General features: G+C 71.6%; 51 protein-coding genes, 3 tRNA genes and 1 pseudogene (2 of these 55 running past the window's edge). 25 read left to right on the top strand and 30 right to left on the bottom strand.

The window, feature by feature from the left end:
* From ACFKCF_RS44910 to ACFKCF_RS44875, 8 genes are all read right to left on the bottom strand, one after another.
* A protein-coding gene (locus tag ACFKCF_RS44910; protein ID WP_394501497.1) for an ADP-ribosylglycohydrolase family protein crosses the window boundary here: on the bottom strand, positions 1-455 show its start. It extends 685 nt beyond the left edge of the window; the window shows 455 of its 1,140 coding nt (coding positions 1-455); it begins with the start codon at positions 453-455; its stop codon lies off the left edge, out of view.
* Positions 452-1,417 (bottom strand): ADP-ribosylglycohydrolase family protein, encoded by a 966-nt coding sequence (locus tag ACFKCF_RS44905; RefSeq protein ID WP_394501496.1) that lies wholly within the window; start codon positions 1,415-1,417, stop codon positions 452-454. Before ACFKCF_RS44905 ends, ACFKCF_RS44910 begins: the two co-directional genes overlap by 4 nt.
* 6 nt (positions 1,418-1,423) lie before the next feature.
* Positions 1,424-2,392, bottom strand: coding sequence for an ADP-ribosylglycohydrolase family protein (locus tag ACFKCF_RS44900; protein WP_394501495.1), 969 nt, complete (start codon positions 2,390-2,392; stop codon positions 1,424-1,426).
* The gene (locus ACFKCF_RS44895) at positions 2,389-3,696 is read right to left on the bottom strand and encodes an ABC transporter substrate-binding protein (RefSeq protein ID WP_394501494.1); all 1,308 of its coding nucleotides are present in this window, start codon (positions 3,694-3,696) and stop codon (positions 2,389-2,391) included. The genes ACFKCF_RS44900 and ACFKCF_RS44895 overlap by 4 nt, the downstream gene beginning before the upstream one ends.
* 9 nt (positions 3,697-3,705) lie before the next feature.
* The gene (locus ACFKCF_RS44890) at positions 3,706-4,524 is read right to left on the bottom strand and encodes a carbohydrate ABC transporter permease (protein WP_394501493.1); all 819 of its coding nucleotides are present in this window, start codon (positions 4,522-4,524) and stop codon (positions 3,706-3,708) included.
* The gene (locus ACFKCF_RS44885) at positions 4,524-5,441 is read right to left on the bottom strand and encodes a carbohydrate ABC transporter permease (protein WP_394501492.1); all 918 of its coding nucleotides are present in this window, start codon (positions 5,439-5,441) and stop codon (positions 4,524-4,526) included. The genes ACFKCF_RS44890 and ACFKCF_RS44885 overlap by 1 nt, the downstream gene beginning before the upstream one ends.
* Positions 5,438-6,568 (bottom strand): LacI family DNA-binding transcriptional regulator, encoded by a 1,131-nt coding sequence (locus tag ACFKCF_RS44880; protein ID WP_394501491.1) that lies wholly within the window; start codon positions 6,566-6,568, stop codon positions 5,438-5,440. The genes ACFKCF_RS44885 and ACFKCF_RS44880 overlap by 4 nt, the downstream gene beginning before the upstream one ends.
* 638 nt (positions 6,569-7,206) lie before the next feature.
* Positions 7,207-8,454: an MFS transporter gene (locus ACFKCF_RS44875; protein ID WP_394501490.1), complete on the bottom strand. Its 1,248-nt coding sequence runs from the start codon at positions 8,452-8,454 to the stop codon at positions 7,207-7,209.
* A 23-nt stretch (positions 8,455-8,477) separates the two neighbouring features.
* On the opposite strand from ACFKCF_RS44875, the gene ACFKCF_RS44870 reads away from it, so the two are divergent.
* The 3 genes from ACFKCF_RS44870 (at position 8,478) to mihF (ending at position 10,626) form a co-directional block, all read left to right on the top strand.
* The gene (locus ACFKCF_RS44870; RefSeq protein ID WP_394501489.1) at positions 8,478-9,695 is read left to right on the top strand and encodes an ROK family protein; all 1,218 of its coding nucleotides are present in this window, start codon (positions 8,478-8,480) and stop codon (positions 9,693-9,695) included.
* A gap of 118 nt (positions 9,696-9,813) precedes the next feature.
* Positions 9,814-10,218, top strand: coding sequence for a heme-binding protein (locus tag ACFKCF_RS44865; protein ID WP_394501488.1), 405 nt, complete (start codon positions 9,814-9,816; stop codon positions 10,216-10,218).
* A 102-nt stretch (positions 10,219-10,320) separates the two neighbouring features.
* Entirely contained in the window at positions 10,321-10,626 is a 306-nt protein-coding gene (gene mihF, locus ACFKCF_RS44860; RefSeq protein ID WP_043641121.1) for an integration host factor, actinobacterial type, read from the top strand.
* 79 nt (positions 10,627-10,705) lie between these two features.
* On the opposite strand, the gene ACFKCF_RS44855 is transcribed toward mihF, so the two are convergent.
* Positions 10,706-11,353, bottom strand: a complete 648-nt coding sequence (locus ACFKCF_RS44855; protein ID WP_355376767.1) for a response regulator transcription factor — start codon at positions 11,351-11,353, stop codon at positions 10,706-10,708.
* Entirely contained in the window at positions 11,344-12,579 is a 1,236-nt protein-coding gene (locus tag ACFKCF_RS44850; RefSeq protein WP_394501487.1) for a sensor histidine kinase, read from the bottom strand. The genes ACFKCF_RS44855 and ACFKCF_RS44850 overlap by 10 nt, the downstream gene beginning before the upstream one ends.
* 271 nt (positions 12,580-12,850) lie before the next feature.
* Here ACFKCF_RS44850 and ACFKCF_RS44845 point away from each other — a divergent pair, with 271 nt between their 5' ends.
* The 3 genes from ACFKCF_RS44845 to ACFKCF_RS44835 all read left to right on the top strand — a co-directional run bounded on the left by ACFKCF_RS44845 (position 12,851) and on the right by ACFKCF_RS44835 (position 17,368).
* The gene (locus tag ACFKCF_RS44845) at positions 12,851-14,125 is read left to right on the top strand and encodes an acyltransferase (protein WP_394501486.1); all 1,275 of its coding nucleotides are present in this window, start codon (positions 12,851-12,853) and stop codon (positions 14,123-14,125) included.
* 196 nt (positions 14,126-14,321) lie between these two features.
* Complete coding sequence (locus tag ACFKCF_RS44840) at positions 14,322-14,819, top strand: GNAT family N-acetyltransferase (protein ID WP_394501485.1); 498 nt, start codon at positions 14,322-14,324, stop codon at positions 14,817-14,819.
* A gap of 41 nt (positions 14,820-14,860) precedes the next feature.
* Positions 14,861-17,368: a DEAD/DEAH box helicase gene (locus tag ACFKCF_RS44835; protein ID WP_394501524.1), complete on the top strand. Its 2,508-nt coding sequence runs from the start codon at positions 14,861-14,863 to the stop codon at positions 17,366-17,368.
* Between the two features lie 171 nt (positions 17,369-17,539).
* On the opposite strand, the gene ACFKCF_RS44830 is transcribed toward ACFKCF_RS44835, so the two are convergent.
* Positions 17,540-18,103 carry a hypothetical protein gene (locus ACFKCF_RS44830; RefSeq protein WP_394501484.1) on the bottom strand — a complete coding sequence of 188 codons (564 nt, stop codon included), beginning with the start codon at positions 18,101-18,103 and terminating at the stop codon, positions 17,540-17,542.
* A gap of 8 nt (positions 18,104-18,111) precedes the next feature.
* Between ACFKCF_RS44830 and ACFKCF_RS44825 the strand changes: the two genes are divergently transcribed.
* Entirely contained in the window at positions 18,112-18,630 is a 519-nt protein-coding gene (locus ACFKCF_RS44825; protein WP_394501483.1) for a DUF2087 domain-containing protein, read from the top strand.
* On the opposite strand, the gene ACFKCF_RS44820 is transcribed toward ACFKCF_RS44825, so the two are convergent.
* Genes ACFKCF_RS44820 through ACFKCF_RS44790 form a run of 7 tightly spaced genes read right to left on the bottom strand, consistent with a single transcriptional unit; the run spans position 18,627 to position 28,099 of the window.
* Positions 18,627-20,234: a beta-N-acetylhexosaminidase gene (locus ACFKCF_RS44820; protein WP_394501523.1), complete on the bottom strand. Its 1,608-nt coding sequence runs from the start codon at positions 20,232-20,234 to the stop codon at positions 18,627-18,629. The two genes, ACFKCF_RS44825 and ACFKCF_RS44820, sit on opposite strands and share 4 nt — an antisense overlap.
* A gap of 5 nt (positions 20,235-20,239) precedes the next feature.
* Positions 20,240-22,180, bottom strand: a complete 1,941-nt coding sequence (locus ACFKCF_RS44815) for an NPCBM/NEW2 domain-containing protein (protein WP_394501482.1) — start codon at positions 22,178-22,180, stop codon at positions 20,240-20,242.
* Between the two features lie 10 nt (positions 22,181-22,190).
* The gene (locus tag ACFKCF_RS44810) at positions 22,191-23,735 is read right to left on the bottom strand and encodes an alkaline phosphatase D family protein (RefSeq protein WP_394501481.1); all 1,545 of its coding nucleotides are present in this window, start codon (positions 23,733-23,735) and stop codon (positions 22,191-22,193) included.
* A gap of 9 nt (positions 23,736-23,744) precedes the next feature.
* Entirely contained in the window at positions 23,745-25,043 is a 1,299-nt protein-coding gene (locus tag ACFKCF_RS44805; protein ID WP_394501480.1) for an ABC transporter substrate-binding protein, read from the bottom strand.
* A gap of 14 nt (positions 25,044-25,057) precedes the next feature.
* Positions 25,058-25,867: a carbohydrate ABC transporter permease gene (locus tag ACFKCF_RS44800; protein ID WP_394501479.1), complete on the bottom strand. Its 810-nt coding sequence runs from the start codon at positions 25,865-25,867 to the stop codon at positions 25,058-25,060.
* Positions 25,868-25,874: 7 nt separating this feature from the next.
* Positions 25,875-26,801, bottom strand: a complete 927-nt coding sequence (locus ACFKCF_RS44795) for a carbohydrate ABC transporter permease (RefSeq protein WP_394501478.1) — start codon at positions 26,799-26,801, stop codon at positions 25,875-25,877.
* Positions 26,798-28,099, bottom strand: coding sequence for a glycoside hydrolase family 36 protein (locus ACFKCF_RS44790; RefSeq protein WP_394501477.1), 1,302 nt, complete (start codon positions 28,097-28,099; stop codon positions 26,798-26,800). Before ACFKCF_RS44790 ends, ACFKCF_RS44795 begins: the two co-directional genes overlap by 4 nt.
* A 166-nt stretch (positions 28,100-28,265) precedes the next feature.
* Between ACFKCF_RS44790 and ACFKCF_RS44785 the strand changes: the two genes are divergently transcribed.
* Positions 28,266-29,420, top strand: coding sequence for an ROK family protein (locus tag ACFKCF_RS44785; protein WP_394501476.1), 1,155 nt, complete (start codon positions 28,266-28,268; stop codon positions 29,418-29,420).
* A gap of 6 nt (positions 29,421-29,426) precedes the next feature.
* Here ACFKCF_RS44785 and ACFKCF_RS44780 read toward each other — a convergent pair whose 3' ends face one another.
* On the bottom strand, positions 29,427-30,323 hold the full coding sequence (locus tag ACFKCF_RS44780) for a helix-turn-helix domain-containing protein (RefSeq protein ID WP_394501475.1): 897 nt from the start codon (positions 30,321-30,323) through the stop codon (positions 29,427-29,429).
* 35 nt (positions 30,324-30,358) lie between these two features.
* Here ACFKCF_RS44780 and ACFKCF_RS44775 point away from each other — a divergent pair, with 35 nt between their 5' ends.
* Positions 30,359-31,138 (top strand): phytanoyl-CoA dioxygenase family protein, encoded by a 780-nt coding sequence (locus tag ACFKCF_RS44775; protein WP_394501474.1) that lies wholly within the window; start codon positions 30,359-30,361, stop codon positions 31,136-31,138.
* A gap of 4 nt (positions 31,139-31,142) precedes the next feature.
* Here the strand turns inward: ACFKCF_RS44775 and dusB are convergent, their stop codons facing one another.
* Complete coding sequence (dusB, locus tag ACFKCF_RS44770) at positions 31,143-32,255, bottom strand: tRNA dihydrouridine synthase DusB (protein WP_394501473.1); 1,113 nt, start codon at positions 32,253-32,255, stop codon at positions 31,143-31,145.
* A 79-nt stretch (positions 32,256-32,334) separates the two neighbouring features.
* Here dusB and ACFKCF_RS44765 point away from each other — a divergent pair, with 79 nt between their 5' ends.
* The 5 genes and pseudogenes from ACFKCF_RS44765 to ACFKCF_RS44745 all read left to right on the top strand — a co-directional run.
* Positions 32,335-32,970, top strand: coding sequence for an ACT domain-containing protein (locus ACFKCF_RS44765; RefSeq protein WP_364842616.1), 636 nt, complete (start codon positions 32,335-32,337; stop codon positions 32,968-32,970).
* A gap of 65 nt (positions 32,971-33,035) precedes the next feature.
* Positions 33,036-33,107: transfer RNA gene (locus tag ACFKCF_RS44760), tRNA-Gly, on the top strand.
* A 15-nt stretch (positions 33,108-33,122) separates the two neighbouring features.
* Positions 33,123-33,193: transfer RNA gene (locus tag ACFKCF_RS44755), tRNA-Cys, on the top strand.
* 4 nt (positions 33,194-33,197) lie between these two features.
* Positions 33,198-33,272, top strand: a tRNA-Val gene (locus ACFKCF_RS44750).
* A 77-nt stretch (positions 33,273-33,349) separates the two neighbouring features.
* Positions 33,350-33,592 (top strand): annotated as a pseudogene (locus tag ACFKCF_RS44745) (VOC family protein); the annotation flags it as partial.
* Between the two features lie 105 nt (positions 33,593-33,697).
* Here ACFKCF_RS44745 and ACFKCF_RS44740 read toward each other — a convergent pair.
* On the bottom strand, positions 33,698-35,425 hold the full coding sequence (locus ACFKCF_RS44740) for an ABC-F family ATP-binding cassette domain-containing protein (protein ID WP_394501472.1): 1,728 nt from the start codon (positions 35,423-35,425) through the stop codon (positions 33,698-33,700).
* Positions 35,418-37,043 carry an ABC-F family ATP-binding cassette domain-containing protein gene (locus ACFKCF_RS44735; RefSeq protein WP_394501471.1) on the bottom strand — a complete coding sequence of 542 codons (1,626 nt, stop codon included), beginning with the start codon at positions 37,041-37,043 and terminating at the stop codon, positions 35,418-35,420. The genes ACFKCF_RS44740 and ACFKCF_RS44735 overlap by 8 nt, the downstream gene beginning before the upstream one ends.
* Before the next feature lie 512 nt (positions 37,044-37,555).
* On the opposite strand from ACFKCF_RS44735, the gene ACFKCF_RS44730 reads away from it, so the two are divergent.
* Entirely contained in the window at positions 37,556-38,572 is a 1,017-nt protein-coding gene (locus ACFKCF_RS44730) for a LacI family DNA-binding transcriptional regulator (RefSeq protein WP_394501470.1), read from the top strand.
* 176 nt (positions 38,573-38,748) lie between these two features.
* Here the strand turns inward: ACFKCF_RS44730 and ACFKCF_RS44725 are convergent, their stop codons facing one another.
* Complete coding sequence (locus tag ACFKCF_RS44725; protein WP_394501469.1) at positions 38,749-40,245, bottom strand: alpha-N-arabinofuranosidase; 1,497 nt, start codon at positions 40,243-40,245, stop codon at positions 38,749-38,751.
* Between the two features lie 208 nt (positions 40,246-40,453).
* On the opposite strand from ACFKCF_RS44725, the gene ACFKCF_RS44720 reads away from it, so the two are divergent.
* Genes ACFKCF_RS44720 through ACFKCF_RS44710 form a run of 3 tightly spaced genes read left to right on the top strand, consistent with a single transcriptional unit; the run spans position 40,454 to position 43,579 of the window.
* Positions 40,454-41,788, top strand: a complete 1,335-nt coding sequence (locus ACFKCF_RS44720) for an extracellular solute-binding protein (protein ID WP_394501468.1) — start codon at positions 40,454-40,456, stop codon at positions 41,786-41,788.
* Between the two features lie 40 nt (positions 41,789-41,828).
* Positions 41,829-42,749, top strand: coding sequence for a carbohydrate ABC transporter permease (locus tag ACFKCF_RS44715; protein WP_394501467.1), 921 nt, complete (start codon positions 41,829-41,831; stop codon positions 42,747-42,749).
* The gene (locus ACFKCF_RS44710) at positions 42,746-43,579 is read left to right on the top strand and encodes a carbohydrate ABC transporter permease (protein WP_350727033.1); all 834 of its coding nucleotides are present in this window, start codon (positions 42,746-42,748) and stop codon (positions 43,577-43,579) included. Before ACFKCF_RS44715 ends, ACFKCF_RS44710 begins: the two co-directional genes overlap by 4 nt.
* Here ACFKCF_RS44710 and ACFKCF_RS44705 read toward each other — a convergent pair.
* On the bottom strand, positions 43,573-44,727 hold the full coding sequence (locus tag ACFKCF_RS44705) for a hypothetical protein (RefSeq protein ID WP_394501466.1): 1,155 nt from the start codon (positions 44,725-44,727) through the stop codon (positions 43,573-43,575). The two genes, ACFKCF_RS44710 and ACFKCF_RS44705, sit on opposite strands and share 7 nt — an antisense overlap.
* 89 nt (positions 44,728-44,816) lie before the next feature.
* Here ACFKCF_RS44705 and ACFKCF_RS44700 point away from each other — a divergent pair, with 89 nt between their 5' ends.
* From ACFKCF_RS44700 to ACFKCF_RS44685, 4 genes are all read left to right on the top strand, one after another.
* Positions 44,817-45,662, top strand: a complete 846-nt coding sequence (locus ACFKCF_RS44700; RefSeq protein WP_394501465.1) for a sulfotransferase family protein — start codon at positions 44,817-44,819, stop codon at positions 45,660-45,662.
* Positions 45,659-46,849, top strand: a complete 1,191-nt coding sequence (locus tag ACFKCF_RS44695) for a glycosyltransferase family 4 protein (protein ID WP_394501464.1) — start codon at positions 45,659-45,661, stop codon at positions 46,847-46,849. The genes ACFKCF_RS44700 and ACFKCF_RS44695 overlap by 4 nt, the downstream gene beginning before the upstream one ends.
* A gap of 96 nt (positions 46,850-46,945) precedes the next feature.
* A complete protein-coding gene (locus ACFKCF_RS44690; RefSeq protein WP_394501463.1) occupies positions 46,946-47,827 on the top strand; it encodes a D-alanyl-D-alanine carboxypeptidase family protein in 882 nt (293 codons plus the stop codon).
* A 57-nt stretch (positions 47,828-47,884) separates the two neighbouring features.
* Positions 47,885-48,955, top strand: a complete 1,071-nt coding sequence (locus tag ACFKCF_RS44685; protein ID WP_394501462.1) for a WD40/YVTN/BNR-like repeat-containing protein — start codon at positions 47,885-47,887, stop codon at positions 48,953-48,955.
* Between the two features lie 195 nt (positions 48,956-49,150).
* On the opposite strand, the gene ACFKCF_RS44680 is transcribed toward ACFKCF_RS44685, so the two are convergent.
* Entirely contained in the window at positions 49,151-49,780 is a 630-nt protein-coding gene (locus ACFKCF_RS44680) for an alpha-ketoglutarate-dependent dioxygenase AlkB (protein WP_394501460.1), read from the bottom strand.
* Positions 49,781-49,961: 181 nt separating this feature from the next.
* Here ACFKCF_RS44680 and ACFKCF_RS44675 point away from each other — a divergent pair, with 181 nt between their 5' ends.
* A complete protein-coding gene (locus tag ACFKCF_RS44675; RefSeq protein ID WP_394501459.1) occupies positions 49,962-50,729 on the top strand; it encodes a VOC family protein in 768 nt (255 codons plus the stop codon).
* 88 nt (positions 50,730-50,817) lie between these two features.
* Positions 50,818-52,089: an MFS transporter gene (locus tag ACFKCF_RS44670; RefSeq protein WP_394501458.1), complete on the top strand. Its 1,272-nt coding sequence runs from the start codon at positions 50,818-50,820 to the stop codon at positions 52,087-52,089.
* A gap of 24 nt (positions 52,090-52,113) precedes the next feature.
* Here the strand turns inward: ACFKCF_RS44670 and ACFKCF_RS44665 are convergent, their stop codons facing one another.
* The 5 genes from ACFKCF_RS44665 to ACFKCF_RS44645 all read right to left on the bottom strand — a co-directional run bounded on the left by ACFKCF_RS44665 (position 52,114) and on the right by ACFKCF_RS44645 (position 55,838).
* Positions 52,114-52,659: a CGNR zinc finger domain-containing protein gene (locus ACFKCF_RS44665; protein WP_394501457.1), complete on the bottom strand. Its 546-nt coding sequence runs from the start codon at positions 52,657-52,659 to the stop codon at positions 52,114-52,116.
* A 65-nt stretch (positions 52,660-52,724) separates the two neighbouring features.
* On the bottom strand, positions 52,725-53,693 hold the full coding sequence (locus tag ACFKCF_RS44660; protein WP_394501455.1) for a hypothetical protein: 969 nt from the start codon (positions 53,691-53,693) through the stop codon (positions 52,725-52,727).
* Between the two features lie 5 nt (positions 53,694-53,698).
* Positions 53,699-54,700, bottom strand: coding sequence for a hypothetical protein (locus tag ACFKCF_RS44655; protein WP_394501454.1), 1,002 nt, complete (start codon positions 54,698-54,700; stop codon positions 53,699-53,701).
* Between the two features lie 78 nt (positions 54,701-54,778).
* Positions 54,779-55,153 (bottom strand): DUF2203 domain-containing protein, encoded by a 375-nt coding sequence (locus ACFKCF_RS44650; RefSeq protein WP_394501453.1) that lies wholly within the window; start codon positions 55,151-55,153, stop codon positions 54,779-54,781.
* A gap of 10 nt (positions 55,154-55,163) precedes the next feature.
* Positions 55,164-55,838, bottom strand: coding sequence for a GntR family transcriptional regulator (locus ACFKCF_RS44645; protein ID WP_394501452.1), 675 nt, complete (start codon positions 55,836-55,838; stop codon positions 55,164-55,166).
* Positions 55,839-55,931: 93 nt separating this feature from the next.
* Between ACFKCF_RS44645 and ACFKCF_RS44640 the strand changes: the two genes are divergently transcribed.
* On the top strand, positions 55,932-56,298 hold the start of the coding sequence (locus tag ACFKCF_RS44640; RefSeq protein WP_394501451.1) for an MFS transporter. The gene runs 962 nt beyond the window's last position; only the first 367 of its 1,329 coding nucleotides appear in the window; the start codon lies at positions 55,932-55,934; its stop codon lies beyond the right edge, outside the window.

Raw genomic sequence — 56,298 nt, 5'->3', positions numbered from 1 at the left:
CCGCAGTTGACGATGTTGCCGACGCCGGCCTCGCGCGGGTCCACGTGCCCGTAGTGGAGCCTGGCCACGATCCACTTCTCGGCCAGGAAGATCCGCTGCAGCGGCAGCGCCTCGGCCTCCAGCTCGGGGATCCAGCGCCGCTCGCCCATCAGCTCGGGCACCAGGTGCTCGGCCATCGAGTACGCGCTCAGGTGCCCGCCGGCCTTCTCGTACACGCGGATCAGGGCGTGCGTCATCAACGTGTCGTCGGTGATGTGGCCGTCGCCCTTGTGGTACGGGGCGATGGGGCGGGCGTTGCGCCAGTCCTCGTTGAACGGCGGCACGATGCCCTCGACGCGGCCCCCGTACCTCTCGACGATCTGCTCGGGGGTCCAGCCCTCGGTGGCGCCGCCCAGCGCGTCACCGACCGCCGCCCCCGCCACGCAGCCAGTGGCCCTGTCCTCAAGCGGCGTCATGCGATTCCCTCCGATAGTTCCATCAGATCCAGGCCCGCCAGATCAGGCAGGCAACAACCGGCCAGCGTGCGGGACGACGCGATCCACCCCTCCGGGATCGCCTCCAGCCCACGGCACGCCCCGGTCAGCGCCCCGGTCAGCGCGGGCGCCGAGTCGGCCAGCGCGGCCAGGCAGGCGGCCGCGGGCACGGCCCGCGCGAGCTCGCCGCCCGCGGACTCGGCCAGCGCCAGCGCCACCGGGACGGTCTGCGCGGCGCCGACGCCGTAGCTGTAGACGTGGTCGAGCAGCGCGGCGTCCAGCGCGGGCACGGCCGCGAACGGGTCGCCCGCCTTGCGCGTGACGGCCAGCGCCGCGCGGGCGTTGTGGCCGATGGCGGTGTCCTCGGGCAGCACGGCCAGCGCCGCCTCCACCGCCCCGGCCGCCGATCCCGACCGCACGGCCTCGGTCACGGCGGCGGCCATGGCCCGGGCGCCGAGTACGCCGTCGTAGGCGTTCGTCACCTGGGCGTCCTGCGTGGGGTCGCGCCCCAGGACCCCGAACGCCACGGCCCTGACGGCGGCGGCGTCGTCGAAATGGTGCGGGTTGTCGTGCCCGGACGCGGGCGGCTCGACGCCCTTGGCGAGGTTGTCGAGCGCGGTGGCCACCGAGATCCGCGCCCTGATGCCCTCCCGGGGCAGCTCCCTGAATGCCTCGGCCCTCGGGCGGTCGATCGTGAGCGCCGTCCAGGCGAGCCACTCGGCGTCGTCGGACGGTCCCACGGCCAGCGGGGCCGTGGGCTGGTTGAGCGCGAACGGGACCGGCAGCGTGGTGACCTCGTGCTCCTCCGCGAAGGCGTCCAGCTCTCTGTGCAGGCGTCTGCTCCAGGGGGCGTGCAGGGCCGCCCGGTGCCTGGCCGCCGGCCAACCGGCGGCGTCACCGACGGCGAGCCCGGCGAAGGCCCCTCTGATTCTGTCCCCCGACATCGTGATCTACAGTCCTCCCGCCAGTTCGTCGGCGACGTCCAGTACGTGTTTCCCGGCCACGACGGGCAGGCACTTGCCGGTCACGGGTCCAATCCTGGCCGCCCACCGCTCGGGCACGCCGCTCTCGCCGCGCATGGCTCCGGTGATAGCCCCGGCGATGGCGCCGATCGTGTCGGCGTCCCTGCCCAGGCTCACCCCGAACGTCACGGACGCCTCGACGTCGCCGTCTCCGGCCAGCACCGCCGCCAGCGCCAGCGCCACGGCCTCGGGGGCGACGTCGGTCCAGGGGTAATGCCTGATGACCACGGCCTCGTGCAGCGCCTCGACGAGCGCGACCTCGTCGGCCGGGCCCATAGTCGGGAGGAGCGCGCAGGCCCGTACGACGTTGCGGGCCGTCCACGAGTCGGCGGGGATCACCGACAGCGCCGCCCGTACGACGTCCTGGACCGGGGCCCCGCCCATCGCGGCGGCCACGGCCCCCGCGACCGCGCGGCCGCCCAGGATGCCCTCGCCGGATCCGCTGACCAGCCCGTCCTGCTCCACCAGCCGGGCCGCCTGCGCGGGATCGCCCGGGCAGAACACCCCGTACGGCGCCGCGCGCATCGCGAGCCCGTCCGACCAGCCGTGCGAGTGCACCAGACCCGTCAGCGGCGGCTCCAGCCCGCGGCGAAGCGCTTCGACGGTGCCGAGCTCGGAGAACCCGGCTCCGCGCATGGGCCCGTTGACCCGCGGGATGATCTCCCGCCGGTACGCCTGCGCCACGTCGGCGGAGGTCAGCGCGTGCCCGTGCCGCACCAGGAGCGAGGCGGCGAAGATGGCGTACTCCGTGTCGTCGGTCCCGCCGCCCTCGATCTCCGTGAGCCGGCCCCACCGCCGCCGGATCTCCGACGGCGGCAGGTTCTCGGCCGGGGCCCCGAGGGCGTCCCCGGCCGCGAGGCCGAGGAGACACCCACGGGCTTTATCCCGATAAGTCACCGCTGGTACCGCTCCAACACCTTGTTGCCGTCCTCGACCAGCTTCGAGGCCGCCTGGTCGATGGTGATCTTATTGGCGAAGTACTCCTGCAGCGTCGGCGTGGCCACCTTGGTCTTCCACTCGTCGAACCCGTTCACCTTGAGGAACGGGGCCACGACGAGGTTCTTGGCGGAGGCGGTGGCCACGTCCCAGCCGTTCTCCTTGGTGGTCATCGCCGGGTCGGCGGCGGCCGCCTGGGAGGTCGGCAGGAGCCAGTCACCCTTGGCGAGCTTGGCCTGGTTCGGGCCGTTCAGGAAGAAGGCGATGAACTTCATGGCCTCGTCCGGGTGCTTGCTGTCCTGCGCGATCGACAGCGTCTGCGAGACCGCGCCCTGCTGGGCGCTCGTACCCTTCGGCGCGGGGAGCGTGACCCACTCGAAGCCCTCCGGAGCCTGCTCGGCGACCTGCTGGCGCAGGTACACGCCGGCGGGCAGCAGCGCGAACTTGCCCTTGTAGAAGGCCGGCAGCGGGTCCGCGGTGCCCTGGCCGAGCGCGGCCGGGTCGGCGGACTTGTCCTTGTAGAGCTGGTCGTGGATGCGCTGGAGCACCTCGCGCTCCTCGGGCCCGACCTTGACCGTGGTCTTGCCGTCGGCCGTCTGGAAGAACGTGCCGCCGAAGTTGAGCGCCAGGTTGAGCGTCTTGTTGACCGGCGACTTCATCGGCCAGGCCACGCCGAAGTTGCCGTCCTTGGTCATCTTCTTCGCCGCGGCGGAGAACTCGTCCCACGTCCAGGGGTTGTCGGCCGTGGGGACGCGCACGCCGGAGGCGTCGAGCAGCTTCTTGTTGGCGATGATGACCTGCGACTCCTGCAGGAACGGCACGCCGTACACGCCCTGCTGGCCCTTGCCGTCGTCGAAGGTGACGGTGTCCCAGGCGGGCTGCGGGATGTCGCTCTTGAGCTCGGCGGGCAGCTTGTCCTTCAGGTCGAGCAGGTAGCCGTCGGAGGCGAACCCGGACAGCGCGGGCGAGTCGTTGTGGATGACGTCCGGCGCCGTGCCGCCGGCGAACTGGGTGACGAGCTGGTCGTTGACGTTGTCCCAGCTGCCCTGGACGTAGGTGACCTGGATGTTGGGGTTGGCCTTGTTCCACTCGTCCACGAGCTGCTTGTTCGCGGCGACGGATTCCTTCTGCCACGCCAGGCTGAGGAAATTGATCTTGACTGGCTCGTTGGGGGCGGACGACGACTGCGCGCCGCCGCCTCCCCCGCCGCACGCGGCGGCGAGCGTGAGGATCGCCGCAGCCGCCAGAGCGGACGTGATTCGCATGTGAGCCTCCTAGCCCTTCACGGCGCCGGCCATCAGGCCGGACTTCAGTCGCCGCTGAATGATTGCGAAGAAGATCAGGCTCGGGATCGTCGCCATGAGCGACGCCGCGGCCAGCGGGCCGAGCCTGGCCACCCCCTCAGGACCGGTGAACCGCACCAGAGTGAGCGGGAGCGTCATGACATCGGGGTTCTGCAGGACCACGAGCGCGAACATGAACTCGTTCCACGACGAGATGAACGAGAACAGCACCGTGGCCACCACGCCCGGCGCCAGCAGCGGCGCGACCACGCTCGCGATCGAGCGCAGCCGGGTCGCGCCGTCCACGGCCGCGGCTTCCTCCAGCTCACGCGGCACCGCGCGCACGTACCCCTGGAGCATCCACAGCGCGAACGGCAGCGTGAACGTCACGTGCACGACCACCAGGCCGAGCAGCGTGTTCACCAGGTCCAGATCGCGCAGGATCATGAAGAGCGGGATGATGATCAGGATGAACGGGAACACCTGGCTGACCAGCACCCACCCGATGGCGATCCGGTTGAGCAGGCTGCGGTAGCGCGCCATCGCGTAGGAGGCGGGCAGCGAGATCAGCACCGTGATCACGCTGCTGAACAGCGCCACGACCAGGCTGCGCAGCCCGGCGCCCACCAGGTCCTGCTCGCCGAACGCGTCGGCGAAGTTGGCCAGCGTCGGGTCGCGCGGGATCCACGTGGGGTCGGCCAGGGCCATCTCCCGCGGCGTCTTCAGCGCCGTCGACAGCAGCCAGACCAGCGGGAACGCCAGGAAGACGACGTAGGCGGCCAGCGCCACGTACTGCGAGAAGCGCCTCATCACTTGGCCTCCCTCATCTGGCGTCCCAGGTAGAGCGCGAGCACGGCCAGCACGACGATCGCCATCGCGAGGCCGAGCATCGAGGCGTAACCGGCCATCCGGTACCTGAACGCCTCCTCGTACGCGAACAGCATCGGCAGCCGCGTCTGCCCGCCCGGCCCGCCCTGCGTGAGCACGTAGACCAGGCCGAACTGGTTGATGTTCCACACGAAGTCGAGCGAGGTGATCGCCACGATCACCGGCCTGAGCTGCGGCAGCGTGATGTTCCAGAACCGCCGCCAGCGGGTGGCGCCGTCCACCTCGCCCGCCTCGTAGAGCTCCTTCGGGATGCCCTGCAGGCCCGCCAGCAGGACCACCGTGGTCTGCGGCATGCCGGTCCAGATGCCGACCACGATGATCGCCGGCAGCGCGAGCGAGAAGTCGGCCAGCCAGTTGATGTCCGTGCCCAGCAGGTCGTTCAGGATGCCGGCGTCGGGGTGGTAGACGAGTTTCCACATCAGGCCGATGACCACCGGCGGCATCGCCCACGGCACCACCGCCAGCACCCGGGCCACGCCCCGGAAGCGAAGGTTCTCGTTGAGCAGCAGCGCCAGGCCGAGCGCGGCCAGGAACTGCAGCACGGTCACGGAGACGCCCCAGATCGCGCCGATCTTGAACGACGACCAGAACTCGTCGTCGGTCAGCAGCCGGCCGAAGTTCTCCAGGCCGACGAAGCTCGTCTCGTGGTTGCGGGTGTTGCGGGCGTCGGTGAAGGCCAGGCCGATGCCGTACAGCAGCGGGCCCACGCTGAACAGCGCCACCGGCACCAGGGCGGGCAGCATGAGCAGCCACATCTCGCGCGTCTGGCGCGAGATCCGGCGGCGCTTGGTGCGCCGCGTCCCGCGCGGCGGCGCCGGTCTCGTCACGGTCGCCGTCACGCCTTCCCTCCTTCGTCCGTACGGTGGCCGTATCCGGCGTCCGTTCCGCCCAGCCCGCCCGGTCCGGCTTGTCCGCCCGGCCCGCTCGGTCCGCCCGGTTTGCCCAGCCCGCCCGGTCCGTCCGGCTCCCCGGCGGTGGAGGCACGGACCACGAGCTCGGGCGGCACGGTGACCAGCCTCGGCTCGCGATCGCCCCCCTGCAGCCGTTCGAGCAGCAGCTCGGCGGCGGCCTTGCCGCGCTCGGCCGAACCCAGCGAGACGCTGGTCAGCGACGGCCAGGAGGCGGCGGCCAGGTCGGTGTCGTCCATGCCGACCACCGCCACGTCCTCCGGCACCCGCCGCCCCGCCGCGCGCAGCACGTCGAGCGCGCCGAGCGCGATCAGGTCGTTCGCGCACATCAGCGCGTCCACGTCGGGAACCCTGGCCAGCAGTTCCGCCACCGCCCGGCCCCCTTCCGCGCGGTAGAAGTCGCCGATCTGCACGAGGTTCTCGTCGTAGGGCAGGCCGAGGTCCTGCAGCGCCTCCCGGTAGGCGGCCCCGCGCGCGGCGCCGGGGACGGTGTCCAGCGGGCCGTTGACCATGGCGATCCGGCGGCGGCCGAGCGCGTACAGGTGATCGATCGCCAGCCTGACGCCGGTGCGGGAGTCGGCCCGTACGTTGTCCACGCGCGTGCCCTCCGGCACCTGACCGATGATCACGACGGGGGTGCGGGCGGCGGCCAGCATCTGCAGGTGCGCCTCGGTGACCCGCAGCGGGCTCATGATCAGCCCGTCCACGTACCGCTCGCCCAGGCTGTGCAGCACGTCGATCTCGTCGGCCACGACGGCGTCGGTGGAGTGCAGCACGAGCCGGTAACCGGCGGCCTTCAGCACGGGCTGGATCTGGCGGAGCATGGCCAGGTAGGCGGGGTTGCCGACGTCGGCCATGGCGAAGGCGACCTGGTGGGTGCGGCGCGACTTGAGCGACCTGGCCACGGCGTTGCGCACGTAGCCGAGCTCGTCTGCGGCGGCCATCACCTTGCGCACGGTCTCTTGCCTGGTCGGCAGGCCGTTCAGCACCCGCGAGACGGAGGCGATCGAGACACCGGCACGCTCGGCGATCGTGTTGATCGTGGGTCCGTCGGCCAAGGCTGTCCTTCCATGTCCTGTAAACGTTTACGATCTAGGCGCTGTAAACGTTTACGGTGTGTGGGACATGAAATATGCGCGTAACTTGCAGGTCAAGTCACGATCACATAACACCAGCTCAGGGCGCTTTCCGCAATTTCCTCACACTCTCCCACGCCCACCCGCCACCCGCCACCGTCGCCCGCCACCCGTCGCCCGTCGCCCGTCGCCCGCCCACCGCCTACCCGCCAGCCCAGCCGCCGGCCACACCGCCACGACAATCACGCCCCACCACGGCCCCATGCCCGCCGTCACACGCCGGTTGAGCGCCGTGCGCATTGCGCCGAGCACCACCGCCCCACACCCCACCGACCCGGCGCCCAGCCAGCGGCGGCGCCGGCGGCGAGCGTGAACCGCCGTGAGGTGCCGCCTCCGCACCCGCCGCCTCCGCACCCGCCGTCCGAGCCCACCGCCATCCGAGCCCACCGCCGTCCGAGCCCGGTGCCTCCCGTCCGCCGCCGAGCCCCTTCGCAGACGCCGATCGCCGCCCCGCAGGCCGTCACCGTCCAGTCGCCGGCGACCACGTTCGTCGCGCGCCGCCCCGGTCACCCCGGGGCCCGCAGTCCGTGTGCGGAGGTCGGCGCGTTGGTGGGCAGGTGTCAGTCGTGGGCTGGGGTTGGGGTGGGTTCGGGGTGCTCTGTGGGGTTGGAGGTTGAGGTGGGGAGGTGGGTGAGGGTGCGGATGGCGGGGGTGCCGCTGAGGGCGACGACGGCGGCGAGGACCGCTGGGATGATCAAGGCGACCGGCAGGGACGAGGCCTCGGCCACGTAACCAAGGACGGCGGGTCCGAGGAGGAGGCCGCTGTAGCCGAAGGCGGTCACCATGGCGAGGGCGCGTCCGACGCGGCCCCCGGCGGCCCCGACCGCGCTGAACAGGACCGGGATCACCGTGGCCAGCCCGACGCCCGCCAGGGCCCAGCCCGTCCACGCGCAGACGACCTGGAGGGCGCCTCCCACCACGGGTGACGCCAGGACCAGGATGTAGCCGGCCGTGGCGAACAGGCCCGCGAGCTGGATGGTGCGCACGGAGCCGAGCCGGGCGCGGATGGGGTCGCCGAGCAGGCGGACGGTGGTCATGGCCACCGAGAAGATCGTGTACGCGAGCGGCGCCATGGCCGGATCCGTCTCCAGCACCCACCGTGCGTGCAGGGCGGCCCAGTCGATGGCGGCGCCCTCGCTCAGGTGCCCGGCGAAGGCGGCCAGGCCCAGCAGGGCGATCAGGCCCCAGCCCAGCGACGAGCCGGAGGAGGCGCCGGTCTCCGACGCGCCGGTGTGGGCGGGCGGATCGGGGAGCAGGAGGCGGGCCGCCGGCACGTACAGGAAGGGTACGACCAGCGCCGCCACGATGAGCAGCCACTGCGCGTCCACGCCGGCCTGCAGCGCGAGCGAGGTGAGCCCGCCGCCGGCCGCCCCGCCCAGGCTCCACGTGCCGTGGAAGGCCGAGATGATCGGGCGCCCGTAGCGGCGTTCGACCTCGACGGAGTGGGCGTTCATGGCGACCTCGGTCACCCCGAGCCCGATCCCGAACACCACCGCGAGCACCGCCAGCGCCCAGTACGAGGACGCGAGGGCGGGCCCGAGCAGGACCAGCCCCGAGAAGGGACCGGCGAACCAGCACACCCGGCGGCTGGACCACCTGTCCACCAGCGGCCCCGCCACCAGCATGGACACCAGCGCGCCACCCGAGATCAGCAACAGGACGCTGCCCAGCCTGGCGGGGCCGAGGCCGAGCCGGTCGTTCAGGGACGGGAGCCCGGCGGCCCACAGACCCATCACGAACCCGGCGAGGAAGAAGAATCCGAACACTCCGGCACGAGCGCGTCTGGCGTCAATGAGGATTTTGTTCACGGCTAGAGCATAAACTGTGGTGTGTGATCGGTGCTACGACGAGTGGCGAGCTTCGCGCGCACAACCGGGTCCGGCTGCTGCGCGCCGTACACGACTGCGGGGCCACCCGCACCAGGTCGCAGCTGACCCGCGACCTGCGCCTGGCGCGAGGTACGGCGTCGGTGCTGGTGGCCGGGCTCGCCGAGGACGAACTGCTGCACGAGGAACCCGCCCGGGAGCAGGCCCGGGGACGCCCGACGCAGGTGCCGGGACCGCATCCGCGCGGCCCGCTCGCGCTGGCCGTCGACGTACGGGAGGACGCCTGGGAGCTGGCGGCCTGCGAGCTCGGCGGCCGGACCGAGACGCTTGACCTGCGCCCGCACGACGGCACCCCCGAGGGCGTCCTGAGGCCCCTGGGCGAGGCCGTCGCCGCGCACCGGCGCCGCCTCGGGCACCGGGTGGTGGGCCTAGGGGTGGCCTTCGCGGGCCCGGTCCGGCACGGCGGCCTGGTGGACATCGCCCACCTGGGCTGGCGGTCGGTCGACGTCCCGCGCCTGCTCGGCCCGGACGTCCCGGCGCCCGTCGTGGGCAACGACACCGCGTTCGCGGCGCTGGCGGAGGCGCGAAGAGGGCGGCTGCGGGGCGTCCAGGTGGGCCTGCACCTGCACGTGGACTTCGACCTCGGCGGCGTGCTCGTCGTGGACGGCCGGCCGCTGGGCGGGGCGAGCGGCGCGGGGGCCGAGTTCGGTCACATGCCGCTGACCGGCGGCGACCGCCCCTGCCCGTGCGGCGCGATCGGCTGCTGGAGCATGGACGTCGGCGCGAACGCCCTGCTCCGCCACGTCGGCCTCGCCCACGGCGGCGGCAGGGGGCGCGCGCAGGCCGAGCGGGTGCTGGCCACCAGCGAGGAGGCGGTCGCGGCCAACGCCAGAGCGCTCGGACGCGGCATCGCGGCCCTCGTCAACGCCCACGACCCCGAGGTCGTGACCCTCTCGGGCCACGGCGTGGAGCTGCGCGAGCGCGCCGGGAAGGCGCTCCTCGCGGCCTGCGAGCCCGGCCTCATGGCCATCCGCCGCGAGCACCCGCCCAGGATCGAGGGCTCGGCGCTGGGCTGGCGCGGGGCGCTCGTGGGGGCGATGGAGTCGGTGTTCGACGCCTTCCTCACGCCGGAGTGTGTCGAAATGTGGCGGGAAAACCGGCCTGACCAGGGTCGCGACACGCCCGAGCGACAGAATGTGATGAATTCCACGCTGAAGGGGTGAAGCCCCTCGGGCCCGTTCCCCTTCCGAACCATGCCAGCGATCTTGCCGTGCCCGGCCAAGGGACTGTACGCATGGGAGGAAGACCCATCATGACCCGAGCGATCCGAGGGAAGCAGGCGTGAATCTCGAGCTCGCGCTCCGCATGACCGAGGCCGCCGTCAGGCGGGCGATCCGCGAAGGCGCGGTGATCTCCGTGGCGGTCGTCGACGAGGGCGGACATCTGGTGTCTTTCCAGCGTATGGAGGGTGCGGAGATCGCGGGACCGGGTCTCGCGCAGGGCAAGGCGTACACCTCGGTGGCCCTGAGCAGACCCACCGCGGAGCTGGCCGTGCGGACGGCTCCGGGCGGCGACCTGTACGGCCTGCCCAGGGATGATTACGTCTGCGTCGGAGGCGGCATCCCGCTCTGGGCGGACTACGGTGGGGGAGCACGCGTGATCGGCGGCATTGGCGTCAGCGGAGGCACGATCACGCAGGACGTGGTGTGCGCGGAAGCGGCCGCGGAGGTGTGGCGGACACGTTGAGCGGCGCTTTTCGCAACACGAACCGCTGGTATCCGCCATGATTAGCCACTGCACCACGGGTAACAGAATCCCGAACGTAAACTCCCCGAGGAGAGAACTGAGATGGCACTTCCCACTCTCACCCCCGAGCAGCGTCAGGCGGCTCTGGCCAAGGCCGCCGAGGCGCGTGCGGCCCGCACCGCCCTGCTGGCCAAGGTCAAGGCCGGCGAGCTGACCTTCGCCCAGCTGCTCGAGCGCGACGACGACATCGCGAAGAAGATCAAGGTGTCGCAGGCGCTCCGCGCCGTCAAGGGCGTCGGTCCGGCCAAGGCCACCGCGCTGATGGAGGAGGCGGGCGTCGACGAGAAGCGTCGCCTCGGCGGCCTGGGCGCCCAGCAGCGCAAGAAGCTGGTCGACGCGCTCGGCTAAATCCCCCGAGCGGCCAGGTCCGCGCGCGACGCCGCGCGGACCGGCCATCACCCCTCAACCAGCGGGCTCACCGGGCGGGTCAGGAACGCAGGTAGGTCAGGACGGCGAGCACCCGGCGATGCTGGTCGCTGTCCTCCGCGTAGAGGCCGAGCTTGTTGAAGATGCTCCTGATGTGCTTCTCCACGGCCCCGTCACTGATCACGAGCTGCCGCCCGATGGCCGGATTGGACTTCCCCTCGGCCATCAACCCGAGCACCTCGCGCTCCCGCGGCGTCAGCTGCGCCAGCGGATCGTCCTTACGTCTGCGCACCATCAACTGGGACACCACCTGCGGATCGAACACCGTCCCGCCCGCGGCCACCCGCCGCAGGCCTTCCAGGAACTCGTCCACGTCGACGACCCGGTCCTTGAGCAGGTAGCCCACCGCGCCCCTGGCGTCGGCGAGCAGGTCGTCGGCGTAGGAGACCTCGACGTACTGCGAGAGGATCAGCACGGGCGCCCCGGGCACCCTGCGCCGCGCCTCCACGGCCGCCCTGAGCCCTTCGTCGGTGAACGACGGCGGCATGCGCACGTCGACCACCGACACGTCCGGCTTGTGCTCGGCGATCGCCCGTACGAGGGCGTCGCCGTCACCGACGGTCGCGACCACCTCGCAGCCGAACTCCTCCAGCAACCTGACCAGGCCCTCCCTGATCAGAACCGCGTCATCGGCCACGACTACCCGCACGGCACCTCCGCCACGATCACTGTCGGCCCGCCGTCCGGCGACTGCACGCTCAGCTCCCCGTCGACGGCGCGGAGCCGGTCGGCCAGCCCGGCGAGACCGTGTCCCTTGGCGACGTGTGCGCCGCCGACCCCATCATCCCCGATCGTGAGCATGAGGACGTCGCCGATGCGGGTCAGCTGGATCGCGCAGCTGGTGGCGCGGCTGTGTTTGGCCACGTTGGTGAGGGTCTCGGCGCAGACGAAGTAGAGGGCGTTCTCCACCGCGGCCTGGTAGCGCTCGGCGGTCTGCACGTCGAGGTCGACCGGGACCGTGCAGCGTCCGGCCAGGGCGGCCAGAGCGGGCGCGAGGCCGCGGTCGGACAGGATGGGGGGCGCGATGCCGCGCGAGAGCGCGCGCAGCTCGTCGAGCGTCTCGCGGGTGGCGGAGATGGCCGACTTGATCGTGGCCTGCGCCGCTTCGGGGTCCTTGGCCAGCTGCCGCTGTGCCCTGGACAGCTCCATGGCCAGCGAGACCAGCCGCTGCTGCGGGCCGTCGTGGATGTCGCGCTCCAGCTTGCGCAGCGCGTTGGCCTCGGCGGAGACCGCGGCGGCGCGGCCCTGGGCCAGGTCGTCGATGCGTTCCTGCAGCTCGGCCACGCCGGTCAGCAGCGCCCGGCCGAGCCCGGCACGCAGCAGCGCGGAGCCGCGCACGGCGAACGGCATGATCAGCGTGAAGACCAGGCCGAGGGAGACGTAGAAGATCGAGTTGACGCCGTAGCCGTCGCCCAGGCCGAGCAGTTCGGGCAGCTCCATGTTGCCCGGGATCCGCGAAGTGACGATGCCGTAGAGCGGATAGGTCAGGCCCGCCAGCGGGAGCGCCCAGAACACCACGGTGAGCACGAACGACAGGATGGCGAACGGCAGGTTGATGATGCCGTGCAGCAGGTCGAGCCAGGACTGCCCGCTGGTCAGCGGGTTGACGATCCGGCGGAAGCGGCCCGCCCCGGGCGGCGCGGGCTTGTAGCGGGGCCGTACGGGCGGGCGGTCCAGCACGTCGGACAGCCAGCCGCGCTCGGCGTCGGCGAAGCCCCGGGCGGCCATCAGCGTGCCGGCCAGCAGCGGCACGCCCAGCCATACGATCGCCGTGCCCACGCCGGCCGCGAAGCCGGCAAGCATGATCACGAAGCCGATGACGGCCGTGGGGAAGCCGACGAGCGTGTAACGGGTGTCGAGAAGGACACGCCTCATCCGGGAGCGCATGTCCTTCACGGTAGGGCCTCGTGTCGCCCGGCACGAGCGGGTCTACGGGTGTCCGGGGGTAGGGCCAGCCCTACCCGGGAGGGTCACGTGATCTCGACCGCAAGACGGTGGAGAGCGGCAATGTGCGCGGACGCCCGCGACGGGAGCCTTGAGCCATCCGATTCGTGCCCGCTGGTCGCGCTCACACGGGGCTCCGCTGGTCACGCAAGCTACCGCTCTCCGCCCCAGGCTCGCCGCTCCGTCGAAATCGAGGCTCCCCATGACCGTCCTGCTGGACCGCCCCACCGCCACGCCGGCGGCGCCATCCCGCGCGACGGGTACCCGTACGGCGGTGCGGGACCCGTTCATCGACCTGCTGCGTGTCTTCGGCATGGCGCTCATCGTGTTCCAGCACTGGACGATCCCGGTGCTGACCTACGACGGCGGCCGGCTGACCACGGGGAACGCGCTGTCGACGCCCGGCGTGTGGGTGGTGACGTGGATCAGCCAGGTCATGCCGCTGGTGTTCTTCGCGGGCGGCGCGGCGAACGCGATCAGCTTCGCCCGGGTGGACAAGGGCGCGCAGCGGTGGCTGGCCGCCCGGCTGCGCCGGCTGGCCTGGCCGCTGCTGCCGCTGGCGGCGGTGTGGATCCCGCTCCCTCACGTGCTGCTCACGCTGGGGGTGCCGGAGCAGCCGCTGGAGACGGGCGCGCGGCTGACCGGCCAGCTCCTGTGGTTCCTGGCCGTGTACCTGATCGCCGTCACGGCCACCCCGTACGCGCTGCGCCTGCACGAGCGGTACGGCCTGCGCGTCCCCGCGGCGCTGGCGGCCGGGGCGGTGCTGACGGACGTGGTGCGCTTCTCGGCCGGCTTGGAGGCGCTGGGCTACCTGAACGTCGTGTTCGTCTGGCTGGCGGTGCACCAGCTCGGTTTCTTCTACGCCGAGGGCCGGCTGCGGCGGCCGTGGGCGCTGGCGATCGGCGGGTACGGGGTCGCGGCCCTGCTGGTGGCGTACGGCCCCTACCCGGGCAGCATGATCGGCCTGCCTGGCGCCGAGGTGTCGAACATGGCCCCGCCCACCCTCGCCATGCTGGCCGTCGGGATCGGCCAGATCGGCCTGGTCACCCTGCTGCGGCCGTGGCTGCTCCGGCTGCGCACCGGCCGCCTGCTGGCCTGGGCGAGCCCCAGGATCATGACCGTGTACCTCTGGCACATGCCGGCCCTGTTCGCGGTGACCGGCGTGGTGGTGGTCCTGCTGGGGATCGACACGCCACGGCCCGGCAGCGCGTTCTGGCTGGCCGGGTGGCCGATCTGGTTCGGGCTGCTGTGCCTGGTGATGTGGCCGCTGCTGAAGGGGTTCCACCGGTTCGAGACGCCGCCCGCACTGCCGTACGGGAAGGGTGGCCGGGGCGGCACGCTCGCCTCGGTCGTGCTGATCGGCGGCGGGGTGCTGACCCTGACGGTGGGCGGGTTCGCCCCCGGCGGCGGGCCGTTCCTCGCGGTGCTCGCCCTGCTCGGCGGGCTGCTGCTGACGGTGCCGCGGACACGGGCCTGAGGGCGCGGAGGACGGTCCCGCGGGCACGGGCCTGAGGGCGCGGAGGACGGTCCCGCGGGCACGGGCCTGAGGGCGCGGAGGACGGTCCCGCGGGCACGGGCCTGAGGGCGCGGGACGGTGCCCCGGGCACGGGCCTGAGGAGCCGGTGAGGAGCGCGAAACACCGCCGTCACACGCCATTGCGCAGAATGTGGGCCATGACCAGCATCCGTGCCCTCGCCGAAGCCGATCTCCCCACCGTCGCCGACATCTACGCCCACTACGTGACCGACGGCGTGGCCACGTTCGACGAGACGCCGCTCGGGCTCGACCAGTGGCGGGCCAAGGCGGACGGCATCGCGGGCGCGGGGCTGCCGTTCCTGGTGGCCGAGGTGGACGGCGCGGTCGCCGGGTACGCCTACGTCTCCCAGTACCGCCCGAAGCCCGCCTACCGGCACACGGTCGAGGACACGATCTACCTGGCGCCCGGCCTCACCGGACGGGGGCTCGGGAAGCTGCTGCTCGGCGAGCTGATCATGAAGACCCGTGAGACCCCCGCCCGCCAGATGATCGCGGTGATCGCCGACACCGGCGACCCGTCGTCGGCCCGGCTGCACAAGGCGTTCGGGTTCGAGGAGGCCGGGCGGCTGCGGGCGGTCGGATTCAAGCACGAGCGCTGGATCGACACCGTGCTGTTTCAGCTCGACTTGCGATAAGGGGCCCCGGCCGGTTCGACCACCCGGCAAACTTCGGCAGGATAGAGAGCGTGAGCCTACTTGTTGACCGCCTGCCCGAAGACATCGACGCCGACCCGGACGCGATCTTCGACGCGTTCGTCCAGTGGAACTCCGAGCGGGGGCTCACTCTCTATCCCGCTCAGGAGGAGGCGCTCATCGAAGTCGTCTCCGGCAGCAACCTGATCCTGGCGACCCCGACCGGCTCGGGCAAGTCGCTGGTGGCCGCGGGCGCCCACTTCACGGCGCTGACGCGTGACCAGCGCACGTTCTACACCGCGCCGATCAAGGCGCTGGTGTCGGAGAAGTTCTTCGACCTGTGCGCCGTCTTCGGCACCGAAAACGTCGGCATGATGACCGGCGACGCCAGCGTCAACCCGGGCGCGCCGATCATCTGCTGCACGGCCGAGATCCTGGCGAACGTGGCCCTGCGCGACGGCGCCGGGGCCGACATCGGCCAGGTCGTCATGGACGAGTTCCACTTCTACGCCGAGCCCGACCGCGGCTGGGCGTGGCAGGTGCCGATTCTGGAGCTGCCCAACGTGCAGTTCATCCTGATGTCGGCCACGCTCGGCGACGTGTCGATGTTCGAGCGCGACCTGACCAGGCGCACCGGCCGGCCGACGTCCGTGGTCAAGCACGCCGAGCGCCCGGTGCCGCTGGTCTACTCCTACCGGATGACGCCCCTGCACGAGACGCTGGAGGAGATGCTCAAGACCGGGCAGGCGCCGGTCTACGTCGTGCACTTCACGCAGGCGGCGGCGATGGAGCGGGCGCAGGCCCTGATGTCCATCAACATGGCGACGAAGGCCGAGAAGGAGGCCATCGCCACGATGATCGGGGGCTTCCGGTTCACGACCCGGTTCGGGCGGGCGCTGTCCCGGCTGGTGCGCCACGGCATCGGCGTGCACCACGCGGGGATGCTGCCGAAATACCGGCGCCTGGTGGAGCGGCTGGCCCAGGCGGGGCTGCTGAAGGTCATCTGCGGCACCGACACCCTCGGCGTCGGCGTCAACGTGCCGATCAGGACGGTGCTGTTCACGGCGCTGTCCAAGTACGACGGCAACAAGGTGCGGCGGCTGCGCGCCCGCGAGTTCCACCAGATCGCGGGCCGCGCGGGCCGGGCCGGGTTCGACACCATCGGCTACGTCGCCTGCCAGGCCCCCGAGCACGACATCGAGAACGCCAAGGCCCTGGCCAAGATCGGCGACGACCCCAAGCGGCGGCGCGGCTACGCGCGCAAGAAGCCGCCGGAGGGGTTCGTGGGCTGGAGCGAGGACACCTTCCAGAAGCTCCAGGAGGCCGAGCCGGAGCCGCTCAACTCCCGCTTCAAGGTCAGCAACGCGATGCTGCTCGCGGTCATCAACCGGCCGGGCGACTGCTTCCAGGCGATGAAGCACCTGCTGACCGACAACCACGAGGACCGCAAGTGGCAGCGGCGGCACATCAGCCAGGCCATCGCGATCTACCGGTCGCTGCTGGCGGGCGGCATCGTGGAGCAGTTCGCCGAGCCCGACGAGCAGGGCCGGCGGGCCAGGCTGACGATCGAGCTGCAGGAGGACTTCGCGCTCAACCAGGCGCTGTCCACGTTCGCGCTGGCCGCGTTCGACCTGCTCGACCGCGAGTCGCCGTCGTACGCGCTGGACATCGTCTCGATCGTGGAGTCGATCCTCGACGACCCGCGGCAGATCCTGTCGGCGCAGCTGAAGAAGGCGCGCGGCGAGGCGGTCGCGCAGATGAAGGCCGACGGCATCGAGTACGAAGAGCGCATGGAGCAGCTGGCCGAGGTCATGTACCCGATGCCGCTGGAGGACCTGCTGCTCGGGGCCTACGAGACCTACCGGCGCGGGCATCCGTGGGTGGGCGACTACACGGTCAGCCCCAAGTCCGTCATCCGCGACATGTTCGAGCGGGCGATGACGTTCGGCGAGTACATCCAGTTCTACGAGCTGGCCAGGTCCGAGGGCACGGTGCTGCGCTATCTGGCCGACGCCTACCGGACGCTGTCGCGTACGGTGCCCGAGCACCTCAAGACCGACGATCTGGTCGATCTGATCGAGTGGCTCGGCGAGCTGGTCCGCCAGGTCGACTCCTCGCTGATCGACGAGTGGGAGAAGCTCACCAACCCGGCCGAGGCGCTGGAGAAGAAGGACCAGCTGGAGGCCAAGGTGCGCCCGGTCACGGCCAACCCGCGGGCCTTCCGCGTGCTTGTGCGCAACGCGATGTTCCGGCTGGTCGAGCTGTGCGCCATCGAGAAGGAGGAGGAGCTGGAGGAGCTGGCTCCCGACGTCGACTGGGGCGCGGCGCTGGACGCGTACTACGCCGACCACGAGGAGATCTTCACCGACGCCGACGCGCGCGGGCCCGCGCTGCTGCGGATCGAGGAGGAGAGCGGGCTCTGGAAGGTCCGCCAGACGATCAAGGATCCGGCCGGTGACGGCGACTGGGGCATCGACGCCCAGGTGGATCTGGCGGCCTCCGACGAGGAGGGCCGCGCGGTCCTGCACGTGATCGGCCTCAACAGGCTCTAGAAGCTGCGCTGGGGCTGCCCCCGAAGCCCAATGCAGCCCCAGAAAATGACAAGCCGTGTGCCGGAACGGACTGGCAAGGGCGCCCCGGCACACGCCTGTCGATTAAGTGTCCTCGGTGGAACGTCGGGGTCGTGTCATGACAATGTCCCAAGATCGAGACATTTCCTGTAATCAGCAATCGGCGATGGTGCAGACCTTGGCGAGCATGCGCTTGGTGTCCCTGGTCTGCTGCTTGAAGTCCTCCTTGGCGGGCTTGCCCCACTCGCCGGCCACGGTGTAGAGGACCAGGGCGTTCCCGCGGCGGGTCACGATGGCCCGCTCGCCACCGACGGCGGCCTTCTTGCCCTGGTAGGCCTGGCCGGTGACCTTCAGCCCCTCGTCGCCGAGGTCCACCGCGACGGAGGAGTAGCGGTAGCCGGCCCTGGAGCAGGCGCGTACGGCGGCGCCCAGGTCACGCAGGGCCTTGCCGGCGGCCTCGGCCGTCACGTAGAGGATCACCTGCTCGGACTTGGAGTAGTCGGGCACCGCGGTGTAGGTGAGCGTCCTGGCCTGGGCGCGGCCCGGCTGGGCGAGCTTGGCCTTCTGACACGGATTGACGACGAGGGCGGCGGACTTCTTGCCGCTGGCCGTCCAGCTCGTCTCGGGGTTGTCGTCCTTCGTGGCGGCGGCCTTCTCGTACAGCAGGAAGTTGTTCGGGATGGCGAGCGCGACCGCGACTAACAGCGCTGGGATCATGCGACAAAATGGTAGGGGTGAACGACGAAGACCTCAGGCGCGTGCTCGGCCTGCTCTCTCAGGACGACACGTTACGGACCTTCGCCTCCCTGGTGCTGGGCGAGACCGACGACCTGTCCCCCAAGGCGCTGCGCAAGCTGGCCGGCGGCGGCCTGGCGGCGTGTGACGAGAGCGGCAAGTGGCGGGCCGCGCCCGAGCGGTTCAGGGAGCTGCTGCGGGCGCGGGCCGAGCCGGCGCAGGCGCTGAGCGCCGATGAGCGGGTGCTGCGCACGTTCCTGGTGGACGGGCGGCTGACGACCATGGGGATGCGCCGCGACAAGCGGCTCGTGGTGCTGCGCTACATCGCCACGCTGTTCGAGCCGGGCGTGCGCTACCCGGAGAAGGACGTGAACGTGACGCTGCGCGCCTTCCACGACGACTACGCGGCGCTGCGCCGCTACCTGGTGGACGAGGGCCTGCTGTCCAGGGAGGGCAACGTCTACTGGCGCAGCGGCGGCCCGGTGGACATCGGCACAGTGGAGATTTAGAGCGAGCGGCGCAGGTTGCTGGTCCAGGCGTCGAGCTTGGCCTGCCAGCGCTCCGGGTCCTCCGGCCGACCCGGCACGCCGGGCCGGGTCTGCCAGGGCAGCGGCCCCTCCTCGTGCCGGTACTCCACGCCGATCGCCTCCAGCCGGGGCAGGTGCGCCGCCAGCCGCCTGCGAAAGTCGGCCAGGTCGCGCTCGGGAGAGCTCCACACCGTCTCGGAGAAGGCCGTGAGCCGCGGGAAGGCCATGTAGTCCGCGTGCCGGGCGGAGTCGATCAGCTCCGTCCACAGGCAGCACTGCGCGCCCAGCACGCGGGCGGCCGCCGGTTCGCCGCGCAGGTCGGCGGGCACGGGCTCGAAGGCGTAGACGTCCTCCAGCGTCAGCACCGTCCCGAACGGGACCGGCTCCTCCTCCCCCGGACCCTGCCGGTAGTCCAGGTAGAGGCTGGTGTTCGAGCAGTTGATCACGTCGTGGCCCCTCCTGGCGGCGGTCACCGCGCCCAGCTCGCCGCGCCAGGAGGCGACCACCGCACCGGGCGCGAGGCCGCCCTCCAGGATCTCGTCCCAGCCGACGAGCCTGCGGCCGCGCGCCGTCAGGTAGGCGTCGAACTGGTGGATGAACCAGCTCTGCAGCTCCTCCTCGTCGCGCAGCCCCAGCTCGGCGATGCGCCGCTGCGCCGCGGGACTGTCCCGCCACTGATCCTTGCGGCACTCGTCGCCGCCCAGCACGATGTACGGGCTGGGAAACAGCTCGAGCACCTCGTCCAGCACGTCCTGGAAGAACTTGATCGTGCTGTCCTCGACGTTGACCACGTTGTGGCCGACGCCCCAGGTCGTGCGCACCTCCAGGGGAGCGTCCAGGTTGCCCAGCTCCGGGTAGGCGGCGATGGCGGCCTGGGTGTGGCCGGGCAGGTCGATCTCGGGGACCACCGTCACGTGCCGCGCGGCGGCGTAGGCGACGATCTCCCTGATGTCGTCCTGGGTGTAGTAGCCGCCGTGCGGGCGGCCGTCCATGGGGCCGTTCCAGCCGGTCTGGCTCTCCTTACGCCAGGCGCCGGCCTCGGTCAGCCTCGGGTAGCGGCGGATCTCGACCCGCCATCCCTGGTCGTCGGTGAGGTGCAGGTGCAGGACGTTCAGCTTGTGCAGGGCCAGCAGGTCGATGAAGCGGAGCACGTCCCGCTTGACCATGAAATGCCGGGCGACGTCGAGGAGGGCCCCGCGCCACGCGAATCTCGGCGCGTCCTCGACGTACGCGCCGGGCACCTCGAAGAGGCCGCCCCCGGCCTTCCTGAAGGCGGCGGGCGGCAGCAGCTGCCTGAACGTCTGCGCCCCGTAGAAGGCCCCGGCTGGGCCGCCCGCGACGATCTCCACCGTGGAGCCGACGGTCAGCCGGTACGCCTCCGGCGGCAGGTCGCCGAGCGCCAGGGTGATCGTTCCCGAGCCCCCCGGCAGCAGCTCGCCACCGGTGACGGGGGCGAGCTCGCCGCGCAGCCAGGCGGCCACCCCGCCGAGCGCCGGGTCGGCGGCGAGCGAGGTCTCTCGGTCGAGAACGAACGCCCCTGGCCTGGGCTCCTGCTTGACGGGCTTGGGAACGATCAACAACGGCAGACTCCTTACTTACAGGTGATGGTGGCGTCGGCGAAGTCGGCGTGGTCGGAGGTCGCGTTGTCGCCTCCGTTGGTCGCGACCAGCCGGACATATCTGGCGCCCTCGACGGACGCGGTGACCTTGCGGGCGGGCATGGCGCCGGTGAGCACGCCCGAGTGGGCGACCCGGCCGCCGTCGGCCCAGACCTCGAAGTCGGCCGAGCCGGCAGCGCCGACCTCGTCGTCGATCCCGGCCTGGAACTCGACGGTCGAGCAGCGCCCGGCGAGGTGGTACTCGATCTCGGCGGGCGCGTGGGCGCCGAGGCCCTTGGCGTAGGTGACGCCCTCGATGGTGATCGGCCTGCCGTCGCCGGCCGCCTTGTCACCGTTGCTGGTGTCCTTCTCGACCGGGCCGAAGTAGTTCTTGGCGCTGGTCCAGGCCACGTCGCTGAGGGAGGTCCGCCCCGGACCCGGCACCGTCGCGACCGTCACGACGGCCACGGCGCTCTGCGTGCCCTGGGTGAAGGTGAGCTCGTAGGTCCCCGGCGTCGCGCCGGCGGGCGGGGTGACGGCCCACTTCACGGTGAGCGTCTCGCCGCCCTCGAGCCGGCTCGCCCGGGTGGGCGTGCGCGCGGCGACCTGCCACCCGTCCGGTACGCGGGCCGCGACCTCGACGTCGCGCAACCGCGCGGTGGCCCCGGTGTTGGTGACCCGGGTGACGATCTCGCCGGTCCTGCCCGGCTCCAGCACCGAGGGCCGGTCGTCGCCGAGGAACGCGGGCGGGTCGGCCTCGAACGTCACCAGCGGCGGCGCCTGCTCGCGGCTCTCGCTCACCCGGTAGAGCAGCGCCGCGTGCGCGGGGACCTGGGCCGAGAGCTCGCCCTTGGACGAGGCGACCGCGCCGCTCCACAGCTCCTCGACCCGGTAACGCGAGCCGCCGAGCCGGGTGGCGATGGTGGCCGCCCGGTCGCTCTCGTTGAACAGCGCGATGGCCCGGTCGCCGTTGGCCAGCGGCTTGGACAGCACGTGGTACCAGCCGTCGGTCTTGACGAACGTGCCGTGGACGCCCAGGGAGTCCTGGTTCACGGCGACGACCTTGGGGTTGGCCACGACCGAGGGCGGCGCGGCGGCCGGGTCGGCCTGCAGGACCAGCGGCGCGGCGCCGACGGCCCAGAGGGTGAACTGGGCGCGGTACTCGGTCTCGGTCATCCCGCCGCGCCCGGCCTGGATCAGGTCCGGGTCGGCCCAGCTGCCCGGGCCCGCGTACTCGGCCCTGAGCTGGTTGGTCTCCCAGATGTCCACCATCGAGGCGTAGGCGTCGGGGATGGGGCGGTTGTAGACGTTCGTCCGCCAGGTGGTGGCGCCCGCGCCCTTGCCCCAGAGCCAGGGCACGGTGCTGCCGTCCTCGTTGTTCATGGCGAACACGACGTCCGCGCCGAGGGCCTGGCGCATGCGCGGATAGAGGGCCTGGGCGATCTGCTGCACGTTCTGGCCGGGGAAGTCGGCGGTGGGGATGCCGCACCAGTCGTACTTGACGTAGTCGACGCCCCAGCCCTTGAGCTGCTCGGCGTCGGCGGCCTCGCTCTTGTACGAGCCGGGGCCGCCGCCGGAGCACGCCTTGGTGCCCGCCGACAGGCTGAGCCCCAGCTTCATGCCCTTGCCGTGGACGTAGTCGGCCAGGGCCTTGATGCCGCCGGGGAAGCGGCCGGCGTCCGGGGCGAGGGCGCCGCCCGCGCGCTGCGTGGCCAGCCAGCAGTCGTCGACGATGACGTACCGGTAGCCGAGCGGGACGAGGGGCACGAGGGCGTCGGCGGCCTTGCGCACCGACGACTCGGAGACCGAGCAGCCGAGCGAGCGGCTGCTCCAGCCCATCGGCGGGCCGGCCGCCGCTTCGGCGGCGCCGGCTAACGGCACGAAGGGCACGGCGAGGAGGGCCGCCGCGGCGGCGGCGGCCGTGAGGATGCGCATGGGAGTCCTGTCAGGCGGGGTTGAGTCTGGCGGCGCCCGGCTCGATGACGAAGGAGCCGGAGGTGTAGGCGGGGGCGTACGGCTCCGTGACGCGAGACAGCGACCGGAAGTCGACCTTCATCTCCTGCTGCGTGAGCTTGGTGCGCACGTAGCCGCGGCGGCCGTTGAAGAACTTCACGTGCGGGTTCTCGTTGAGCAGCACCTGCGTGTTGGGGTATTCGTCCAGGCCGTTGCCGGCGCTCGTCACCGAGGTGGTGACCAGCTCGACGGCCACGGACTTCGACTCGGGGTCCTGGTAGTCGCGCTTGACCTCGCCGGCCCAGTGGCTGTGCACGTCGCCGGTGAGCACGACGGCGTTGCGCCTGTAGGTGTCGATGGCGGCCGTCAGGCGGTTGCGGGAGGCGACGTAGCCGTCCCAGCCCTCGTTGGAGTAGCCCTTGCCCTCGCCGTTCGTCCAGTCCATCTCCATGAGGAAGACCTGCTGGCCGAGCAGGTCCCAGGTGGCGCGCGAGCCCTTCAGCTCGCCGTCCAGCCAGGCCTCCTGCTCGCGGCCCAGGATGGTGCGGTTCGGCTCCAGGCGGTCGAGGCAGTCCGGGCCGACGGTGCCGCTCTTGCCGGTGCAGGCGTACAGGTCGCGGTACTGGCGGGTGTCGAGCAGGTGCAGGTTGGCCACCGCGCCCCAGCGGATGCTGCGGTAGAGCTTGAGCGCCGAGCCGTTGGGCTTCTGGGCGCGACGCAGCGGCATGTTCTCGTAGTACGCCTGGAAGGCGGCGGCCCGGCGGGCGAGGAACGGCGGGTCGGGCTGCTCGGGCACGTCGCCGGCCCAGGCGTTCTCGATGTCGTGGTCGTCCCACACCACGACCCAGGGGGCGATGGCGTGGGCCAGCTGCGACTCGGGGTCGGCCTTGTGCTGGGCGTGGCGTAACCGGTATCCGGCCAGGTCGAGGCACTCGCCGCCGGCCTGGTCGCGGACCGGGTACTTGTAGTCGCCGTACTCGTAGATGTAGTCGCCGAGGAAGGCGATCAGGTCGGGCTGGTCCTCGGCCATCCTGCGGTACGGCGTGAACCAGCCCACCTGGTAGTCGGCGCAGGAGGTGAACGACAGGTTCAGGGCGCGGCCGCGGGTGCCGGGGGCGGGGGCGGTGAGGGTGCGGCCGACGGGGCTGATCTCGCCCTCGGCCCTGAAGCGGTAGAAGTACTCGGCGCCCGGCTGGAGGCCGTCGAGCTCGACGTGCACGCTGTGGGCCGCGTCGGCGCGGGCGACCTCGACGCCTCCCCGTACGACGTGCCGGAAGTTCTCGTCCTTGGCGAGCTGCCACTGGACCGGCACCGGGCGGTCCGGCATGCCGCCGAGGCCGTCGAGGGCGACCGGGTTCATGGCGAGCCGGGTCCACAGGACCACGCCGCCGGGCGTGGGCTCGCCCGAGGCGACGCCGAGCTGGAAGGGGTCGGAGAGAGGGGCGCGGCGGACGGCCGCACGCACGGGTTCGGCACCCAGTGCGGCGGAGATGCCCAGGCTCGCGCCCCCGGCGAACAGAGAACGCCGGGTGATCATGGGGGTCCTTTACTTGACGGTGGCGTTGCCTTCGGCGACGGCCTGGTCGGCGGCGGCCTTGGGGGTGAGCTTGCCGAGGTACATCTCGTTGAAGATCTGGTTGAGCTTGGTCTCGAAGCCGGTGAAGCCGGTGGTGACCGGCAGCGGGAAGGTCGAGCCCGCGGCCTCCTGCTCGAAGGGCGTGACGTCGATCTTCTTGGCCTTCCAGTAGTCGACGTAGCCCTGGCTGAGGCCGTTGAGCGCGGGGAAGACGTAGCCGCCGTCGGCCATCAGCTTCTGCGGCTCCTGGGTGCCCAGGTATTCGGCCAGCTTCATGGCCTCCTTGGGGTGCTTGCTCTTGGCGTAGACGGCCTCGGCCAGGCCGTTCAGGTTGACCGAGCGGCCCTGCGGCCCCTCGGGCATGGCCGCGACGCCCATCTCGAACGTGGCCTCCGGCGCCACGAACGGCAGCAGCGCGTTGTTGGCGGGGAACATCGCGACCTTGCCCGCCTTGAACATGTCGGTGACCTTGCCGGTGGGCGGGTTGGTCTGGGTGGCGGGCGGGGAGACGTGGTGCTTGTTGACCAGGTCCACGCCGAACTGCAGCGCCTCCACCGACGCCGGGTCGTTGAAGGCGTACTTGCCGAAGGGCTTGTCGACGAGCTTGCCGCCGTTGGAGCTCACCCAGTTCATCCACTGCGTCTGGTAGTGGTTCCAGGAGGCGAAGCCGTACGTCTTGACCTTGGCGGGGTCGAAGCCCGCGTCGCCCGGGTGCTTGCCGGCCTCGTCCACGGTGAGCTTGCGCGCGGTGTCGAGCAGGGTGCCGGTGCCGTCCTTGGCCCAGGTCAGCTTGTCGGGCATCTCGACGCCGGCCTGCTTGAACAGGTCCTTGTTGTAGAGCAGGCCGACGATGCCCCAGTCCTTCGGGACGCCGTACAGCTTGTTCTCGTAGGTGAAGGAGCCGACGACGGTCTGGTGGTACTTCGACCCGTCGACCTGGACCGGCGACAGGACGCCCTTGGTGACGTACTCGGGGAACTGGGTGGGGGTCATCCAGAACACGTCCGGAGCGGTGCCGGCGACGACGTCGGCGGTGAGCTTCGTCCAGTACTGGTCGTACGGCAGCAGCTCGAGGTTGACGCGGATGCCGGGGTTGGCCTTCTCGAAGGCCGCCATGACCTTCTCGTAACCGACCTTCTGCTGGTCGTCCCAGAGCCGGTACGTCAACGTGACCTGGCCTGACTCGCCGCCGCCGCCCGAACCGCAGGAGGTGAGGGCGAGCAGGGCGGCGCCGAGCAGCGCCCAGCGAATCGGGGGGTTGCGCAACATTCGCTGACCTCTTCTTACTTGAGACCTGTGAGGACGACGGATCTGACGATGTGCTTCTGGAAGAAGATGAAGATGGCCACCATCGGGATCAGCGCGATCAGGCTGCCGGCCATCATGAGGTTGTAATCGACGCCGATGCCCTGTTTGAGCGTGGCGATGGCCACCGTGATGACCTTGGTGTCGTCGCCGCTGGTGATGATCAGCGGCCAGAGGAAGCTGTTCCAGGTCGAGATCACGGTGATGATCGCCAATGTGCCGAGCGCCGGGCGGCAGAGCGGGAGCATGACGCGCAGCAGGATCGTCAGCGGGCCCGCCCCGTCGATGCGTGCCGCCTCCTCCAGGCCGGCGGGCAGCGTCTTGAAGAACTGCCGCATGAGGAAGATCCCGTAGGGGGTGCCCAGCACGTACGGGGCGAGCAGGCCGTACCAGGTGTTGACCAGGTCCAGCTGCCGCATGATCAGGAACAGCGGGATCATGGTGACGGCGCTGGGCACCATCATCGTGGCCACGAACAGCCAGAACAGCGCGTCCCTGCCCCTGAACCGGAGCCGGGCGAACGCGTACGCGGCGAACGTGGTGAACACCAGCTGCCCGGCCGTCAGCAGCGCCGTCATCACAGCCGTGTTGAGCAGGTAGCGGGGGAAGTCCCCGGCCAGCATCTTGGCCAGGTTGTCCGTGGTCGGCGGCAGCCCCGGCAGCCACGGGGCCGTCTCGCTGAGCTGCCCCTGCGTCTTGAACGCGGTCAGGACCACGAGCAGGTACGGGAAGACGGAGACGAACGCACCGATGGCGAGCACGGCGTACAGGAGGATTCGCTTGACCATGGGTCTCTCAGCTCAGGTCGTAGGTGGTGCGCTTGCCGAAGAACCTGACCTGCGCCATCGTCACCAGGAAGATGATCAGGAAGAGCAGCGTCGACAGCGTGGCCGCGTAGCCGAAGTCGAACTCCTTGAAGGCGGTCTGGTAGATCCGGAAGTTCAGGACTTCGGTGGTGTGGCTGGGGCCGCCGTCCGTCATCGCGAACACCGTGTCGAACACCTGGAAGGCGCCGATCAGGTTCGTCACGCTGACGAAGAACATCGTGGGGTTGAGCAGCGGCAGCGTGACCCGCCAGAACCGCTGGGCGGGGGTCGCGCCGTCGGTCTCGGCCGCGTCGTGCAGCTCCTTCGGGATGCCTCGCAGGCCGGCCAGGAAGAACAGCATGTTGTAGCCGGTGTACTGCCAGATGCTGACCAGCGCGACGGCGGGCAGCGCCCACGTGGGGTCGGACAGCCAGTCGGGGCCGGTGACCCCGACCAGCGCGAGCGCGCTGTTGATGGCGCCCTCGCGGGGGTCGAAGATCCAGTTCCAGATCAGGGCGAGGACGATGGGCGTGGCCATCCAGGGGACCACGAAGAGCGAGCGGTAGAACCTGACGCCCTTGATGCGCTGGTTGAGCAGCATGGCGAGGGTCAGGGCGAGCACGGTCTGGAGCGGGATGCACAGCAGGACGTACGCGACCGTCACCCCGAGCGAGTGCCACGCCTGCCCGTCCCCCGCCAGCCGGCGGTAGTTGTCCAGCCCCACGAACTCGGGGGACGAGAGCAGCTCCCAGTCGAAGAGGCTGAGGACGAGCACGATGAGCATCGGCAGCAGCAGGAACGCGATCACCCCGAAGAGGCTGGGGCCGACGAAGAGGTAGGCGTGCCAGCCGCTCCCCCGCCTCTTGGCCACCTTGGCATCCGCCACCATGTTGCTCCGCGCGGTGAGGCTGGTCACGAGGGGTCCGTCGCCGTCGGGACCATGAGGCGCCTGGTCGTCTCCAGGCCCCAGTCGTCCAGCGCCGCGATCGGGTCACTCGACCCGCGCAGCCCGCCCGTGGCGGCGATGTGCGCGGCCCACTCCTCCCGCGCCTCCACCTCGGGGCGCAGGATGATGCAGTCGGGGTCGTTCACCCACCAGCGGGCGTGCAGGAACTCGCGGGCCGCGCCCGTGAGCCGGGCGCCGAGCTGGGAGGGCTGGCTGATGTCGCCGGACTTGGGCTGCAGGGTCGGCGCGATGTCCGGGCTGACCCGCATGACGTCCACCAGGCCGATGCTGGGCAGCATGGGCGCGCCGCACCCGTGCAGGGTGGCGTCCGCGCCCGCGCCCCGGCGGATCAGCTCCAGGCCCCGCCGGTACGCGGCGATCGGGTCGAGGTCCTCGTGCCGCCCGCCCGCGAGGGCTCCCGCGTAGATGAAGTCGAGCTTGAAGTGGCTGATGCCCATGGCCCTGAACGTGCGGAAGACGTCGACGAGATGCTCGGCCGCCGCCGGGTTGGTGACGTCGAGCACGGCCAGCTCCTGGTCCCACATGCGCCCGGCGTACGCGCCCTGGACCAGCCAGTCGGGGTGCTCGCGGAAGATCCGGCTGCGGTGGCCGACGAGGAACGGCGCGGTCCAGATCCCGGCCCGCCGCCCGGCGCCCGTGACGGCGTCCACGGCCCGCGCCAGCGAGCCGAACTCCGGCCGTCCCTCCAGCCAGTCGCCGATCTCGGCCTCGTAGCCGTCGTCGATGAGGAACATCTCGGCGCCCAGGCCGAGGCGTTCGGAGTGCTGGAGGTTCTCGATGACGTCGGCGTCGGTGACCTTGTCCCAGTAGCCGTACCAGGTGCACCACATGGGCGGGACGGCGGGAAAGGTCCGCTTTTCCGTCATGGTGTCCGCCCAGTCGCGCAGGGCCTGGTCCAGGCTCCCTTCGGCGCGGTGGTGGCGTACCGGGCCGTCGGCGGAGATCACCAGGCGGCCGCCCTCCTCACGCGCCCTGATCGAGGGCACCTGGAGGGGGCTGGGCGCGGACCAGAGCTCGACCGACCCGTCTCCGGGCTCGACGGCCAGCAGCCCTTCGCCCTGGAACACCCCCTGGGGGGCTGGGGTCTCGGGGCGGTAGGCGAGGATCTGGATGGTCTCGTCGGCGGGCCGGGGCGGGGCGTCCGTCAGGCGGTACGCGCCGGAGGGGCTCCACGACTGCCAGCCGTGCTCGAACACCCGCGCCTCGCCAGGGCCGCACCCGATCTCGCCGATGTCTTCGAACGACATCCTCAATCCTCTCGACTTACGAAGGAGCGCTTCATTAGTAGCACCGGCTTTCGGGCGGGGTCAATGACGGATTTTTGCCGTCGTAACAGGAGATGGAGGCGGCGCGTACAGCCGTCAATCGCTGGCATAATCTCTGGTTACAGAGGAGACCTACTTAAGGACGGCGATGGCGGACGTTCGCGGCGGCGACCTGTCCCGGCTGCGGCAGCTCAACTCGCTGACGGCCATCCGGGAGCTGCGCAGGGCGGGGCCGCTCACCCTGTCGGCGCTCGCCGAGCGCACCGGCCTGTCCCGGCCGTCCATGAAGGAGGTCACCGACGAGCTCATGGGCCTGGGCTGGGTGGAGGAGGTGCCGCCGAGCCCCGGCACGATGGGCCGGCCGGCCCGCCGCTACCGCTTCCGCGCCGACAGCGGCTACCTGGTCGGGGTGGACATAGGGGGTCACAACATCCGCGCCGCCCTGTCCGACCTGGACGGCGAGATCCTCGCCGAGACCCGGCAGCCGGTGCTGCCCGACGACCCGATCGAGGAGCGCCTGGCGGCGATCGAGCGCGCCGTCTCCGGCTGCCTGGCGCTCAGCCGCACGTCGGTCTCCGACCTGTGGATGATCTCGGTCGGCACGGTCGGCGTGATCGACGTCGAGGGGCGGGTCATCTACTCGGCCGCCGTGCCCGCCTGGCGCGACCTCGACCTCGCGGGCAAGATGCGCGAGATGTTCCCCTGCCAGATCCTCATCGAGAACGACAGCCGCCTGGCCGCCATGGCCGAGACCAGGCGCGGGGTGGCCAAGGGCGCCAGGGACGTGGTTTTCCTGCACGTCGGGCGGCGCATGGGAGCCGGGCTGATCATCGGCGGGAAGGTGCACAGGGGCTTCGGGGCGGCGGCCGGGGAGATCTCCATGCTGCCCGAGGCCCGCTGGTTCGACCCCGCCGAGCACCTCAACACCTGCCCGTCCCTCCCCGAGGGCACGCCGCCCGAGGACGCGGCCGGGTGGACGCTGGCCGCCGCCCGCAACGGGGACCCGGTGGCGCTCGCCGCCGTCGAACGGTACGTCGACGACCTCGCGGTGGGCACGGCCGCGATGGTGCTCATCCTGGACCCGCAGATGGTGGTGCTGGGGGGCGGCTTCTCCCGCTCCTCCGACGTGCTGCTGGGGCGGCTGCGGGAGCGCTTGGAGCGTACGTGCATGCGGATGCCGGAGGTGCGGGCTTCCACGCTGGGGGACGAGTGCGTGGTGGTGGGGGCCATCGACTACGCGGTCGACCACCTCGACGACCAGCTCTTCACCCCCGACAAGGGCCCCCTCCCCGTCACCCGCTGACCTGGGTCAGGGCTGCGGGCGCAGGCGGGCGCGGTAGTCGCGGGGCGGCAGGCCGTACTCGCGGCTGAAGGCCCGGCTGAAGTGGAACGGGCTGACGAAGCCGGAGGCCGCCGCCACCTGCCCCACGTCCAGGTCCGTCACCTCCAGCAGGCTCGCCGCGTGCCGTACCCGCGCCTCGCGGACGGCCCGCATCGGGCTGCGCCCGGTCTCGGCGGCGAACAGGTGGGCGAAGCGGGACGGCGAGAGCGCGACGGCACGCGCGAGCGAGGCGACCGAGTGGGCCGCGCCGGGCTCGGCGGCGATGAGCGCGAGCACCCGGCGTACCCGCTCGTCGCCCTCGTCCGGCCGCCGCACCCCCTCGGGCCGGGCGGAGGCGGTGGCCAGGACGAGCGCCTCCTCGACGGCCCCCAGCACCAGCTCCCGCGCCGGCCCCGCCAGGACGACGGCGGGCAGCCGCGCCTCGGCCCTCGCGGGGAGGGGCGCGTCAGGCACCCACCGGGCGTCCTGGAGCGCGCGCTCGAACGCCAGCCCCATCCGCCCGTGCACGCCCACCGGCACGCCCCCGACCAGATGGCACCCGTCGCCCCGGGCGAACGGCCCCAGCCAGGCCGCCCAGGAGGGACGGGGCTGGAAGTGTACCCACCAGAACCGCCACCGCTCCGCGCCCGGCAGCACCCGGTAGTACTGCGACACCCCGGAGCCGAGCACCGCCAGGTCCCCGGCCCGGACCTCGAACGACGCCCCGCCCTGCGCCACGAACCCCGCCCCCGCCTCCGTCCACAGCAGCAGCCAGCTCGGCGACCCGGTGGGACGGCGCGTGGCGTACCCGGGCGCCTGGTCGTAGTGACCGACGATCGTCAACTCGGCAGCAGGAACAGACAGGTCCTCAGCGGTCACAGGCATACCGTTCCACGATCCCGGTCTCTAGCGTGGGAAACATGAGGCTCAACGACTTCCACGATCAGGGGTTCTTGCTGGTGCCCGGCCTCCTCGCCCCGGAAGAGGCGGCCGAGCTGCGCGAGGAGTTCATGGCGCTGCACGCCAAGGGGCCGATCCCGGGCCACTTCGCGCCGCAGCCGCAGGAACCCGGCCGGCCGTACGACATCCTCCGTGACTACCCGCGGATCATGCACCCCCATCAGGTGAACGACCTGGCCCTGCGATACCTGCTCGACACGCGCATCGCCGCGATTCTCCGCGACATCCTGGGAGAGGAGCCGATAGCAGCCCAGAGCATGTTCTACTTCAAGCCGCCGGGCGCCAGGGGGCAGGCGCTGCACCAGGACAACTTCTACCTGCGGGTCGAGCCGGGCACGTGCGTGGCCGCATGGGTGGCGCTCGACAAGGTGGACCGGGCGAACGGCGGCCTCGAGGTCGTGCCGGGGACGCACCTCATGGACCTGTTCTGCCCGGAGGAGGCGGACCAGGACATCTCCTTCACCCGGGAGTACGTGCCGCCGCCGCCCGGCCTGACGAAGGTGCCGGTCGACATGGAGCCCGGCGACGTGCTGTTCTTCAACGGCAGCCTGGTGCACGGCTCGGAGCCGAACAGCACGGCCGACCGCTTCAGGCGCAGCTTCATCTGCCATTACGTGGGCCGCTCGGCCGAGCGGATCGCCGAGTACTACCCGACGCTCACGATGTCGGGCGAACCCGTCCGGCTGGCAGCGTCCGTGGGCGGCGGCCCCTGCGGCACCGAGATCACCGGCCCGCACTGACCGCTCACCCCCCGGAGATGTCGGATTCGGCGTCGCCGTCGGGGACCACGCAGTCCCAGGGGTCGTCCAGCCACCCGTCCGGCAGCAGCACCTTGGCCCGCTCCCCCGACTTGCCCCGGGGCGTGTCGGTGTTCGGCGGCCACGGCTGGTCGTGCTCCAGCTTCGCCAGCCCCTCGCGCAGCCCGTCGAGCGACTCGGCCGTGGCCAGCTCCCGCCGCAGCTCGCTCCCGACCGTGAACCCCTTCAGATACCACCCGACGTGCTTGCGGAAGTCGGCGACCGCGTAGCGCTCGATGTCGAAGCACTCGGTCAGCCCCTCGGCGTGCCTGGCCATCACGTCGGCGACCTCGCCGAGCGTGGGCCGGGCCCGCTCGGGGCTGCCGTTGAACGCGTTCTCCAGATCCTTGAACAACCACGGCCGCCCCAGGCAGCCGCGCCCGACCACCACGCCGTCGCACCCGGTGCGCGCCACCATGCGCAGGGCGTCGTCGGCGCACCAGATGTCGCCGTTGCCCAGCACGGGGATCTCCGGCACGGCCTCCTTCAGCCGGGCGATGGCCTCCCAGTCGGCCACGCCCCCGTAGTGCTGCTTGGCCGTACGGGCGTGCAGCGCGATCGCCGCGACGCCTTCCTCGGCCGCGATCCGCCCCGCGTCCAGATACGTCAGGTGATCGTCGTCGATCCCCTTGCGCATCTTCATCGTGACGGGCAACGACCCCGCGTTGGCCACCGCCTCCCGCAGGATCCGCCGCAGCAGATTCCTCTTGTACGGCAGCGCGGACCCGCCCCCGCGCCTGGTCACCTTGGGCACGGGGCAGCCGAAGTTGAGGTCGATGTGGTCGGCCAGGTCCTCCTCGGCGATCATCTTGACCGCCCGCCCCACGACGTCGGGATCCACCCCGTACAGCTGGATGCTCCTGGGCCGCTCCGACTCCGCGAACCTGATCATCCGCAGCGTCTTCGGATTGCGCTCGACCAGCCCGCGCGTCGTGATCATCTCGCAGACGAACAGGCCTGCGCCCTGCTCCCTGCACAGCACCCGGAACGGCGCGTTCGTGATGCCCGCCATCGGCGCCAGCACCACGGGCGGCCAAACCCCAATCGGCCCAATCTTCACCCAGTCAGTTGTAGCGCAGGTCAGGCCGTAACCGGTATTCGCGGATAGGCTGTTATCCGCATCTTCAGGGGAGGGATGGATGCTTCTTCGCGTACGGGTGGCGCTGCCCGACAAGCCGGGTTCGCTCGCGCAGGTGACCAGGGCCCTGGGGGCGTCGGGGGCCGACATCACGCAGGTCACCGTGCTCGATCGGGGCGCCGGCACGGCCGTCGACGACATCACGGTCTTCTGCGCGGAGAGCACGCCCCGGCAGTCGCTGGTCAAGAGCCTGGAGACGGTGGAGGGCGTGGCGGTCGAGGGCATCTGGACCACCAGGGAGGCCCCGGGCACGTACCCTGAGCTGGAGATCCTCAAGTACATCACCACGGCGGGCGACCGCGCGCTCACCACGCTCGTCGACTCGCTCCCGGTCCTGTTCAGCGCCGACTGGGCCGCCACGACGGCCGACCGGCGCGTCGTCTACGCCAGCTGGCGCGCCCCGAAAGACCTGATCGTCCCGGAGGAGACCCCGTCCCGCCCGACGGCCGTCACCCTGGAGGAGGGGCTGCACGTCATCCACGCCCCGCTGCCGCCCCTGGCCCTCTCCCTCCTCCTGGCCCGCTCGGAGGGCCCCTCCTTCCACCGCATCGAGGTCCACCGCCTCACCCGCATCCTGGAGATCTTCCTCAGCCTGCCCGCCACCGAGCGGAGCGTGGCCCGCCAGCTCCGCAAATAGCCGCACTCCACCGCTACGCGTAACCATCCGGTCGGCGGACGCGCTAGAGTTGTCGAGGCAGCAACGCGGAAGTGGCTCAGTGGTAGAGCATCACCTTGCCAAGGTGAGGGTCGCGGGTTCGAATCCCGTCTTCCGCTCGGAGACATTGACTCGGTGGAGTGGCCGAGAGGCGAGGCAGCGGCCTGCAAAGCCGTCCACACGGGTTCAAATCCCGTCTCCACCTCTACGGACGATTAGCTCAGCGGGAGAGCGCTTCCCTGACACGGAAGAGGTCACTGGTTCAATCCCAGTATCGTCCACCATGCTCAAAGCCCCAGCCCACGGCAACTGCCGCGGGTCTGGGGCTTCTTGCTGTTCTGGGTAGATGACGACTCGCCCGGGACCGCTGCTGTACTTCAACCAGGTGCCGGAGCCCAAGACGGTCAAGAACCGGCTCCACCTCTGCCTGCGTCCGGAGAGCTCGCGCGAGGAGGAGGCCGACCGCCTGCTGGGGCTGGGCGCCTCCTTCGTCGCTGACCGCCGCAACGCCGATGGCACGGGCTGGGCCGTGCTCGCCGACCCCGAGGGCAACGAGTTCTGTGTCCTCCGCAGCGAGTCCGAGCGGGCCGCGACAACCCCGTGACGCATGCCTGTCGGAGATCGGGCGGCGTGCTCACTTCAGGAGGCGCCAATGGGCTGTCCACCTGGGTCGCTTGCTCCCCACCGGCCGCCTGAGCCTCTTTCGTCGTCAAGAGTCACGAAGCCGGACGTGACGGCCCTGCCAGCGCGCCCGCAGCCACCGGTCGTGGCTGGCGATCACGATCGCGCCGGGCCCTGCCGCACCCATCGCCTCCTCCAGCTCGTCGGAGAGGCGGGGTGAGAGGTGGTTGGTGGGCTCGTCGAGCAGGAGCATCTCGGGCGGGTCCGCCACCAGCAGCGCCAGCGCGAGCCGCCGGCGCTGGCCGGCGGACAGCTCGCCCACCCGCAGGTCCACGTCCCTCCGGCCGATCAGGCCGAGTGAGCGCAGCGGCACGGACTCGGCGCGCTCCGCTCCCAGTGCCAGCTCGTACGTCTCCCGCACGGTTCGGTCCGGCCGCTCGAACACGGTGTCCTGGGCCAGCAGCCCGACGGTCAGGCCGCGCCGCCGCCGCACCTCGCCCTCCGCGTCGAGCCGGCCGGCCAGCACCGCCAGGAGCGTCGACTTGCCCGCCCCGTTCGGGCCGGTGACCAGCAGGCGCTCGCCGGGCGACACGTCGAGCCGGTCGATCGCTAGCCGTCCCGGCACCCGCACGTCGCGCAACGACAGCAGGGGCGCGTCGAGAGCGGCGCCCTCCGGGGCGTGGACGGCCAAGGCAGGAGCGGCGCCCTCCGGCGCCTGGGTGGCCAAGGCAGGAGTGGCGTTCTCCCAGGCGTGGACGGCCAGGGCGGGAGCGACGTCTTCCGGGGCGTGGACGGCCAGGGTGGGGGCGCGGAAGCGGAGCGGCGCCGGTGGAGGGGGCACCTGGTCGCGTTCGAGCTCGGCCAGCCGCCGGGCGGCGTTGCGCACCCTGCGCGAGATCTGGCTCTGCACGCGCCCGCCGCGGTGCCCGTACCCCATCTTCTCGTTGTCGCGCCGCAGCCCGTCCAGCGCCACCCGCCGCGCCGTCACCGCGACGGCCCGGCGCAGCTCGCCGAGCTCCTCCTGCTCCTCCGCGTGCCGCCGTTCCCAGCGCTCCCGCTCGGCGCGCTTCTCGGCCAGGTAGGCGCCGTACCCGCCCCCGTACCGGACGGGCCCGTCCACCGCGGGGTCGAGATCGACCAGGTCCGTGCAGACCGCGTCCAGGAACGCCCGGTCGTGGCTGGCCACGACCACCACCCCGGTCATGCCGCACAGCTGCTCCTCCACGAACACCGCGGCGGCGTCGTCCAGGTGGTTGGTGGGCTCGTCCAGCAGCAGCGCCGCGGGCCGTCTGATGAGCAGCGCCGCCAGGGCGAGCCGCCCGCGCTGCCCGCCCGACAGCGACGCCAGTGCCCGGGACCGCGGCACGCCGCCCAGGCCGAGCCGGTCGAGGACGATCTCCGCGCGCCGGTCGGCGTCCCAGGACTCGCGCTGTTGCGCCTGGTCGAGCCGGGCTCCGTACGCTTCGAGCAGCGCGGCGTCGTCCGGGGCGCCGGCGAGCGCCCGGGTGAGCCGGTCGAGCTCGGCCAGGTCCGCGCGCGCCTCGCGCAGAGCGTCGTCGAGCACGTCGGCGATCGTGGCCCGGCCGTCGAACGGCAGCTCCTGGTGCAGGAAGCCGAGGTCGGCGGGGCGGACGACGGTGCCGGAGTCGGGCCGGTCCTCGCCCGCCAGCAGCCGTAGCAGGGTGGACTTGCCCGCGCCGTTCTCGCCGATCAGCCCGATCCGGCGGCCTGGGGCGGCGGTGAGGGTGACGCCGTCGAGCACGCGCCGCGTGCCCAGCGTCCGAACAAGGTCGCGGGCGAGCAGCGCGTCACTCACCGGCGGGCCCTCCGGTCTCCAGCAGCCGGCCGCCGGACAGCTCCAGCCACCGCTCCACCCCGATCTCCGCCAGGAACCGCTCATCGTGGCTGACCACGACGAACGCCCCCTCGTACGCGCCGAGCGCGCTCTCCAGCTGCCCCACGCTGACCAGGTCGAGGTTGTTGGTGGGCTCGTCGAGCAGCAGGAGCTGCGGTGCCGGATCGGCGCAGAGCACGCAGGCCAGCGTGGCGCGCAGCCGTTCGCCGCCCGACAGCACGCCCACCGGCAGGTGCGCACGGGCGCCGCGGAAGAGGAAGCGGGCGAGCAGGTTCATCCGCTCCGCCTCCGGCATGCGGGAGGCGAACGTGGCCAGGTTCTCGGCCACGGTCCGCTCGACGTCGAGCAGGTCGAGCCGCTGCGACAGGTAGGCGACCCGGCCGTCGGCCCGCCTGATCGTGCCGCCGTCGGGCGCCAGGTCGCCGTTGATCATGCGCAGGAGGGTCGACTTGCCCGCGCCGTTGGGGCCGGTGAGCGCGATGCGTTCGGGTCCGCGGACCGTCAGGTCGATGCCCGGCTCGGCGAACAGGCCCCGGGCCTGCAGGTGCTCGCCGTGGAAGACCGTGCGCCCGGCGGGCACGTTCGTGCCCGGCAGCTCCAGAGAGATCTTCTGGTCGTCGCGCAGCGCCCGTCCGGCCTCGTCGAGCCTGGCCTTGGCGTCGCTGACGCGGGCGGCGTGCATCTGGCCCGCCCGCCCGGCCGACTCCTGGGCTCCTCGCTTCATGTTCCCGGCGAAGATGCGGGGCAGGCCGGCGTTCTTGAGGTTGCGGGCGGCGTTGCTCGCCCGGCGGTCGGCGCGCTCGCGGGCCTGCTGCATCTCCCGCTTCTCGCGCTTGAGCTCCTGCTCGGCGCTGCGCACGGTCCGTTCGGCGGCCTCCTGCTCGGCGCGTACGGCCTCCTCGTACGCGGTGAAGTCGCCGCCGTAGAAGCGGACCTCGCCCCGGTCGAGCTCGGCGATGCGGTCCATCCGGTCGAGCAGGGCCCGGTCGTGGCTGACCAGAAGCAGGCAGCCATTCCAGTCGCCAAGCACGTCGTAGAGCCGGCGGCGGGCGGCGAGGTCGAGGTTGTTCGTCGGCTCGTCGAGCAGCAGGACGTCGGGCCGCTTGAGCAGCTGCGCGGCCAGGCCGAGCGAGACGACCTGGCCGCCGCTCAGCGTCCGCAGCGTGCGGTCGAACACCAGGTCGCCGAGCCCGAGCCGGTCGAGCTGGGCACGGGTGCGCTCCTCGATGTCCCAGTCGTTGCCGATCGTGGTGAAGTGCTCCTCGCCGGCGTCGCCCGCCTCGATGGCGTCCAGCGCGGCGATCACCGGAGCGATGCCGAGGACCTCGGCCACGGTCAGGTCGCCGGTGAGGGGCAGGCTCTGCGGCAGGTAACCGAGCAGCCCGCTGACGGACACGCTGCCGCCTCCGGGCCGGTACTCACCGGCGATCAGCTTGAGCAGCGTGCTCTTGCCCGCGCCGTTCGGGGCGACGAGGCCGGTACGGCCGCCGCCCACGGTGAAGGACAGGTCGCTGAAGACGGGCGTGTCGTCAGGCCAGGAGAAGGACAGGCTGGAGCAGATGATGAACGCATCGGACATGCGAGAAGACCTCGTGAGAGAACGCGGGCGCGCCGAAGCCGCCCGGCAAAGGGGTTTCGGGGAACGACGACGAGGGCCACATCGGCGGCGGTCATATGCGCCTGCCGGGGCCGCTCAACCTCCGGTATCACCCGGAGATGTCGTCGTCACCTGCCACGTCTGGTCTCCTAGCTTCTGATCACGAGCGTCTCACACCATAGCACCCGCCGGACGCCGCTTATCCCCTGACCCTTTCGCCGTGGCGGTGAACCCGTCGAGGGCCTCGCTGATACGGCGGACGACCTCCTCGCGGGGGAAGCTTCCGGCGGGGCAGCCCGGCTCGGTGGTCATGCGCGTTCTCCCGGCCGTTGAGGGCGGTCTCCGGGGCGGGAGCCCTCCGGGGGCGCCGGCTGGGAGCGCGAGGCGCCCATCGTGAAAGGCCAGGCTTTCCGGGAGGCGGGCCGGGCGGTGATAATGGTCCGCGCGTTCGGGGTCGGCGGCTGTTAGCGTTATCGGCAAGGGGGTGAGCCTCCGTGAAATCCAGGGACGGCAGGCCTGCGGTGCTCATGGACGTAGCCGTGCTCGCCGGAGTCTCGGCCATGACCGTGTCGCGCGTGCTCAACGCGCCGGACCGGGTGCGGGCCGAGACCAGGGCGCGCGTGCTCGCCGCCGTGCAGGAGCTCGACTACCGGCCCAACCAGGCCGCCCGCCAGCTCGTCACCGGGCGGTCCGGGGTGCTCGGGGTGGTGAGCATCGACACCACCTTGTACGGTCCCGCCTCCACGCTCTACTGCATCGAGCAGGCCGCCAGGAACGCCGGGTTCAACGTGAGCATCGCCAGCCTGCCCTCGCTCAGCCGCAGGTCGATGGAGGAGGGCGTGGAGCGGCTGCGCGACCAGGCGGTGGACGGGGTGATCATCGTCGCCCCGCACGAGTCGGCCGCCGACGGGCTGCGGCACCTGCCCGCCGAGATGCCCGTGGTCGCCGTCGACGCCGGCGACGACATCCCCGTGCCCGTGGCCAAGGTGGACCAGCGTACGGGCGCCGCCAGGGCCACCCGGCACCTGCTCGACCTCGGCCATCGCACGGTGTGGCACGTGGCCGGGCCGGCCGACTGGCTCGACGCGAACGGGCGCATCGAAGGATGGCGGGGCGTGCTGGAGTCCGCCGACCGGCCGGTGCCCGAGGTGCTGCGCGGCGACTGGAGCTCGCGTTCCGGCTACCAGCTCGGGCAGCAGCTCGCCCGCGATCCCGAGGTCACCGCCGTGTTCGCCGCCAACGACCAGATGGCGCTCGGCGTGCTGCGCGCCCTGCGCGAGGCCGGGCGGCGCGTGCCGGAGGACGTGAGCGTGACCGGGTTCGACGACATCCCCGAGTCGGCCTACTTCTGGCCGCCGCTGACGACCGTGCGCCAGGACTTCGGCGAGGTGGGCAGGCACGCCTTCCACCTGCTGCTGGACCGGATGGCGGGAGCCTCGGTCGACGCGCGGCGGCTGGTGGAGCCGGAGCTGGTCGTGAGGGAGAGCGCCGCCCCGGCCCCGCAGGCGTAGCGGGGAGCTGCGCCCCGCTCGCCGCGGGGAGCTGCGCCCCGCTCACCCCGGCGCCCGCCGCCTCCGCCGGCCCGTGCCGCGCCCGGCGGCCGTCGCCGCGGATGCGCACGTCTCGGGTTCGGGACGAGGGACGGGCCTTCGCGTGAGTGATCAGCCGCGGGCCTCCGCGTGAGTGATCAGGGGCGGGCCAGGCGGATCACATTCCAGGAGACCGGGGGCAGGAGCACGCGGGCCGGGTCCTGCTCCACGTCCGGGTTGGCCCGGGGCGCGACCCGGTCCGGGTCGTCGGCCGTGTTGCGGGCGTAGACGTCGGAGTCGGTCAGGGTCGTGGCCTCGACGATGCGGGCGCCGCCGAGCGCCCGCGTGTCGATCTCCAGGGAGAGCGGCCCGTCGGTCGAGCGGTTGACGGCGAACAGCGTCGTGCCCTCCTCCGAGTGCGTGGCCACCGCGTGCAGCAGCGGCACCTCGCCGAACTGCGCCGTCTCGTACGCGGGCGAGATCGGCTCCACCCGCAGCACGTCACCGGCCGCGAGCCGGGACGCCTGCGCGAACGGGTGGAAGGTGGTCTGGCGCCACGCCCGCCCGCCGGGCTCGGTCACGATGGGCGCGATGACGTTGACGAGCTGGGCCAGCGACGCGGCCGTGACCCGGTCGCTGTTGCGCAGCAGGGTGATCAGCAGGCCGCCGAAGGCGACGGCGTCGGCCAGGTGGTAGTGGTCCTCCAGCAGCCGCGGCGCGACCGGCCAGTCTGCGGGCGGGGCGGCGTTCTGGAAGCGCGACAGGTACCAGACGTTCCACTCGTCGAAGGAGATGTCGATCCGCTTGCGCGACTTCAGCCGGGCGCCGACCGCGTCGGCGGTGGCCACGACCGAGCGGATGAAGTACTCCATGTCGGTCGAGCAGGCCAGGAAGCTGCCCAGGTCGCCGTCCTTCTCCTCGTAGTACGCGTGGCAGGAGATGTAGTCCACCACGTCGTACGCCTCCTCCAGCACCGTGGCCTCCCACGCGCCGAAGGTCGGCATGCTGGAGCTGGAGCTGCCGCAGGCGACCAGCTCCAGGGACGGGTCCACCATGCGCATGGCGCGGGCGGTCTCGGCGGCGAGCCGGCCGTACTCGTGGGCGGTCTTGTGACCGGTCTGCCAGGGGCCGTCCATCTCGTTGCCCAGGCACCACATCCTGATCGCGTGCGGCTCCTTGGAGCCGTTGGCGATGCGCTGGTCGGACAGCGCGGTGCCGGACGGGTGGTTGCAGTACTCCAGCAGGTCGAGGGCCGCCTCGATGCCGCGGGTGCCGAGGTTGAGCGCCATCATGGGCTCGACGCCGGCCTTGCGGCACCAGCGGACGAACTCGTCGACGCCGACCTCGTTGGTCTCGGTGCTGTGCCAGGCCAGGTCGAGGCGGCGGGGACGCTGGTCGACGGGGCCGACGCCGTCCTCCCAGCGGTAGCCGGAGACGAAGTTGCCGCCCGGGTAGCGGACCGTGGACACCCCGAGCTCCCTGGTCAGGTCGAGCACGTCGCCGCGGAAGCCGTCCTCGTCGGCGGAGGGGTGGCCCGGCTCGTAGATGCCGGTGTAGACGCAGCGCCCGAGGTGTTCGACGAACGTGCCGAAGGTGCGCCGCCGCACCGGGGCGACCTTGAAGGCGGGATCGAGCGTGAGTTTGGCCTGGTGCACGGAGAGATCTCCTGGGTTTCGCGGGCGTTACGTGATCCAGATTGTTAGCGATAACAAGGAGGCCGGTCAAGCGGGCGCACGACGGGGTCGAGCTGGCCGGGGAGGGGACTTGACACGTCGGGTGTTACCGCTAACACTCGGGTAACCCCCACGAAACAAACGGTCCCCGACCTCAGCGGAAAGCGACAGCTCGCAGGAAGAGGCCACCGTGCAAGATCCCCCTCACATCTCCCGCCGCCTGCTTCTCGGCGGAAGCCTCGCACTCGCCGCCGCCGCCGCCACCGGATGCGCCATCCCCGTCGGGTTCGGCTCGTCCCAGACCCGCGTCCAGTACTGGCACTTCCTCGGCGCGAGCGACGGGATCATCATGAACAAGATGGTCCAGGCGTTCGCCAAGGACAACCCGGACACCTTCGTCGAGGAGAACGTGCTCGCCTGGGGCGAGCCGTACTACACGAAGATCGCGATGGCCGGCTCCGGCGGCCGCTCCCCCGACCTGGCCACCTTCCACCTGGCCCGCCTGGCCGGGATGGGCGCGGGCCAGATCCTCGACCCCATCAACGTGAAGCTGCTGGAGGAGGTCGGCCTGCGGGCCGCCGACTTCAGCCCGCCCATCTGGGAGCGTGCCCACCTCGACGGAGTGCTGTACGCGATCCCGTTCGACGCCCACCCGATGGTGCAGTACTACAACACCGACATCTGCGGGAAGGCCGGGCTGCTCGGCCCCGACGGCAAGCTCAAGCCCACGACCGGCGTGGACGAGCTGGTGGCGGCGCTCAACAAGGCCAAGGAGGTGATGGGCGGCAAGCCCCCGCTGACCTACGACGCGCTCGGCATCGGCACCGTGGGCCCGTGGCGCGTGTGGTACTCGCTCTACCCGCAGAGCGGCGGCACGCTGCTGTCGGACGACGGCACCAAGATCGCCATCGACGACGCCAAGGCGCTCGAGGTGCTGCGGTTCATGCGCCGGCTCGGGGAGGAGGGGCTGTGCGACCGGCGCACCGACTACGGGGCGTCGGTGGCCAACTTCACCAACGGCCAGGCCGCGTTCCTGTGGAACGGCGACTGGGAGACCACCGGGCTCAAGGAGCGCAAGACGCCGTTCAGCATGACCCGCTTCCCCAACGTCTTCGGCTCGGGGGCGGCGCAGGCCGACTGCCACTCGTTCGTGCTGCCGCACCAGCGCAACCGCGATCCCGAGGTCGAGCGGGCCACGTACCGGTTCATCGCCTACCTGGTCAAGAACAGCGCGGACTGGGCGGTCGCCGGGCACGTGCCCGCGTACCTGCCGGCGCTGGAAGAGCCCGAGTACCTGTCACTGCAGCCGCAGTCGGAGTACCGCTCGGTCATCACCGACGTCGCGCTCGACCCGCAGGTGTGGTTCGCCGGGTCGGCGTCGCGGCTGTGGCTCGAGTTCGGGCAGGCCTTCTCCCCGGTCATCACCGGGGACCGCACGCCGGAGGAGGGCCTGGCCGCGGCCAAGGCGGCGCTCAACCGGCTGCTGTCCGCCCCGAACCCCTTCCCCGCCGAGGAGCGCCCATGACCGAGCTGGTCGAGGTCGAGGAACCGACGAAGGAGGGCGCATGACCACCACCGTCGCGGCCCCCGCGACTGTCGCCCCCGTCGCCGAGGCGAAGGTCCGGCGCGGCTGGACGCAGCACGGGCTGCTGTTCGTGGCGCCGTTCCTGCTGATCTACCTGGCCTTCCTGGTCTGGCCGACGGTGCTCGGCTTCCGGATGAGCCTGTCGAGCGTCAACATCGCGGGCGGCAACAACCACCTGGTCGGGTTCGCCAACTACGCCGAGGCGTTCGCCGACCCGCGCATGTGGCACTCGCTGTGGAACACGCTGGTCTTCACCGTGCTGAGCACGGTCCCGCTGGTGCTGCTCGGCCTCGGGTTCGCGCTGCTGGTGCACCACCTGCGGTTCGTGCAGTGGCTGTGGCGGCTGTCGTTCTTCGGGCCGTTCCTGCTGCCGTCCGCCGTCGTGTCGCTGCTGTGGCTGCAGATGATCTACCCGCCCGACTACGGCCTGATCAACGGCACGCTGGGGATCGACGTGCTGTGGCTGAGCGACCCGTCGGTCGCCATGTGGTCGATGGTGCTGACCACGGTCTGGTGGACGGTCGGCTTCAACTTCCTGCTCTACCTTGCCGCGCTGCAGTCGATCCCGCAGCACCTGTACGAGGCCGCCGCCATCGACGGCGCCTCGGCCTGGGACAAGTTGCGCTCGATCACCCTGCCGCTGCTCGGCCGCACGACCGCGCTCATCGTGGTGCTGCAGCTGCTGGCGTCGCTGAAGGTGTTCGACCAGATCTACCTGATGACCGCCGGCGGGCCGCAGGACTCCACCAGGCCGATCATCGAGTACGCCTACGACGTCGGCTTCACCGGTTACCGCACCGGCTACGCCTCGGCCGTCTCGTACATCCTGTTCGTCCTGATCGTCATCGTGTCCCTGGGTCAGCTGCGGCTGTTCCGCAAGCGGGCGGAGGTCTCGTCATGACCAAGCGGTTCAGCTTCAGCCAGCTCGTCCTGCTGGTGGTCGCCCTGGCCCTGGCGGTCGTCTGGCTCGCGCCCATCGCCTGGGCGATCGCCACCTCGCTCAAGCCGGAGACCGAGACCACGAAGGTCCCGCTGCAGTGGTTCGGCAGCGAGATCACGCTGGACTCCTACCGGCTGGTCCTGGGCACGGGCGGCATCGTCAAGTGGGCGATCAACTCGACCGTCACCGCGGTGATCGTCACGTTCCTGACCGTGCTGTTCTCGGCGATGGCGGCGTACGGGTTCGCGCGCACCCAGTTCAAGGGGCAGCGGGTGCTGCTGGCGGTGATCCTGGCCGGGATCATGGTGCCGCCGCACGTGCTGATCGCGCCGCTGTTCGCCGAGATGGTGGCGCTCGGGCTGGTCGACACCTGGTGGGCGATCATCCTGCCGCAGGTGGCGGCGCCGCTGATCGTGTACGTGCTGTTCAAGTTCTTCCAGGACGTGCCGCCGGAGCTGGAGCAGGCGGCCTTCGTGGACGGGGCCGGGCGCTGGCGGGTGTTCTTCACGATCGTGCTGCCGCTGTCGCGCCCGGTGCTGGCCGCCGTGTCGATCTTCACGTTCATCACGACCTGGAACAACTTCCTCTGGCCGTTCCTGGTCTCCACCGACCCGAACACGATGACGCTGCCCGTCGGGCTGGCCAACGTGGTGCAGGGGACGTTCGGGCTGCGGTACGCGCAGATCATGGCCTCGGTCGTGCTGGCCGGGCTGCCGCTGCTGGTGGTGTTCGTGCTCTTCCAGCGGCAGATCGTACGCGGCGTGGCCCACACGGGCCTGGCCGGTCAGTGATCCCGCAGGTGCTCCCGCAGGGCGTCCCGGTCGTCCGGGACGCCGTGGGCGCGCAGGACCTCCTGGAGGTTGATCCAGCTCCACGCGTCGTCGCTCAGGTCGGCGATGGCCGTGAGGGCGGCGCGTCGTAGCTCCGGCGCGTCCTCGACGGTCTCCAGGAGGTCGCCCGCGATCGGGAAGGCGTCCACGGGCTTCGCGGTCGCCAGCCGGGCGATGAGGGCCTGCGCCCTGGCGGGCGCCTCCCCGGGCAGGCGTCGCTTGCTGACGCGGGCGGCCAGCGTGGCCAGGTCGCCCTCGGCGTACGGGAGCGAAGTGGGGCCGGTGGCGGTGAGGAGCCTGCCGACGCCGTCACGGGCCTGCCGGGGCGCGTCCTCGCCGTGCAGGTTGACCAGCGCGAGCGCGGCGACGTCGCGTACGAGGCCGTCGGCATGGCCGAGCCCGCGCTCGATCGCCCCCGCCGGCTTGGGCAGCAGGGAGAGCGCGAACATCGCCGTCGCGACCGTGACCGGGTCGGCGTCGGCCTCGGCGAGGCCGGCGAGCGCGGGCCCGGTGGTCTCCGCCTCCTCGGGGAACCAGCCCGCGAGGTACGCCGCGGCCGTCCTGACGTGCGGATCCCCGTCGGCCAGGAGGGGGATCGGCAGGTTCTCCCGCACGGCGTCGTAGGAGGCCAGCATGGCGGCGTCGAACATGCGCTCCAGCTTGTAGTCGTACGTCCGGAGGACATAGGCCCGGTCCCTGCGGACGGCGTCGTTCGGCGCCTCCTCGACCCACTGCCGGAGGTGGGCGTCGGCCTCCTCCTTGCTCCTGGACTGCACGCCCGCGCTCTCCTCGCGCCAGCGCGCGATGCCGACGCCTTCCGGCAGGTGGCCCTCCTCGTAGCCGAGGGCCAGGGAGGCGAGCAGATAGAGGATCAGCTCGCGGTCGGGCGTGGCGGGGTCGGCGGCCAGGCGGGCCAGGAACGGCACCGCGTGCGGGGTGGCCGGGAAGCGGGTGCCCTGGTGGAAGATGTTGCCGTAGAGCGCCGACATGGCTTTCTGGCGCTCGCCTTCGTCGGCGGACGCGAGCGCCCGAATCTGGCCGGGCACGTCCGTGGCCCGGCCGTAGGCGTGCTTCAGCTTGCCCCAGGAAACGCGATCGAGATCGTCCACGCGCGCGAGCGTATCGGCAAATATCGGATTACGTCGGCCGTTTACCATTGCCAGGGAATTGCCAGGAAGGGTGGGTAGTCTGCCTCGGCATGAACTGGCAGCGCAAAATGAACAAAGCGCTGGTCAGGTTCACCGGATTCCAGATCGAACGTGTAGGAAAAGCGGCTCCTCCCCAGCCCGTTCCCGAGATCAGACCGCCCGCGGATCCGGCGACCGACCGGCTGCTCGACTCCCCCGTGTTCCTCCTGTCCCCCGTGCGGTCCGGTTCGACGCTCCTGCGCGCGATTCTGAACGCCCACTCCGCCCTGCACGCCCCCCATGAGCTGCACGTACGCCGGCTCCGCGTGCAGTTCGACACGGCCCTGGCGGCCAAGGCGATGACGGCGCTCGGCCACAACCAGGCCGATCTGGAGCATCTGCTGTGGGACCGCGTCCTGCACCGGGAGCTGGTCCGCAGCGGCAAACGATTCATCGTGGACAAGACCCCCGCGAACGCCTTCGCCCACCAGCGCATCGCCGCCTGCTGGCCCGACGCGCGCTTCGTCTTCCTGCTGCGCCACCCCGCGTCGATCGCCGCGTCCTGGCACGAGGCCAGCCCCGACAAGCGCACCCCCGAGGAGGCCGCGCTGGACGCGCTGCGGTACATGAAGGCCGTGCAGCGGGCCAGGTCGGCACTGCCCGGCCTGACCGTCCGGTACGAGGAGCTGAGCGCCGACCCGGAGAAGGTGACGCACGAGATCTGCGAGTTCCTGGGCCTGGCGTGGGAGCCGGGGATGCTCGCGTACGGCAAGCAGGCCGTCCTGGAGAAGGGCCTCGGGGACTGGCGCGACAAGATCCGCTCCGGCGCCGTGCAGCCCGCGCGGGAGCTCCCCGCCGCGGACCAGATCCCGGACGCGCTGAAACCCATGTGCCGGACCTGGGGGTACCTGACGTGAAGATCCGCTACCTCATGCTGCACGCGTACGGCATGGGCGGCACCATCCGCACCGTCGTCAACCAGGCCAACGCGATGGCCGCCGCGGGCCACGACGTCGAGCTGGTCAGCCTGGTGCGGCGGCGCGACACCCCCCAGTTCACGCTCGACCCGCGGGTCGGGATCACCGCGCTGGTGGACCAGCGCGCCGGCCGGGTGCCGGACTCGTTCGGGCGCAGGGCCTGGCGCAGGGTACGCGGCAAGATCGTGCCGAGGGGCGAGTTCGCGGCCGACTACTTCACCGAGCGGGTGGAGTGGGCGGCGATGGAGTACGTCTCCAGCCTGCGCGACGGCGTCCTCGTGACCACCAGGCCCGCGCTGAACCTGATCGCCGCCCGCCGCGCCGCCAAGGACGTCGTCAAGGTCGCCCAGGAGCACATGAACCTGTCGGCATACCCCGACACCATCCGCAGGGAGATCGCCCGCCACTACGGCCGGTTCGACGCGGTCACCGTGCTGACGCGCACCAACCGGCTGGAGTACCAGCGCCTGCTGCCCTCGACCCCCATCGTGCAGATCCCGAACGCGGTCCATCAGGCCGACCAGAAACGTTCCCGGCAGGTCAACCCCGTCGTGGTCGCGGCCGGGCGGCTGGTGCCGCAGAAGGGGTTCGACCTGCTCATCACGGCCTTCGCCCAGGTGGCGCCGGAACATCCGGAATGGCGGTTGCGCATCTTCGGCACCGGGCCGCGCAGGGGCGAGCTGCAGGGGCTCATCGACGGGTTCGGGCTGGGCGAGCACGTGTCGCTGCGCGGGCGCACCGAGCGGCTGGACAAGGAGCTGGCGCGGTCCTCCGTGTACGCGCTGAGCTCCCGGTTCGAGGGCCTGCCGATGGTGATGATCGAGGCCATGACGCACGCGCTGCCCGTGGTCGCCTTCGACTGCCCGACCGGGCCCCGGGACGTGCTGACGGACGGGGTGGACGGCCTGCTCGTGCCGGCGCGGGACGTGGACGCGCTGGCCGCCGCGCTGAGCAGGGTCATGGGTGACCGGGAACTGAGGGTGCGGATGGGGAACGCTGCGCACAAAGCGTCGCGTGCGTACGCGCCTGAATTGGTGATGCCATTGTGGGAGGATTTGTTCTCGGAGTTGCTGGCGGGCGAGCGCGTGGCCGACAACTTCTGGACGTCCGGGAAAAGATTTACCTGACGATTCCTTCGGTGTAGCCGGGCTTTCCGCGCCCTTTGTCACGAAATGTCGCTCATTTCGGCAAAAGCATCTCAAAAGGCGCGGCAATCTGGAGCGATGCGTATCCGGAAAGCTCACCTGACCGCTGCGGCTGGTGCCCTTGCCCTGGTCACGGGGCTCACCGCACCCGCACACGCCACCACTCCCGCCGCCGCACCCGTCCACGCCGTCCAGCAGGACGCGCCCTCGGTGTACGGCAGCGCCGCCTACCTGATGGACGCCTCCTCCGGCAAGGAGCTGTTCAGCAAGAACGCCGACGACCGCCTCCCCATCGCCAGCGTCACCAAGATGATGACCGCGTACGTCGTCCTGAAGACCGCCAAGCCCACCGACGTGGTGCAGATCAAGCGCGAGGACGTCCAGTACGCGGAGGACGGCGGCGGCACCACCGCCGACCTGCGGCCCGGCGACCGCCTCACCGTCGGCGAGCTCCTCTACGGCCTCATGCTCCCCTCCGGCGCGGACGCCGCCCACGCGCTCGCCCGCACGTACGGCCCCGGCGTCGGCGGCTTCGTCGCCAAGATGAACGGCACGGCGCGCGAGCTGGGCATGAACGACACCGAGTACGTCAACGCCGACGGCCTGCCCAAGCGGGGCGGGGACGGCTACTCCACCGCCCGCGACCAGAGCGTGCTGGCGGCCAAGGCCGTGCAGGTCCCGCTGATCAAGCAGGTGGCCGGGACCCGGTACCACTCGCTGGACGCCACCTCCGAGCACCGCTCCTACAGCTGGCGCAACACCAACAAGCTGCTCGGGACGCCGGGCGCGATCGGGCTGAAGACCGGGTTCACGCGGGCGGCCGGGTTCACGCTGGCGTTCGCGGGCGAGAAGCGCGGCCACACCCTGGTCGGCGTGCTGCTCGGCGAGTCGGTCTCCAGCCGCCGCTTCGACACGGCGGAGTCCCTGCTGTCCTGGGGCGCGGCCCGCGAGTCCGCCTGACCCTGAGCCGGGCGGACACCATGGACGGTGTTGATCCTTTGGGCTAGTTTGCCCGACATGAAGCTTCGAATCGCGTTGAGTGCGCTGTCAGCGGCCGCCGCCGTACTCGCCGCCCCGGTAGTCCGCGCTGGCCCCGCCCACGCCGGGACCCCCAAGCTCGGCTGGGAGCTCAAGGAGACCGGGGTGACCGCGCGCCTGCGCGGCCTGTCGCCCGTCAGCCGGGACGTGGTGTGGGCCTCGGGCTCGGGCGGCACCGTGCTGAGGACCGTCGACGGCGGGCGGAGCTGGCAGAACGTCTCCCCGCCCGACACCTCCGCGCTCCAGTTCCGCGACATCGAGGCGTTCGACGAGCGCCGGGCCGTGGCGCTGTCGATCGGCGAGGGCACGGACTCGCGCGTCTACCGTACGGAGGACGGCGGGCGCACGTGGACGGAGACGTTCAGGAACGACGAGCCCCGGGCGTTCTACGACTGCCTGGCCTTCTTCGACCGGCGGCACGGGCTGGCCATGAGCGACCCGGTGGACGGCCGGTTCCGGATCCTGGCCACGGACGACGGCGGGCGGAGCTGGCGGGTGCTGCCGGCCGACGGGATGCCCGAGGCGCTGCCGGGCGAGGCGGGGTTCGCGGCGAGCGGCCAGTGCCTGGTCACCGCGGGCGGCCGGGACGCCTGGCTGGCCACCGGCGGGGCGGAGCGGTCACGGGTGTTCCACTCGGGCGACCGCGGGCGCACCTGGACGGTCTCCGACACCCCCATCCCTGCGGGCGACCCGGCACGCGGCGTCTTCGGCCTGGCCTTCCGCGACCGCCACCACGGCCTCGCGGTCGGCGGCGACTACCGCCCCGACCAGCCCTCCCCCAGCGCCGCCGCCCTCACCCGGGACGGCGCCACCACCTGGCAACCCGCCACCACCCCGCCGCCCGCCTACCGCTCCGGCGTGACGTGGCTCCCCCACCTGCCGTTCGCCGCCATCGCGGTGGGGCCTTCGGGCAGCGACGTGACGTGGTCGGGCGGGCGCACCTGGGAAACCTTCGACAACGGCTCGTTCGACACGGTCTCCTGCACCCGCGACCTCTCCTGCTGGGCCTCCGGCGAACAAGGCCGCCTCGCCCACCTGACCCTCCGCTAACCACCGGCCCCGCCACGGGACCCGAGCCACGGGTTTGCGGGGCACGGGGCGCGGGCTGGCACGGGGCGCGGCACACGGGGCGGACACAGCACGGATGCGGGGCACGAGCACGCGGGCACACGGCACGGCACACGGGCACGGGCCACGGGCCACGGGCGGGCACGGCACGGATGCCGGGCACGGGCGCCGGAGGTGTCAGCGGACGCCGCGGGGGCGGAATTGGATGCTGATGCGCGGCCCAGCCGGGCGGGAGGTCTTCGGGATCGCGTGCTCCCACGTACGCTGGCAACTCCCGCCCATCACGATCAGATCCCCATGCCCCAGATCCCGCCGGATGGACGCCCCGCCGCCACGGGGCCGGAGCAGGAGCGGGCGGGGGTCGCCGACCGAGACGATCGCCACCATGGTGTCCTCGGTGCTCCCCCGCCCGATCGTGTCGCCGTGCCAGGCCACGCTGTCGCGGCCGTCGCGGTAGAAGCAGAGCCCCGCCGTACGGAACGGCTCCCCCAGCTCCTCCCCGTAATGATCGTCGAGGGCCCGGCGGCAGTCCTCGAGCACCGGATCCGGCAGGGTCTCGTCCTCGTCGTAGAACTTCAGCAGCCGCGGCACGTCCACCACCCGGTCGTACATGCGCCGCCGCTCCGCCCGCCACGGCACCGTCTCGACCAGCCGCTCGAACAGCGTGTCGGCCCCCGTGAGCCAGCCCGGCCGCAGGTCGATCCAGGCGCCGTGGTCGAGGTGCGTCCTGCGGACCGTGGCGCCGAGCGGCCCGACCCCGAGCTCCTCGTCGAGGCCGAGCAGAGATGCTTGGAACGAGGCTGTCATACAGCCAAGTGTATGCCTTTGTTCAAACATGCATTCGACTGGGATGGCGGCTCGCCTTTGCCGGTCGGTCGTGCGAGGCTGGCAATCGCCGGATACGAGTGGCATCGCCCTCAGCCCGCACCGTGAGGCGAAGAGGCCACCCATCGCTTCGTCACACGAAGTCATCACGAAGGAGCAGGCCATGCTCACCACCGACTACCTTCCGGGCGCTCCCTGCTGGATCGAGGTCAACACTCCCGACGCGGAGGCGGCGAACACCTTCTACACGGGGCTGTTCGGCTGGGAGTCCGTCACGCTGGGCCCCGAGTACATGCAGTACCGCTTCTGCCAGGTCGACGGCAAGACGGTCGCCGGGATCAGCCAGGTGACGCAGGACGGCTGGAGCCCGGCGTGGCTGACGTACTTCCAGGTGCCCGACGTCGACGTGATCGCCAAGACGATCGAGCAGGCGGGCGGCACGGTGCTCTTCCCGCCGAGCGACGTCCAGGGCCAGGGCCGCATGGCGGTCTTCGCCGATCCCACGGGGGCCGCGTTCGCCGTGTGGCAGCCGGGCCGGACGAAGGGGCTCGGCATGGTCACCGAGGCGGGCTCGCTCGGCTGGGTGGAGCTCTACACCCCCGACCCCGCCGCCATCCGGGCCTTCTACCAGTCGGTGTTCGGCTGGCGCATCGAGGACCTGCCGATGGGCGACATGTCCTACCCCGTCATCTCGCCCGCCGACGGGGGTGAGGCGTCGGCGATGGCCGGGATCGTCCAGCTCCAGCCCGGCGACAGCCCGCACTGGCTGCCGTACTTCGAGGTGCCCGACTGCGACGCCACGGCAGCCATGGCGCAACAGCTCGGCGGCACGATGCAGGCTCCCGCCACGGACGTGGAGGGAGTCGGCCGCATGGCCTTCCTCGCCGACCCTTACGGCGCCCGCTTCGCGGTCATCACCAGCTCGTCCTGACCCCGCCACAGGCCCGGTCTGCGTGGTACGCAGGCCGGGCCTTCTCATGCGCCGGCTACCGCATGCGCCATGCTGTAACGTCTCTATAATGTTAACCCGTTACATGGCCGGAGCGGTGGCCGCGCGCACCGGAGACGAGATGTCAGGGCCCGCGCTCCTGGTCGCCGGGCTGGCCGTCACCGGCTCTCCCCTGACGGCGTCCTGGCTCCTGGCCGGGCTGACCGTCTCGGCCGCGGTCGGCGGGCCGCTGCTCGGGGTGCTTCTCGACCGGGCCCGTCGGCCGGGGCGGCTGCTCACGTGCTGCCTCCTCGGGTACGCGACCGGGCTGCTGCTGGTCTTGTACGGGCTGGGCCGGGTGCCGGACGCGGCCCTGATCGGCGTGGCGGTCGTGGCCGGGCTGCTGGGGCCCGCGCTGACCGGTGGCTGGACGGCGCAGCTGCCCAGGGTGGCCGGTCCCGAACGCCTGAGCAGGGCCAACGCGCTCGACTCCATGAGCTACAACGTGGCCGGGCTGGCCGGGCCCGCCGTGGTGGGTGTGGTGGCGAGCGCGGGCGGAGGCACCCTGACGGTGCTGGTGTGCGCCGGACTGCTCGTCGCCGCACTGCCGGCCGCCTGGAGCCTGCCTCCAGCACGTGCCCACTCGCCCGCACCCGACCCCGTACGCGCTCATCCGGCCGCACCCGGCTCGCCCGCCGGCGGCAGCGCTCCCGGCGGCGGCGTTCCCGATGGCGGCGCGGTTGGGCGCGGGCGGGCGGTTTGGGCGGAGTTGGTCGAGGGGTTCGCTGTCATCGGGCGGAACGCGCCGTTGCGGCAGGCGACGGCCGGATCAGCGGTCTCGTGCTGCGGCCTGGCCATGCTGGTCGTGTCCGCCCCCGTCCTCGGCGCCGAGCTCACCGGCGAGAGCGGCCATGGCGCGCTGCTGCTGGCCGTCACCGCCGCCTCCGGGCTGGCCGCGAACGCGGTGATCGCCGCGTGGGGCCGGGTGCGGCGGTGGGACCGCGTCCTGGTCTGGGGGACGGCGGTGCTCGGCGCGGGGATGGCGCTGGCAGCGGGGGCCGGGGCGTTCTGGGCGGCGGTGGTCGCCGCGGCGGTGGCGGGAGCGGGTGAGGGGCCGCAGCTCACCGCGTTGTTCTCGGTACGGCACCGCGAGGCGCCGGCCCGCCTGCGCAGCCAGGTGTTCACCACGGGAGCCAGCCTGAAGATCACCTCGTTCGCGATCGGATCCGCGCTGGCCGGACCGCTGGCGGCGTACTCGGCGGGCTCGGCCCTGCTGGCGGGCGCGGCGCTGCAGACCGCCGCCGTGGCCGTGCTCACGACGGGGCGCCGCGACAAGGGCTCCCCGACAGAAGCGCCGCGATAGCGACCCCCCGGCGGAGGGTCGCGTTCAGCCCGAGGCGGGCGGTGAGGTGCGTGAGCGGTGGGCGGCGACGCGTTCGCGGGTGGCGCAGCGGCTGCTGCAGTAGCGGCGCGGGCTGCCGCCCCCGAGGTCCAGGTACGGCCGCCCGCAGCCCCGCGAGGCGCACAGCCCGCCGGGAACGCGCTGATGGTCGGCGAGCAGCACCGCCAGCGCCATCGCCGACGACGCCAGGAACCACTCCCCCCACGGCGCGTCGTCCCTGCTGTCGACGTGCACGTGCCAGCTCGTCGTGCCCCCGTGGCTGGTGAGCCTGGGCGCCCGGGCCGATCCGGCGAGCAGCCGGTTGAGCAGGTCTGCCGCCTCCCCGGTGGTGGCCGCGCCCAGGACCTCGCGCAGCCGCGTCGCCGCCGCCCGCATCGCCGTCACGTCGGCCTCGCCGAGGTCGAGGTCCCCGGTCTCCCCGTGGTCGCGCAGGACCCGCGACACCGACTCGACGGACGGCCGTTCGTGCAGCAGTGCCACGCACAGGTCGACGGCCCTGGCGGCCATCGCCTTGGTCGAGTGAACCTCCACCTCGAGAAGGTTATGCCAGTGCGGGCCCGGGGAATCCCCACCGCCTCCCCGGGCCTCGCGCCGCCTCAGCCGCCGCACGCCGCGAAGACGAACATTCCCTTCAGCATCCGGTACTGGTCCCGGACCTTGACCGCGCCCGTCTCGGTGTCGATCTGGACGATGGTCATCTTGTTGCCGCTCTCCGCGTACTGGACCAGGTGGACGGTCACCTGGGTGTCCCCGGTCCAGTCGACCATGTCGATGTCCCCGGCCGGCAGCTTGAGCTTCTTGCGGTCGACGACCTGGTCGCTCTGCATGTCGTACAGGGCGAGCTGCGGCCTGCTCCCGGCCACCACGACCGCGACCGTGCGGCCGTCGGCGGACAGCGCCTGGGGCGAGTTCGACGACACGACCTGCGGCGGCGTGCCGCGTACGAGCTGCTCGCCCGTGTCGCTGTAGACGGCCAGGTCGGTGACGCCCTCGTCGCCGTCGGCGCTGGTGAGCACCTCGCCCCCGTCGCCGCTGAAGCCCAGCACGATCATGTTGCCCGGCACGGAGCCGATCCGGGCGCCGGTGGCGGTGTCGAACACGCGCGTGCTGCGGACCTTCTCGCCGGAGATGACGGCGGCCAGCCGGGCGCCGTCGTCGGAGAGGCGCAGGGTGATGTTGTTCTGGTCCACCCGGGGCAGCGCGTCCTTGGCGAACAGCTTGACGCCGCCCCCGAGCGTGCGTACGGCCAGTTTGCCGGTCTTGGTGAGGTACGCGACCCGCTGGCCGTTGCCGCTGACCGCGATGGGCGCCGAGGCGTACACGAGCTTCTTGCCCTTCACGTCGAGCGCGACCGTCTGGGCGTCGTGCAGCATGCTCTGGCTGCCGTCGTGCATGACGAGCCGCCAGTCGCCGCACGGCTTGGCGTCCCCGTCCTTGCCGCAGCTCTTGATGGCGGCGTACCGGACGCTGTCGTGCCCGTGGTGTGCGTGCGGCTCCGCGTACGCGACGCCCCCCGGCACCGCGACCACGGCGGCCGCGAGGACCGCGAAGATCTTGGCTTTCATGTCGTTCACTCCCCCGCCTTCACATAGGCGTACCTGGTCTTGCTGATCGTGTATCGGCCGTTCTGCTTGACCGCCCCGGAGCCGGGATCGACGGTGAGCTCCCGTATCACCGCCGTCTCCCCGATGTCACCGCTCTCCACCGTGGCGTGGAGCAGGCCGTCCGGGCCCCACCACGCGAGGTCCGGCGGCACGCCGGGCGTGAGCGGCAGGTCCGCGCCCCCGGACAGTTGCCCGGTCTCCACGTCGTAGGTGCGCACCCTCGGCGGCTTCTTCGTGTCGGCGTTGCCCGCGGTGAACACCGCCACCGTCCGGCCGTCGGGGGCCAGGGCGAGCGTGGGTGCGTTCGCGACGAGCTGGGGCGGCGTCGCCCTGATCGAAGCGCCGCCGAGCCGGTGCGCGGTCAGGCGGAGCGTGTTGTCGCTCAGGTAGCGCCTGGTCAGCACCTCGTCGCCGTCGCCGCTGAACCCGGCCATGTCCTCCCCGAGGGCCAGCTTCGTGATCTTGCCGGTGGCGACCGTGATCACCTTGGCGGGCAGGCGGACAGGCTCGTCACCGTAGTCGATCACGACCGTGTCGCCCTTGGGAGACAGGTAGACGCCGATGTCGGAGGTGCCGACCCCCTTGGGCACCGCCGCCTTGGGCAGCGTCCTGGCCGGGCCGCCCGCGACCGGCTGGACGACCAGGCGGTGGTCGCTCTTGCGCTCGTACGCCATCACGCGGCCGTCGGCGCTGATGGCGAACGTGGTCGTGTCGTGGACCTCGTTGCCCTTGGCGTCGATCTGCGAGGTGGCGGCGCCGGGCACGGCGACCTTCCTGCCGTCCCGCATGATCAGCTGCCAGTGGCCGCAGGGGTGGTCGAGGTCGTCCTTCTTGTGGGTGCAGGTCTTGACCCAGGCGGCGCGGGCCACCGGGGACTGTGACTGGGCGTGGGCGGCGCCGGGCGCGAGCCCCAGCCCGCCGATGACCGCCGACGCCAGCAGGGCCGCGGTCGCTGAGGGGTGCCTCATCGGTGAGATCCTTTCGCTCACACCGTTAGACACCCACGCGACGTGCCCGGTTGGTCACAGATCGGCCACGGCTGCCGCTCACGCCCTCCCCGGGTCCAGGGGGCGGCGGCCCGCGAAGCCGAGCTCCGTACGGTGGTACCAGGCGAGCTCCCGCTCGCCCTCGATCCAGCACAGCCGCACCGACACCCCGTCGATCACGGCGGGGAAGTCGACCAGCACCGGCGCGATGCCCTTGACCTCGATGCCCTGCTCGTTCCACCCGCTGAGGATCTCCTCGATGCGGGCCTGCAGCCCCTTGATCTCGGGGAGGCCGCCGAGCGGGGAGCCGCCCGCGGTCCGCCGGTCGAAGTCGATCTCGGTCAGGTCCGCGCGGGCGGCGATCACCTCGCGGGCGTCACGCATGACGCCGGGAAGCAGCTCGCGGGCCTCGTCAACGGTGAAGATCCGGTCCATGCCACAGACGTTACGGCTCGTACGCCTCGATGAGCAGCCGTTCGGCGTGGTCGAGATAGTCGTCGAGGTACGCGGCGGCCTTCTCGGGTTGCCCCGACTCGATGAGCCCGAGCAGGGTCCGGTTGCGGTCGACGAACGGCTCGTGGAAGGCCCGCGGGTTCTCCATCACGTGGAAGACCAGCCGCAGCTCGGCCAGGAGCTGGCGCATGGCCTCGTCGATCCTGGGGCTCTCGTTCAGCGAGACGAGCGCCTGGTGGAAGCGGATGTTGGCGGTGCCGACGCCCTGCCAGTCGTCCTGCTCGGCGGCGCGCTCGGCGTCGAGCACGGCCTCCTTGATCACGGCCAGCGCCTCGGGGGCCGGGCCGCGCCGCAGGGCCGCCCCTTCGAGCACGCGGCGCACGCGGTAGAGGTCGGCGACGTCCTCGGCGGACGGGAGCCGGACGAACACGCCCCTGTTGAGCTTGTGGTCGAGCAGCCGCTCGTGGCCGAGCAGCCGGAACGCCTCGCGCAGCGTGTTGCGCGACACGCCGAGCCCCTCCGAGATCGACTCCTCCGACAGCCGCTGCCCCGGGCGGAAGAAGCCCTCGCTGATGCGGTCGCGCAGGATGTCGGCCACCCGCTCCGCTGTGCTGCTGCGGCCCAGCCGGGGGCGGTCCTGAGAGAGACCGGCAACCACGTTATCCACATTTGACAGCGAATCATGGAGCAAAACTCTTGTCGAATTGTTCAACGATTCTTATGTTGAAGAGGACCCCCTAGACGAACAAGGAGCGATCGAATGACAGGCTCCGCGCAACAGACCCGGCGGGTGATCCTCGCCAGCCTGATCGGAACGTCGCTGGAGTGGTACGACTTCTTCCTCTACACCACGGCCGCGACCCTGGTCTTCCCCAAGCTGTTCTTCCCCGCCCTCGACCCGTTCAACGCGACGCTGGCGTCCCTGACCACCAACGCCGTGGCCTTCGTCGCCCGGCCGCTCGGCGGCATCGTGTTCGGCCACTTCGGCGACCGGGCGGGGCGCAAGACCGTGCTGGTGGTGACGCTCCTGGTGATGGGCGTCTCGACGTTCCTCATCGGCGTGCTGCCCGGTTACGCGAGCGCAGGCGTGCTCGCGCCGATCCTGCTGGCGGCGCTCCGGTTCGTAC

This window comes from Nonomuraea sp. JJY05 (genome assembly GCF_043496855.1).
In the GTDB taxonomy this organism is placed as follows: domain Bacteria; phylum Actinomycetota; class Actinomycetes; order Streptosporangiales; family Streptosporangiaceae; genus Nonomuraea.
Note: the sequence above shows the minus strand (reverse complement) of the source record. Positions and strands in the feature narration are given on the sequence as shown.

Bases quoted from the DNA above. Each gene is read 5' to 3' on its own strand.
- ACFKCF_RS44850 (WP_394501487.1), bottom strand. From the start codon at position 12,579: ATGAGGCGTGTCCTTCTCGACACCCGTTACACGCTCGTCGGCTTCCCC.
- ACFKCF_RS44780 (WP_394501475.1), bottom strand. From the start codon at position 30,323: ATGCCTGTGACCGCTGAGGACCTGTCTGTTCCTGCTGCCGAGTTGACG.
- ACFKCF_RS44845 (WP_394501486.1), top strand. From the start codon at position 12,851: ATGACCGTCCTGCTGGACCGCCCCACCGCCACGCCGGCGGCGCCATCC.
- ACFKCF_RS44825 (WP_394501483.1), top strand. From the start codon at position 18,112: ATGGTAGGGGTGAACGACGAAGACCTCAGGCGCGTGCTCGGCCTGCTC.
- mihF (WP_043641121.1), top strand. From the start codon at position 10,321: ATGGCACTTCCCACTCTCACCCCCGAGCAGCGTCAGGCGGCTCTGGCC.
- ACFKCF_RS44710 (WP_350727033.1), top strand. From the start codon at position 42,746: ATGACCAAGCGGTTCAGCTTCAGCCAGCTCGTCCTGCTGGTGGTCGCC.
- ACFKCF_RS44815 (WP_394501482.1), bottom strand. From the start codon at position 22,180: ATGCGCATCCTCACGGCCGCCGCCGCCGCGGCGGCCCTCCTCGCCGTG.
- ACFKCF_RS44840 (WP_394501485.1), top strand. From the start codon at position 14,322: ATGACCAGCATCCGTGCCCTCGCCGAAGCCGATCTCCCCACCGTCGCC.
- ACFKCF_RS44890 (WP_394501493.1), bottom strand. From the start codon at position 4,524: ATGAGGCGCTTCTCGCAGTACGTGGCGCTGGCCGCCTACGTCGTCTTC.
- ACFKCF_RS44690 (WP_394501463.1), top strand. From the start codon at position 46,946: ATGCGTATCCGGAAAGCTCACCTGACCGCTGCGGCTGGTGCCCTTGCC.
- ACFKCF_RS44715 (WP_394501467.1), top strand. From the start codon at position 41,829: ATGACCACCACCGTCGCGGCCCCCGCGACTGTCGCCCCCGTCGCCGAG.
- ACFKCF_RS44800 (WP_394501479.1), bottom strand. From the start codon at position 25,867: ATGGTCAAGCGAATCCTCCTGTACGCCGTGCTCGCCATCGGTGCGTTC.
- ACFKCF_RS44680 (WP_394501460.1), bottom strand. From the start codon at position 49,780: ATGACAGCCTCGTTCCAAGCATCTCTGCTCGGCCTCGACGAGGAGCTC.
- ACFKCF_RS44675 (WP_394501459.1), top strand. From the start codon at position 49,962: ATGCTCACCACCGACTACCTTCCGGGCGCTCCCTGCTGGATCGAGGTC.
- ACFKCF_RS44895 (WP_394501494.1), bottom strand. From the start codon at position 3,696: ATGCGAATCACGTCCGCTCTGGCGGCTGCGGCGATCCTCACGCTCGCC.
- ACFKCF_RS44735 (WP_394501471.1), bottom strand. From the start codon at position 37,043: ATGTCCGATGCGTTCATCATCTGCTCCAGCCTGTCCTTCTCCTGGCCT.
- ACFKCF_RS44830 (WP_394501484.1), bottom strand. From the start codon at position 18,103: ATGATCCCAGCGCTGTTAGTCGCGGTCGCGCTCGCCATCCCGAACAAC.
- ACFKCF_RS44660 (WP_394501455.1), bottom strand. From the start codon at position 53,693: ATGAAAGCCAAGATCTTCGCGGTCCTCGCGGCCGCCGTGGTCGCGGTG.
- ACFKCF_RS44700 (WP_394501465.1), top strand. From the start codon at position 44,817: ATGAACTGGCAGCGCAAAATGAACAAAGCGCTGGTCAGGTTCACCGGA.
- ACFKCF_RS44905 (WP_394501496.1), bottom strand. From the start codon at position 1,417: ATGTCGGGGGACAGAATCAGAGGGGCCTTCGCCGGGCTCGCCGTCGGT.
- ACFKCF_RS44650 (WP_394501453.1), bottom strand. From the start codon at position 55,153: ATGGACCGGATCTTCACCGTTGACGAGGCCCGCGAGCTGCTTCCCGGC.
- ACFKCF_RS44790 (WP_394501477.1), bottom strand. From the start codon at position 28,099: ATGTCGTTCGAAGACATCGGCGAGATCGGGTGCGGCCCTGGCGAGGCG.
- ACFKCF_RS44775 (WP_394501474.1), top strand. From the start codon at position 30,359: ATGAGGCTCAACGACTTCCACGATCAGGGGTTCTTGCTGGTGCCCGGC.
- ACFKCF_RS44655 (WP_394501454.1), bottom strand. From the start codon at position 54,700: ATGAGGCACCCCTCAGCGACCGCGGCCCTGCTGGCGTCGGCGGTCATC.
- ACFKCF_RS44805 (WP_394501480.1), bottom strand. From the start codon at position 25,043: ATGTTGCGCAACCCCCCGATTCGCTGGGCGCTGCTCGGCGCCGCCCTG.
- ACFKCF_RS44670 (WP_394501458.1), top strand. From the start codon at position 50,818: ATGTTAACCCGTTACATGGCCGGAGCGGTGGCCGCGCGCACCGGAGAC.
- ACFKCF_RS44765 (WP_364842616.1), top strand. From the start codon at position 32,335: ATGCTTCTTCGCGTACGGGTGGCGCTGCCCGACAAGCCGGGTTCGCTC.
- ACFKCF_RS44785 (WP_394501476.1), top strand. From the start codon at position 28,266: ATGGCGGACGTTCGCGGCGGCGACCTGTCCCGGCTGCGGCAGCTCAAC.
- ACFKCF_RS44685 (WP_394501462.1), top strand. From the start codon at position 47,885: ATGAAGCTTCGAATCGCGTTGAGTGCGCTGTCAGCGGCCGCCGCCGTA.
- ACFKCF_RS44810 (WP_394501481.1), bottom strand. From the start codon at position 23,735: ATGATCACCCGGCGTTCTCTGTTCGCCGGGGGCGCGAGCCTGGGCATC.